Below are 57,671 nucleotides of genomic sequence, written 5' to 3'. Positions count from 1 at the left end.
ATATCTCTTTGGTTGACGCGTCGCGCGGCAGTGTGGACACCACCTTCTTCTGCTTCAGCCATTTGAGCGCATTCATGGAATCGCTGTACACCGTTTTGGTGCTGCCGATCTTCTTCAAATAAGCCAGCGCATGGACGATCGCCAGGAACTCGCCGAGATTGTTCGTCCCCTTCTGGATCGGTCCGCACGAGAACAGAATATCCCCGGTCTGCGTATCCACGCCTTTATATTCCACCGGTCCCGGGTTTCCCCGCGTTCCCACATCCACGGAGATGCTGTCATAATCAATCTCCCCCGGATCCTCGGCCGCGGAGGCGCTGCTGCGCTTAAAGCTCTTGCTCTTGGAGCCCGAGCTGCTTGATCCGCTTCCGGACTGCCCCCAGTAATTTTTATACCCTGCCGCATAGGCCTGTTCCGCTTCGCTTCGGGATTCGAACGCCTTGAATTTCGCACCTGTAAATTGGTTCACCTGCTGCTGGCATTCGCCCCAGCTTGTATAAATTCCGGGTACTTTGCCTACCCAGACTACGTAATATTTTTGCTTTGCCATCATAAACCTCCATCCTGGAACTAACCTCTCTAGCGTACTATATCACATCCTCCGAAACCAACAAAAAAAGCGCCATCGTCTCCGATCCGCTTTCGATGTTTGACCTTATTCAATTGTTCCTGTTTCGTCGGCTTCACTCTCACATGCTGTGACAGCGCGCCGTAATCCTCGTTGGTCTTTCTCATCGAGACGGCTGACCATATGCCGGCGCGTTCCGCTTTGCGGAGCGCTTTTTGCGTTTTGGTACGGGCCATGAGGCTCACACTCCTTCTATTATAGAACTCCCTATATTGTACGGCAAAATCGAAGGGAATGGAACCGGAGCCGCCGGGACTCCGCCCACCCTTTTGACGCCCGTTTATTTCCATCCCTCAAACGTGAGGATCTTATCCCGGTAATTGACGTCCACTCCCTCATGCGTCCGGTATTTCAGTGCATCCAGCTTCGCTTCGGCGTCGGTCTCCGTCTCATCGCTGCCGATCGTGACCTTATCCTGCTCTACGGCGGTGATGACCCAGGAACCCTCCGTTTTATCCAGGGAATACCTGCGGTTCATTTGAGTCAGCGTTTTTCCTTTCAGTTCCCTGGATTCCGATGCATATACAAACACCTCCCCACTTTGATCACTCTCATAAGGGTCCGAAATGCGAATCGAGGCCTTCTCTTCGTTCATTCCCAAAGATTTGACCAGCCCCCGCATATGCTCCTTATGCTTCTCATACTCTTCGGCGGACATCTCTATCATGTCGCTTGCACGATATTCCTTCTCGTTATATCCGAAAATAATCCGGTCGCTCATAGCCTGCATGTAAGACTCGCTGACTATCCCGCCCACCTCGGCCAAATACTCCGGATAATCCATTTGAAAATGCAGCAGCTTATATTCCGCCGTCTCCTGCTTCTCGACCTGGTTCACGATCTGCTCCCGTTCGTTCTCCGACAAGCCCGAGCCGCCGCAAGCGGACATTCCGACAACCGATAATACGATCAACCCTAATAATAGTAGCCTTTTCATGTTCCCGCCCATCCGTAAATCCTCTCCCTCCTGTAAACCTATGATATAATACGGAATCATTGGAGAATAGATCCAATTATGATAGGAGAGTGTACCGATGAAACTGGAGCGGCTCATATCCATGATTTACATGCTGCTGAACAATGAGATTCTGTCCGCGTCAGCCTTGGCAGAGAAATATAACGTGTCCCAGCGAACCATCTACCGCGACATCGATGCCATCTGCGCCGCCGGCATTCCGGTCGTATCCTATCAAGGGGTCAACGGCGGATACGGCATTATGGAGCAATACAAGATGGATAAAAGCCTGCTCGGTTCCTACGATGTCAGCGCCCTGATCACCATCCTGCACAGCATGTCTACGGTGTTCGAGGATGAACGGGCCCTGGATACGATTCAGCGCCTGCAGACCATTGACCGTTCCGCCAACTCCGCTTCGCAGGGATTGTCCATGGATATCGGGAGCTGGCGGTCGTACAACGAAATCCTTCGTCTTCTTCGCCGCGCCATTACGGACAAGCATGTGATCTCCTTTCAATACATAAGCGCCAAGAATGAACGCATTTATCGAAAAGTCGAGCCCCTGCGACTTATGTATAAATTCGGATCCTGGTACTTGTACGGCTTCTGCAGAACGAGGAACGATTACCGCGAATTCCGGATCTCGAGAATGTCGGAGCTGTCCCCCTCCGCCGAGCCCTTTATGCGCCAGCACTCCGAGGAGCATACGCACGGACCTCAGCTTCAAGAGCAACATCCATATGGGCGGAGCGAACGGTATAACTGGGCATCATCGCCCGATGCCGTAGAAGTCGTGCTGCACGTGTCCCCCGGGGCCCTGGCCAAAGCGATGGATCAATTCTATGACGTACAGCGGGAATTTCATGAAGACGGCTCGCTTCGTCTCACGTTCAAGGTCAATGATCCGGATTCCTGGTGGTTCTGGTCTACCCTGCTGAGCTTTGGCGAGGAGATCGAGATTGTGGAGCCGGCCGACTTAAGGATCCGCATGCAAGCCAAATTAGAAAAAATGCTGCAAGTGTACGGAAAAGTATGACAGTCCGCTGTCATACTTTTTTATTTACAATGTTCCCAAGAAGGAAATAACACGAAGCCAAAGGGGACGATCTTAATGAACTATCCTGTAAAAATGTATGAATACCATGTATGGGCCAACCAGGCCATATTCAACCGTCTGCTGGAACTTCCGGGCGAATTGTACAATCGGACCATCACGAGTATCTTTCCGACCGTATCGGAAGCGTTGATTCATATCTACACGGTGGATCTAGGCTGGATGAACATTTTGTCCGGGAAGGACATGAGCTCTGCATTGGCTGAGGCCTACCAGCTACGGGAAGAGCTTGAAGCGATTTCGCTGGAAGACCTGAACCTGCGGTTTATCGAATTGTCGGATCGATACGCTGCGTTTCTCCGCCAGCAGCCTGACCTGGAGCGGATGATCCGATTGGATAATCCTTATGCCGGCATCCGGGATACCCGCCTGTCCGAGATCATGCTGCATGTCGTGAACCACGGCACTTACCATCGTGGAAATATTGCCGCCATGCTGCGCCAGCTCGGAAGCTCCTCCGCGATGACCGATTACGCTTTTTTTTGGTACCAGAATGAACCGGAGCCCGTCTTCGCCTGATGGCGCTCAGAATAGCGGCGGAAGTCCAGGACCTCTGAAATTCCATGCCGGTCTCAGCCCGACAAAAACCAAAAAGCCTGCTTCAGGAACCCGGTTCCGAAGCAGGCTTTCTATCCTACATCCCGTTTGTACGCTTGTCACAATTTGCGACCTTCCGTCAATCGCACCCAGAAGCCGCCTTTGAAGCTTTTCGGTTCATGGGAGATAATGAACGCTTGCGGCGACATTTTGGAAAGTGACTCCATCAGCCGCCGCTCATTTTTCCGTTTCACGAGCACTTGAAGCACCAGCCGCTTGCCATCCTTGCCGTCCGCTTCCCAAGCGGTCACGCCGTATCCCTTCTCCCGCAGGTTCATGGCCAGGTTCGTCTCAACGGAATTGACGATCACCTGCACCACGATGTATCCGAGTGCCAGATACTCCTCAATTCGGCTGCCGGCATACACGCCCAGGCCAAAGCCCAGGCAGTAGGCCGCCATATTAAAGGGATTGTCCAGATTTTGCAGGACGAGATTGAGACCGAGCAAGTACACGAATACCTCCAGCATGGCCAGAAGGGAAGCTATCCCTCTCCTGCCTTTGATCATCAGAATCAGCCGCAATGAAAAAATCGAGACATAGACCACATTGATGCCGATGATGGAGCCGATCAGCGACAGCGAGATCATAGAGAATCACGGGTGGCGATATACTCCGGTCTTGGCTTCTGGCCCGAATACGGCTGCTTGACCTTGTTCTCCACGCTGTTATAGACCATGAATATATTGCTGCGCGGCATGGGTGTGATGTTGCTGTTCGAGCCGTGCATAATGTTGCAGTCAAAAATCACGATCGAACCCGCCTTGCCGACCGGCGTGTCGATCCCGCCCTCCTTCACCATCCGCGTCAGGCTGTCATGATCCGGAACGCCGTACTCCTGCTTGCGCAGGGAATCCTTGAAATGATCCTCCGGCGTTTGGCCGATGCAGGCCACGAATTCCTTATGCGATCCGGGCACCACCATAAGGGGACCGTTATAAGGATAGTTATCTTCCAGGGCAATGGAACAGCTTAGCGCTCTCATGCGCGGCATGCCGTCCTCGACATGCCACGTTTCGAAATCGGAGTGCCAATAGAACTCCTTGCCCGTAAAGCCCGGCTTGTAATTAATTCGGGATTGATGGATATACGTCTCGCTTCCCAAGAGATATTCCATGATCGCCAGGAGTCTAGGATGCTGGGACAGCTTCTTGAACACTTCGTGGCTCTCATGCACCGCGAATACCGACCGCACTTCGTCTCCTCCGGGCTCCCGGATCACCTCGTCCTTCTCGGAGTCCCGTGCCGTTATCTGCAGCCTGCGGGCCTCCTCCTGATATCGCGAAAGCTCCTCCCGATCAAAGAAGCCTTCCAGAAATAAATAACCGTTGCGCTCGTAGAAGTCGGATTGCTCCTGCGTTAGCGGCGCATCCGGCGTCCACTCCGAATGTACGACCGGATCCTGCCTTTTTAAGATCCGGGGCTCCGCATGCATTCTTGAAGGGTAAACGTCCATTTCTTTTTCCTGAAGGGCCGATGCATGATGTTTACTCATCGCATATCATCTCCTTAATCCGTAATGGGGGCAAGCAGCGGGTAGGTTCCTTCCTCATCGTGAACTTCCGCGCCGGTTAACGGCGGATTGAATACGCAGACCATCCGCATCTGCGAACGGGCTCTCAAATAATGCTTCTCGTGTCCGTCCAGCGCATACATCATGCCAGGGTTGATGGGATAGGTCTCGCCGCCGACAACCTCGATTTCTCCCTCCCCCTCGATGCAGTACACGGCCTCGACGTGGTTTTTGTACCAGATCAGCGTCTCCGTTCCGGCCTTGATCAGGGTGTCGTTAAGAGAGAAGCCCATGCCGTCTTTGGTCAGCAGAAGCCTTCTCGAATTCCATGTCGTTGTATCGATGTCGTCTTTCGTATCCACGATTTCTTCCAAATGTTTAACGATCATGACAACCTCTCCTCTGCAGCTAATTGTTTCATGCTGTTCTCAAAAATCCCCAGTCCCTCTGCCAGCGTGTTCATTTCAATGGTCAGCGGCGGCATCAGCTTGGCAACTTCGCTATGCGGTCCTGACGTTTCCATAATCAGTCCTTGCTCAAAGGCGATTTCGGATAGCCTTCCTGCGTGCTCCGGCTTATCAAAGGCTACCCCCTGGATCATGCCCCTGCCGCGGATTTCGCCCTTAAGCCGGGGATAATCCCTCATGACGTCTTCGAGCGATTGGCGAATCCGATGTTCGCGAATGCCGATATCGAGCTGAAAATCCTCCGTCTTCCAATAACTCAGCGCTTCGGCAGCGGCAACGAATCCGAGATTGTTGCCCCGGAAGGTGCCGTTATGCTCTCCCGGCTCCCAGATGTCGATCTCCGGCTTGATCAGCGTGATGGCCATCGGCAAGCCGAAGCCGCCGATCGATTTCGAGAGGCACACGATATCCGGCTCGATGCCCGCATCATCGAAGCTGAAGAACGAACCGGTTCTGCCGCAGCCCATCTGGATATCGTCGAGAATGAGCAGCATCCCCTTATCCTTGCAGATGCGCGCCAGCTTCTGCAGCCATTGGCGGCTGGCGGCGTTCAATCCGCCTTCCCCCTGAACCGCCTCGACGATGACCGCTGCCGGCAGCGGAATGCCGCTTCCCGGATCATCCAGAAGCTTCTCCATATATGCCATCGTATCCACGTCGCTGCCAAAGTAACCGTCATACGGCATAAATACCGAGTGGCTCAGATCCACGCCGGCTCCCTGGCGCTTGAAGGCATTGCCGGTCACCGCCAGCGATCCCAGCGACATGCCGTGAAAGGCATTCGTAAAGCACAGAACGGTGCTGCGCCCCGTCACTTTTCTGGCGATTTTGAGCGCGGCCTCCACGGCATTGGTGCCGGTCGGTCCGGGAAACATCACCTTGTGATCCCACCCGCGAGGCTTCAGGATAATCTCCTGAAAGCGGGTCAGAAACGTTTCCTTCGCTCCCGTAGCCATGTCTAGGCTGTGCGTAACGCCGTCCTGCAGGATGTAGTCGACCAGCTTTTCGCGAATCCTTTCATTGTTGTGCCCGTAATTCAAGGCGCCGGCGCCGGCAAAAAAATCAATGTATTCATTGCCCTGCGTATCCCACAGCTTGGCATTCCGGGCTTTGTCAAAGACCGTCTGAAAGCTCCGGCAATAACTTCTCACTTCCGATTCCAGCTTGTTAAACACGGTAAGCTTCGGTTTCTCCATGACTTGGTTGTCCATAGTTCCCTCCATTTGTTTAAATGTCATTGAAAAAGGGGCCAATCACGAATAACGGCTCATCTTCATGAGACGTCCCATCCGGAAACATCTCTGCTCCATAACCCACCGTTACGGTGCTCGGAATGGATTTCTCCTCGGCATAACCGAGAAACAGTCGGCGTGATGCCATATTGCTGGGCGATACCGTCGTTTCGATGAAACGGACGCCATGACAGGCCTTCTGGTTCATGAGGCCGGTAAGCATCGCCTTCGCGATCCCCTGCCTCCGGTGCGAGCTTGCAACCGCCACCTGCCATACAAAGAGCGTCTCCGGATTGCGCGGAGAACGAAAAGCGGAGATAAAACCGACGATGTCTCCTTCATGCTCCGCGATCATGCAGGTATCGTTGAAGTAATCCCCTAACAGCATGTAGCAATAAGGCGAGTTCAGATCAAGCGATCCGGTATCGCGTATGAGCTCCCATACCCGGGTGCCGTCCCGCGCCTCCGGTCTTCGGTAAACCACTTCGGTTCCGGTATCCACTGCCATCTACATAAACACCTCTTTCCAGCACTAATTTCCGTTCGAGCGGAACCGCTGCAGAAAGCTCTGCAGCCGCTCGCTCTTCGGATGATCGAATATTTCCTCGGGTGTTCCTTGCTCAACGATCCTGCCGTCGGCTCCGAAGATGACCCGATCCGCGATTTCCTTCGCAAAATCCATCTCGTGCGTAATCAGCATCATGGCCATTTCGCCTTCTTCGGCGATTTCCCGGATCACCTCCAGCACCTCGCCGACCAGCTCGGGATCCAGCGCCGAGGTTACTTCGTCAAACACCATCACCTTTGGCCGCATGACCAGCGCTCTGGCGATGGCGACGCGCTGCTTCTGGCCTCCCGACAAATTGGACGGGTGCATCTTCAGCTTATCGGACAAACCGACCTTGCCCAGCATCGAGACGGCCCGCTCCTCCGCTTCCTCCTTGGACAACCCCAGCACCTTGCGCGGGGCTTCCGTCACGTTGCGAAGCACATTCATGTGCGGGAACAGATTGAAGTGCTGGAAGACCATGCCGACGTTGCACCGCATCCGATGCAGATGCTTCTCGTTTGCCCGGACCAGCCTGCCCTTCTCCTCCATATGCCAGAGCAGCTCGCCATCGACCTCGATGGTCCCCTCGGTCGGCTCCTCCAGCGTCATCAGCATTCGGCCCATCGTCGTTTTGCCAGATCCGCTCGGTCCGATCACGGCCACCTTTTCTCCAGGCTGCATCTCCAAATCGATGCCCTTCAGCACCTGCAGGTCGCCATACGACTTGGTCACGCCCGCATATTTCACCATCGGCTGTGAGCCCGTAACGGGGCTTCTTTCCCGCTGCGGCTTCTTCGCCTCTTCGGCCTGCTCATCGATTACAACGGCATTCAATAGACTCCCTCCTTATTTTCCACGCTGCAAATTCAAACGCTTCTCCAGCCTTTGCACCAGCAAAGACGCAATATAACTGATGATCAGGAACAGAATCCCGACCAGCGTGTACGGTTCGAAAGCGCGAAATGATTGCGACACGATATTTTTGGCCGTCAGCATCATCTCGACCAGCGTAATGGCGCATAGAATCGGCGTTTCCTTAAACATGACAATCAAATAATTCCCCAGCACCGGGATGATCGGCGGCACCGCTTGCGGCAGTATAATGCTCCGCCAGGTCTGGGATTTCGTATAGTTCAGTGCGGTTGCGGCTTCCCACTGTCCTTTGGGCACCCCTTCAATGCCGGAACGGTACACCTCCGACAGATACGTGCTGTAATGCAGCCCCAGGCCGATGACCCCCGCATAGAAGGCCGGAATCGAAATGCCCGTCAGCAGCGGCAAGCTGTAATACAGGAAGAACACCTGTACCAGCAAGGGGGTATTGCGAATAAATTCTATGATTCCTTTGGTTATGAGCGACAAGGGCTTAAATTTGCTCCGCGCGGCAAAGGCAAGCAGCAGTCCGATAATCAATGCCACCACAAAAGCACAGAGCGTGACCCATACCGTCATTTTTAATGCACTCAGAAGCTGCGGCAGTATTTCAAACACATATTTCCAATCCCACATACGCTACAGCCTCCCCGCGGTCAGTTTGCGCTCGAGCAGTCGAACCGCCATCGAGACGATCGTGGCGATGACAAAATACATGAGGAGCAGCAGCACCAGAATCTCGGTCGTCCAGGAGATGTAATTGTTGCGGAGCACCATCGCCTGATACGTTAAATCCGCCATCGTGATGAAATAAACGAGCGAGGTGGATTTGATGAGTTCCACAAGCTGATTCCCGAACGGGGGAAGCATTCGCAGGGACGCTTGGGGCAGTATAACGTTCCACAGCCTCTGCCAAGGCCTCATATTAAGCGCCACGGCAGCTTCCCACTGTCCTTTCGGAACGGCCAGCACCGCACTGCGAACAATCTCGGAGCCGTATGCGCCGAAGTTAAGTCCGATCGCGAGAATCGCCGCCAGCATTTTCGGAAGCTCGATGCCGATGAACGGAAGGGCAAAATACAACCAGAAGAGCTGCACCAGCAAGGAGGTTCCCCGAAAAACTTCGACGTACACGGCCGTCACCGTGCGGACGATCCACAGCTTCGACAGCCGGCACAATCCGGCTGCAAAGGACATCACGATAGCCAGGATGGCTGAAAAGAACGCGACGATAATCGTGATCTCTGCTCCTTTGAGCAGCGTCGGAAGAAAATCGATCCAAGAATTCGGCATGCTATTCCCCGCAGAGCGCAGCGGCCGTCATCTCACCCGGGAGCTCTTCTTCCGTGAACCCGAACTCTTGCAAAATTTCCAGCAGCTCGCCCGACTCCTTCATCTTCTCAAGCTCTGCATTATAAGCCTCCTGGAACTCGGTATCCGCTTGGCGGAAAGCCGTAGCCCCATAACCGCGAACGCTTTCGCCATCGATGACTGGCTGCTCGAAATCAGCCACGCGTTCGATGCTGTCGTCGCTGGCTGAATCCAGCATCGCCTGCAGGGACGGCCCCGTCATGGTAATCGCCTGCACCCGATCGGCCTGGAGGGCGCTGATCGCCGAAGCCTGGTCAGGGACCTGTACGATCCGGTCCGAAGGAATGCCCGACTTCTCCATGTAGCCGATTTCGACCGCGCCGGTCATGACAGCCACCTTGGCCTGCTCATTCTTGGCAATGTCCTCATAGCTTCCGAGTTCCATCGGATTCCCTTGCTTTACCGCAAGGGCTTCCCCGATGCTGTACTCCGGATTCGCGAACAGGACGGCAGAGCAGCGGTCCGGATTAATGAACATGCCTGCCGTGATCAGATCAAACCGATCGGCCTGCAATCCGGCGACCAGCGAACCGAATTCCGTTAGCTCCCCTCTCATCTCCTTGATGCCAAGACGCTCCAGAATAACGCGGGCAATCTCAACCGCTTCACCCGTGAGCTCCCCATTGGCTTCTTTGTAGGCATACGGCTTCTCGTTCGCAAACCCTACGGTGATATATCCCTGCTCTATGGCTCGATCCAGCGTACTTCCTTTGTCGCCGCAAGCCGCGAGCAATACCACCATCATCACGGACAACACCAGCACAACCACTTTCTTCAAAACCTTCCACAACCTTTCGTAATAGCTTTTCACTTTCTTAAAAAACGGCATGACGAAATTATCCGTGTTAGCACATGTGTTAACTTGGATATATGGACATTCAGATACGCGTGCATGGGACGAGGCTTCAGGGAAGATGATTCATCGGCTTCCTTGCACGCTTTGACCCAATGCCGTCTGATAATCGATTCAATTCATTCCACATTTGCAGACGTTGCCCCTCCTCTGTAATTGAATGCAAAAAGACCACCAAACAGGGGATCTAGACATAGCTCCGCCAGCAGGGGGTCAAAAAATAGAGAAAAGGCCCCTATAGAGAATAAGGGCCTTTTGTATGAACATCCATTATGTATGCAAGACCCATCCACTGCTGACGAGGTTAGCTGACGGACTCGGGTAAGATGGTACCCTACACTCGTGAATTCCAAGTGACTCGCCCCTGGTGAAACTGGTTCCCCCGCTTTCCGGAATATGTATGCCGGAAACTAAGCGTGTGTTCATGATAAAGGGAAGCTCAGGAAAAGTCAAACCCCTTTAACCGCTTTTTCTGGAAATTCAGAAGTAAAAATACCGTTTTTGCAACGAGAATATCGAGCCTTTTGAACACCTTATTTAAGGCTGTCCATACACCGGATTGGTCATGGAATCCATGCTCCATTTTCCGCTATATAGCAGGCATTTGACGGGTCATGCGGAAATCGTTCATGACATATATGTTTTATGCCATGAATGAGCCCCGGATCAGGTAGTCTGCCCGTATGAAATACGGGACCGAAAAAAAATTTTGAAACACTCCATAAATAAGTTTGATAACAACGCCTGGAATGACTTGAAAAAAAGCCCCGATGCTTAGCATCAGGGCTTTTCTCGTCATACCGCGGTATAGCCGCCATCCACCAGCAGGCTCGTGCCCGTAATGAAGGAGGCATCTTCACTGGCGAGGAACAACACGGCTTTGGCCACTTCTTCCGGCTGTCCCAAACGGCCCATCGGATGAAGGCCGACCAAGTGCTGCGTGATCGCTTCCGTTCTTCCCTGGATCAGCGGCGTATCGATATATCCCGGACACACGGCATTGATTCGGATTCCTTTGGAGGCATAGTCTGCGCTGAGCGACTGGGTTAACAGCTTGACGCCCCCCTTAGCCGAAGCATAGGCGGTTACCCCTGCTTTTCCGACATGGCTATGGATCGAGCCGCAGTTTACGATCGCCCCTCCGGTTCCTTGGGACAGCATTTGCTGAATAACATACTTATCGCACAGGAAGACCCCTGTCAGATTAATATCAATCGTTCTCTGCCAGTTATCCATCGTTAACTGATCGGCAGGAGCATCATGGGCAATGCCTGCATTGGCGAACAATACATCGACACGACCAAAATGCTGCACCGTCTGATTCACCATATTCGCGACTTCCTGCTCTTGGGTTACATCCGTTTTGACGAACAGCGCTTCAAAGCCGGCTCCTCTCAATTCGTCGGAAACCGCTTGGCCCTGGTCGGAATAATCCGCGATAACGACCTTGGCTCCCTCTTTTGCAAAAAGTCTGACTGCCGCTTCGCCAATCCCGCTGGCGCCTCCCGTCACAATGACAACCTTGGAATCAAATTTCATGCGTTGATCACTCCTATGTTGTAAATTCATCAACCGGCTATCCATTCATGTAGAATGGGCAAATACCGACCATGATATTCCAATACCCCGTTTCCTAATGAATGACCAGCAACCTATCGAAGAAAAAGAATGTTCGCTAAAAATAGTCGCAAAGCAATAACCCTATTCAAGCTCAAGCCCTATCAGACCGGCCGCTCAATCGTAAACATCTCTCCCAGGGTCGAATAGATATTTCCTGCCATGCGGCTCACAGGTTTCAACTTGGATGCGTCAATCCGGCCATGCTCGTAGAGCTCCTCGGACACGTGAAATCGGACGACGCGGGCAATCAATAGATCAGCGGCAGGCAGCTGATCCGTACCATCCAACGTGACGACCTGCTCCAGCACGCATTCCATGCGAATCTTGGATTCCATAATGCCGGGAACCTTAACAACGTCACTAACGACCGAGGTTAAACGGGTTCGGTCAAGCTCACTTTCGTCCGGAGGCAGGTTCGCCGCCGTTTCGTTCACGGCTGCAACGGTATCTTCGTCCACGATGTGGATGACAAGCTCGCCGCTCTGCATGGCATTTCTCGCCGTATCCTTGGGTGCACCGTTCTTTCGCTGAACGGAAACCGACAGCAAAGGGGGATTGCTCGACACAATGGAAAAGTAACTGAACGGGGCCGCATTCAGCACGCCATCCGCCGATAATGTCGTAACGAAAGCGACCGGACGCGGAACGACGCTTCCGATCAGCAGCTTGTATGTGTCCCGTTCGCTTTGGGTATTCGGGTCAATGGATATCACTTGAGTTGCCCCTCTCCTGTATGTTTGACTTGTATAGGCTCCAGCCCCTGCTCGATTCGGGCACGCTCCGGTTCGAACCAGGCAGGAAGCTTTAATTGTTCCCCCAGCGAGTCCAGGTCTTCGTCCACCGTAAATCCGGGCGGATCGGTTGCGATCTCAAACAGGATCCCACCACGTTCCCTGAAATATAACGCTTTGAAATAGTTACGGTTCCTGATATCCGTTGGATGAAATCCCTGCTCCTTCACCCATTCATACCATTTACCGTGCTCCTCATCATCTTGAGCCCGCCATGCGATATGATGGGTCGTTCCGGCACCTCCGGCTCCGAGTGGAATATCCCGCATCGGCAGATCAATCACGTTGCCGAAGTGGCCCGCAGCTTGAAACCGGGCATAATTGACGTCCTCTCCCATGTAGGTCAGTCCCATGACGTTCTCCAGCGCCTTCTTCGTTTCCTCCCATTTGCTGCTGAACAGAACCGCGCCGCCGAATCCCTTAATGGCTGTATCCGGAGTGATATCGTCCACGGACCAGCCGTTATTCGGACCGCCTTCCCGCTCCACTAACTCTAGCGAAAGTCCGTCCCGATCGGAGAATTGAAGGTATTGTTCGTTAAACCGGAAAGCCTTCATGACAGGAACACCAAAGCTCCGCAGCCGCTGTTCCCAATAAGGCAGGGCCCCTTCAGGAACGGCAAAGGTCGTATATCCTGCCTGTCCTCCTCCACGCAGCCCTCTTCGCGAAGCGGAGGAAGGGAAGAAAGTGATGATCGTTCCGGGCTGTCCTCCTTCATCCCCGAAATACAGATGATATACCTCGGGCGCATCGTAATTCACGGTTTTCTTTACCATTCTGAGTCCTAGCACGCCTGTATAAAAATCAACGTTCTTCTGCGGATCCTGCGCATAAGCGGTAATATGATGAATGCCTGCCGTATGTAATGCCATATCCCATCTCTCCCTCATCGTTTCGTGTCGAAACCCTTTATTTCCGTTTATGATCCGTTTTGCATGATGGATGAGCCGTAAACCATAAATAATCTTTAAATATAATATCTTTAATTTAAGATTATATAATTTTCTTATCGTTGTCAAGCTCCTGTGCACCCCAAATATATAAAAAGCCGCCAAGAACGATTCCTCGCTCTTGGGCGGCTTTCATATGCGGCTAAAGGACGCCTTCCTATCCCGCGCTTAGGCTTTTTGCCATTTCTCCTTAAAGAATAGTTGATACACTCGAGTTACGATAATCTTAATGATCATATAGATCGGTACGATCAGCAGAATTCCGATAATCCCGCCAAGATCTTGTCCCACCAGCACCAGGATAATGATCGTAATGGGATGGATCGCCAGCTGTTTGCCGAAGATATACGGACCAATCAGGTTATCCTGAATCTGCTGGGCCGCCAGAATGACGACAAGGGACCAGATCGCCGTTCCCGGAGACTGAATAAAGCCGATGATCAAGATCGGGATCGCCGATAGAATGGCGCCGATAAACGGTATGAAATTCGCGATGACGGCCACGACCGTCAAAAGCAGCGCATAGGGCAGGCCAATAATCAGGAATCCGATATACATCAAAACCCCCAGCGCCAAATTGACGAGAACCCGGCCAACGATGAATCCTCTGAGTGCATTGTTGATTTCGTCCAGCACCGAGGCTCCCTCGTTCTTAAATCGGTCAGGCAAAAAGCTGACCACCATCTCCCCGAATTTCCCGCCTTCCTTCAGCATGTAGTACAAGAGAATCGGGAACGTAAACAATACGATGGCAAAATTCGACACGAACGAGAACAGATTCATAATGTAATTCGTCAGGAACGTGAAGCCTTGATTCAAATAATCGGTGAGCTGCGTAAGCGGGTTGGCGTTCTTCGGGAAAATATCCTGGAAAAAGCCGTTATTCTCCAATTCCTGAAGCTGCTCGCCAAGCTTGGCAAACAAGGCTGGAGCGTTCTGTACGAGAGCCACGATCTGATCGCGCAGCGATGGCCATACCCCCAGGATAAAGCCGGTAAGGATGCCCGCGAACACGACATACAGGAGCAGGATGGCCAGCGAGCGATTTAGCTTGCGTTTTTCGAGGAGATCAACCAGCGGTCTGAGCAGGTAATAGAAGAATCCCGACAGCATTAACGGCACGAGGATGATGGAGAAGAACGAAAGTACGGGTCTGAATATAAAATCCACCAGCGATCCCAAATAAATGATGGTCAGCACCAGGATCACGGCAAGACACAATTTGAAAAACTTGTTCATTTTCAGCAAAAAGCATGCCCCTTCTCCTATTTTTTCACCATCGTATCATGACAACGAGTATGGATTCAAATGGCTCCTTCTATATTCGTTGCGAGCGACCTTACCCTAGCCGCCAACGTTTTAGGACCTTTCGGTTTCACTCCATGCCGCCGATATATACTTCTTCTAACGCCTCACGTATAATATGAAGGATTGCTAGGGCAAGGCTATAGTGTAGGAGGATATCATAAACATGCATGTTACATCCATCATTCTCGGTCTGATCATCGTTCTGAATATCGTGTTCTCCATGTTCGTGGTTTTCAGGGAACGGCGGGATGCCGGCTCCACCTGGGCATGGCTGCTGGTGCTGTCCTTTATCCCGATTCTGGGCTTTGTGCTGTACTTGCTGTTCGCCCAGAATTTAAGAAGAATCCGTCTCTTTCATTGGGACGATCTGCAAAAAACCGGCATCGAAAAAGTATTGCTGTCCCAAATGGAAGGGATGAACAACGGCGAATACCCGTTCACCAATCAAGCGGCGGCGGACAACAGCGATTTGATCCATATGCATATCAATGAGAACCAGGCGATCCTTACGGACGACAACCATGTTGAAATTTTTACGGATGGACGCAGGAAGTTTGAACGGTTGTTTCAGGATATCGAGGAAGCCAAAGACTATATACATATTCAGTACTACATTATCCGCCGCGACGAGCTCGGCAAGAAGCTGATCTCCCTGTTGACCCAAAAAGCTAATGAAGGCGTGAAGGTCCGTGTTCTATACGATGAGCTGGGCTCGCGTCAACTAACCAAAGGCTTCTTCAAGGCATTCCGCGAAGCCGGCGGAGAAGCCGAGGCCTTCTTCCCGTCCAAGCTGCGCTTCATCAACCTGCGGCTGAATTACCGGAATCACCGAAAGCTGGCGATCATCGACGGCAATATCGGGTATGTCGGCGGTTTCAACGTCGGGGACGAGTACCTGGGCCTCAACTCCAGGTTCGGGTATTGGCGGGATACCCATCTGCGCATCCAAGGCGAGGCCGTTTATGCGATGCAGGTTCGCTTCATTCTGGACTGGAATCAGGCTTCGCATCATAACGATATCACTTACGAATCGAATCTGTTTCCCAAGATCAATTCGCCCGGCAATGTCGGGATTCAGATTGTCACCAGCGGTCCGGATTCCCGATATGAACACATCAAGAACGGTTATATCAAAATGATTTCATCCGCCAAGAAATCGATTCATATTCAGACGCCTTATTTTATCCCGGATGCCAGCCTCCTGGATGCACTGCGCATTGCGGCGCTTTCCGGCGTAGAGGTGCATCTGATGATTCCGGATAAACCGGATCATCCCTTCGTGTATTGGGCTACCTTATCTTATATCGGGGAAATGCTGGGTACCGGGGCTAATGTGTATCTCTACAATAATGGCTTTATTCATGCCAAGACGATCATCATCGATGAGAAGATTTCGTCCGTGGGCACGGCGAATATCGACGTTCGAAGCTTCAAGCTGAATTTCGAAGTGAACGCATTCCTGTACGATGAGCATATATCGAAACAGTTGACCCACATCTTCCACCAGGATCTGCGGGTATCCAGCCAGCTTACGATGAAGCAGTATCTGGAGCGTTCGCGGTGGATCAAGTTCAAGGAGTCCATCTCCCGCCTGCTGTCGCCTATTCTATAGGACAACCCCGAAATACTGCCGTATCATTTAGCAATCCAGAAGAAATGTGAGGGCCAGAGACCGTTTATACTAAAACCAAGGAAAACGAATCCATCATATTAAAACCTGGGAAGGATGTTGAACGTGGCTAAACTGACACCGTATATTTTCTCTGAGGATGCAAAAGCGCAGGCTGAGTTTTATACTCAAGCACTGGGAGGAGAAATCTTATCCGTGCAAACCCATGGCGAGGTTCCCGGAACCAAGGAAGAATTGAAGGACAAGGTCATGCATCTGAGTCTGGTAGCCGGAGGAATCCCGATCTTTATGTCGGACTCGATCTTCCAAACCCTGGAGCGTGGGAACGGGATTCATCTGAGCCTGTCGTTTGAGAGCGATGCCGAAGCCCATGAAGCTTTTGACCGCTTGGCCGAGGGCGGCAAGGTGATTGATGCGCTGAAGACTCAATTCTGGGGAGCGCTGTTCGGGGTGCTGGAAGACAAGTTCGGAGTGTTATGGCAGGTCACGACGGAAGTCCAAGCCAATTAATCTTAGAAAAGGCCCTTCAAGTTTGGCTTGAAGGGCCTTTTTTGCGTTCAGTCCTTATTCTCTAATCGATCGCTAACCTCGTATAGGCGCTGGGATAGTTCATCCCCTTCGGCATTGCCTAAAACATCTCCGTATCGACTACGCAGATTGTTCCAGCACTCGTGTATTACTTTCTCAAGAGCCTTTCCTTTATCGGTCGTATAGATCAGCGACATCCTTCCTTCCACCCGATTGTATACCAGTCCTTTAGCGGCCAGCTTCTCAATCAGTCGGGTTACGGTGGATGGCTGGAGGTGTAGAATTTCGCCTAATTCCTTCTGCGAGATCCCTTCCATCTCATATACAGCCATAAGCAGATATGCATACGTAGGCGACAATCCGCTTGCGGCAAACTCGTCTTCGGCCATCTTGGTCATGACCCGGCTAAGGCGATTGGCTGTGAAGTAAAGGCATTCTTTGATATACGTATTGAGCATAACGGTTACCTCTTTCGGGCTGAAGTTCATCATGTTGAAACGCCTCATATTGTTTGCACATACAAATATAGTGGATTTCCAAATAAAAGTAAAGCGGCAGTTTCCCCCGTCTCTTGGAGTCATCTGCCGCTTCATTCTATTAGAATATGTCGTTCAGGTTGCGATCCTGCTTAGGATAACGCTGCTTTATTCGACATGGCTCTGATCCATGTACATGACTTCCCATAGATGTCCGTCCGGATCCTGGAAGCTCCATCCGTACATAAACCCGTGATCCACCGGGTCGTTGGAAGGCGATCCCCCAGCAGCCAGCGCAGCGTTCACGATGTCATCCACCTGCTCCCGGCTTTCTGCGGACAGCGCCAGAATCACTTCCGTTGTGTTGGCCGCATTCGACAGATCTTTCTTGGTGAACGTCTTGAAATAATCCTCGGTGAGCAGCATGGCAAAGATGTTATCGCCTATGACCAGGCAGGCCGCATTCTTATCCGTAAACTGCTCATTAAACTCAAAACCGATTTTCGAGAAAAAGTCTTTCGTTTTCTCCAGATCCTTAACCGGAAGATTCACAAAAATATTATCGATTTTCAATGCCATCTACGATCACCTCATCCATTTGATAGATCCATCTTAGCATGGGCAGCGGCATGGCATTTCTTTTCGCTTGCTATGTTCAAGCCATTATTCGTCCAATTCCGTGAAAAACACATCCGTCAAAATGGCCTCCGCTCCCTTATACCGTCATATTAGTTCGATAACTCCGCTGCACGCAGTAATCTCATAACCGTTACGACCGTTTGAGCTTTGGTTACGTGAGATTGCGGATCCAGCTTGGTAGCAGACACCCCCAGCATTATCTTCCGTTCTACGACAATGGCGACGGAAGACTTCGCATAGGACGAAACCCTGGAGTGATCCTTGAATTTGTTTAACAGGCCTTGGTCAGCTTCATTCTTCTTACCGGCATACTCCAGCACATTGCTTAGAATAACCGCCAATTCCTCGCGCGTAATCAAGCTGTTGGGATCAAAGATATCGCCTGTGCGTCCCTTCACCAGTCCTGCAGCTTTGGCAGCCGCGATTTCTCTGGCATATCGGGATTTCGGATCCACATCCTTGAAGCTGGAATCCTTGTCGTCAGGCAATAGACCCAGCGCTTTCACCAGGATGGAGATGATCTCGGCACGGGTAATGTTTTTATTTGCACCGAACGAACCGTTATTTTCTCCGGATACGATCATTTTGGCGGCAGCTTGCGCCACGTCTTCCCGTGCCCATGAAGGAATCGCGTCACTAAATCGGATATCCTGCTGTACCAGCGCATAAACGCCGCTGCCGGTTTTCTTGATTTCAACGGTCACCGTGCCGTCCGTATTCACTTTAAACCATGTCGGAACGGATCGAAGCTCGTTTGTACCCGGTATATAGACCACTCCGGTCGCACGTTTTATATTTATCTTTTTCGCATCCAAGGTAACAAACTCGCTGACATGGGATTTCCCGAAGCGTGTCAGCTCGGTTGCCGTTTTATCCGCGTGTACTTGCTCAAGCTTGAACTGCAGCGGACTCGCCAGTGTTTCTTTCCCTTGAAGCAAGGCGGCCAGGCTTGCTGCGTCCTTATTGTCTGGAGCCACAATCGAGACTCTCACCGGCCCGGAAACCGAGATGAGCGAAGCCGGAATCCGGTATTCCGTACCGTTTAGGAAAACGGACAGACTGGCTTTGGCCCCTTTTTTCGCAATGGCCGCAATCACTTCTTGCGGAATTTCCAGCACCGCCTGCTTCGCGCCGGCACCCGCATGGAGCTGGAAGTTGGAGGATTCCGATTGGTTAATGCTGTTAACTGCCGCAGCCGCAGGCACGGTAACTAGAGCCTTATCTCCTTCAAGCACAACGTTTGCTTCGAGTTGATCCTTGCCTTTAGGCGGCTGTGGCGTCCATGGCGTTGTAGAACCGGATCCGCCGGAGCCTCCTCCGCCTTCAGAGCCACCGGAGCCGTTGCCCGAAGTCGTGATGCTCAGCTGATTTGAAGCGCTGGAGACGCGGTTGATCTCATCTCCCGTTCGATCCACGGCAAGCACATGGATCTTGTAATTCGTTAGGGGGCTGAGGCCCTTCACGGTATAACCGTTCGTTGCCACCGAGCCGGACAACGCATGATTCACGTACACTTCATATCCCGTTGCTCCCGTCACGGCATCCCATTTCAGCTGGATGGAGCCGGAATCGGCGCTTACCTTGGCCAGATTCCCTGGAGCCGGGAGTGCCGATGCATTGACTTTGCCGTTGATCGGCAGATCGTGAACGAGTTGGGTCGTCAGCGTCTTATTGCGGTCGCCGCTGATATCCCAGCTCATGACGCCTGCGATATCCAGCGATTTCACGATGGAAGCCGTATATTTCATGGTGTCCTTATCGTTGTATGTGATGAACACTTTATTTTGCTCATTGTACAGGTATGGAACTTTGGCGGATTCGTTCCAATATCTCTTATAACCGTTCTTGTCGATGTAGTTGTTCTCGAGATCGCTGAAATCGAAAACGCCCGCTTCCCATGTCTTTAATGCGGATCCGCCTTTGCAAGTCTGATATTGGCCGGTAGGCGGGCAATCATCCCAGCCTTTACCGTAATATGGCACCCCGGCGATCAGCTTATGCGTTGGCACCCCGCCGTTCAGATGGCCCAGCAAACCGCCGAGCACATGATTTCTCGGAGCGGAGGAGGCGGCTCTTGGATGCTTTTGGTCAAAGAACAGCGGTGCATTATGGTGACCCAGCGTCTCCCAGCTGCCGCTGTAATCGTAAGTCATGATATTGATGAAATCGAGATACGTCACGGAATTCGCAAGATCGGCATTTTTAACGAAATTATCGCCCTGCCCGGAAGCAATCGTCAGCAGATAGTACTTCCCGTCTTCTGATCCGGCAGCATCCAGCGCCTCGCGAACGGTCTTCATTAACAATGTGAAGTTTTCCGTATCCTCCGGTCCCCGGGAGTTGTCGTCTTCCCCGCCTTCAACAGGATACTCCCAATCGATATCCAAACCATCGAATTTGTATTCTCGGAGGAAATCCACCGCGGAATTCGCAAAGGCCCGGCGTGTTTCTTCGGTCTTGGCCATGTTGGAGAAATGATTGGACCAGGACCAGCCGCCAACCGATATCATAAGCTTCAAATGCGGATTAGCGGCTTTCACGGATTCGAAAGCTTGGAAATTTTCGAAATCCTTTTCGGGATCGCCAAGTATCATCTCGCCATCATACACGTATCGATTTTGCAGCGGAACCTTTGGGTCTTCACATGCTCTTACCGTGCTTCCGAACTTCTTCCAACACAAATCAGCAAACGCGTAATTGATATGCGTGATTTGAGAAACGTCAAGATCGGACGGATAGAAATTCCATTCGGCCGGTAGTGCTGACCAAGAGGTGTAGTAGGTAATATTATTATAATTGCTGCCTGGTACAACCGTAATCGCTTGACTGATCGGCGATGTCCATAAAGGGTTAACAGCGATGATCTGGAACGAATACGTCTTACCTTCCTGCAATCCGGCAGCCACAAACCGGTTCTCGCTGCTTGTCGCCACCTTATTTCCGTCCTGATAAATATGATAGCCCGTTGCTCCCGGAACCGGAGCCCATCCCAAGGAGACGGTAGACCTTGTAGCTGTAACAGCCTCCAGCCCCTGTGGTGCAGCGAGCTCTCCCCATTTTAAATGTACAGCGTTACTCTTCACCGAAGTTTCCGGGTTCTGTCCCTGCAATGCTTTTTGAGCAGTAACTTCAAAGATATAATCGCGATTGGCTGTTGGGTCCAGGGAGTACGTGACCGACGTCACCGTTTCCAAGGTATCGACTTTATTGCCGTCCACATACAGCTCGTATCCGGTAGCTTCTGAGCTTGCCCCCCAATTTAAGGTCACCGATTTCTCGGAAACGTCCGTTACTTTCAGGTAACTCGGAGGTGAAATCGGAGCTTGTTCATATACGGTTTGATCCGCGGTGGTCGTGAATTCAAGAATATTGCTCTTCATATCCTTTGAGGGCCTGTGGTCATACCAGGTAATATATATGCGGTAGGTTGTCTCGGGCTTAAGCCCTGTAACGGCATGCGTGGTTAAATTTCCCCACGTGATATAAGCATCCGTATCTGCATTCCAGACATCGATATCGTTCTTGTCTCCCTTGAGGAAATCCCATTCAAAGGTAGCCTGGTTATGCGTTACCTCCACTAATCGCAGATTCTGGGGAGCGGACGTTTTTGGAGGCTTAACCTCGCCATCCAGCGTAGTAAACTCGATTACATTACTCTTATGCCGTTGGTCCGGACCTTGAGACGGTCTCTCATACCATGTAATGTATAATTTATAGGTTGTGTTGGGTTTCAAATCATCCAGGGTCCGGCTTCCGCCGTTCCCCCATGTATACCATGCATCATCCACGGCGTTCCAGACATCAATATCAAACGTATGCTGCGGATTATTTTTGTCGTAATCCCATAGTATCGTTGCTTCGGTGGCCGTGATGGAGTCTTGCACAATTCGCAGATTCTGCGGTGCTAGCGGATCCTGGGAGCCATAGGTCGAGCCTGTTACCGTCACCGGATCGATGCCGGAGCTCGTTGCGGTAATTTCTGAAGGAGATGCGCCTTCTGCTGCAAAGGATGCAGGCGCATGAAGCAGTGGGGTAAACATGAGAATAAGGGCCAAAAAACACAGTACCCATTTCGGGCGTCTTTTCGTGATAAAGGGTATCACCGTTTTCACCTCTGTCGATTAAATTTCGATTGCAAATGATACAGCATTTCCATGAATGTCTGTTCCTCTTGGTGTCACCCGGGTGGTATCCTTGATGACTTGCCCAGCTTCGCATATCGCTCGAAATCCACTCGTTTTTGAAAGCGGTTACCAATCCAGATAAACTTAACTATGTAAGATTCATCCCCTCCCCCTTTTCGCTCCATACCTACACCACTTGCTTGCTGGATCGCTCTACTACGGCCCCCTTTCAATGAAATCCATGTTGTTCAATCCATATTCATATAGTTGTATCATGGAACCTGCGCCATCGATTGAGAAGGGATACATTTCCATATAGATGGGATAAATTCTTGTAATTTTATATTCTGTTAATAAATTCAATCCAAAAAAAAGAGCCCTCGAAAGGCTCTTCTTCTGTTTCCTATGTAACAGGTGACGGCCGATTCATCTAATTGAACTTAGATGCTCATGCTTTAATTTCCATACTCCGTCGGCATCTCGAACGAATACGTTCGTTGCTCTCCCGCTCCCGGTCGTGTATTCCCCCTGAAAATACCCCTCGTAGTGATAAGTATAAATGCAGACAGCCGAATGTACATCAGTCGCAATCCACACCACGTCCTCCGCCCGGTAGACCTCATCCCGGATGACGTCCCAAGCGTGCTCGAAATAGGCCCTGATTTCCTCCAGGCAACAGCAGCTCCGGTCCGAGAACCAATACACCGCTCCCTCATCGAGCAGCCGGGCTACCTGATCAAAATCATGCGTATTCGTCGCCGCTATGTAGGCCTCAAAGGCTTTTTGATATGACATTGTTTCGCACCTCCCTATCTTATATCCTACGTATTCTTCAGGATCCACGCCACGATTCTAGCAATCTTTATGGTATGATATGGAGGCAATTTTATTCACAAAAAATAACAGGTGAACGCCCATGATGAGCATCGCTCAATTCGCAGAACGCACCGGCATGGTCCCCAGTGCGCTTCGTTTCTATGAATCCAAGGGGATTCTGGTTCCGGCTGAACGGCTGGAGAACGGTTACCGGTATTATGGATTTCACCAAATTCACGAAGCCAAGCTTGTAAACAGCCTCCGTCAATCAGGCATCAGCCTTGGGGATATCCGGTGTTTCCTTGAAGCCGAGGAAAGTACGCGTTCCGAGCTGCTTGCGCGCTGGCGGCGGGAAGCTGAGGCACGTCTACTCTCGGTCCAAATTGCGAGTCAATATTTAAACGGGATGGAACCGGGTCGCGGCAGTCTGCATCTCATCAATTGGGAACAACCCCTAACCGTGATATGGCAGCCGTTTTTGGTAGACAAACCAGTAAACTCTTATTCGCGGGAAATGAAACAAGCGGCAGCCAGACTCCATGACCTCAACATTCGCACGCAAGGCTCCAGCTTGATCAAGGTGATGGACTCCCTCCCGCACGCGGTGCTAATTGAAGTCGGATATCAAATTTGTACGGAATCCTCTCGGAAGCCAACGCCTCCGAAGACACCCTCCGAAGCCTATTTGGAGTCCATCCCCCCTACCTTGTTCGTATCGGTGGACAGCTCATGGGAGGACACCTTCGCATGCATGCGAACGATCCGCTTCCTTCAGAAGTTCGGTTTCGAACCTGCGGGCAAGCGGCTGGAGCGGCATTATCCCGATTCTCCTATATTCGAAATCATGATTCCTGTCATGCAAACTCGCTTCTCTTGACCTTCAAGTTACTTGAAGGTTTATACTGGGATTGTTCCATTTTCCAAAACTTTCTTATAGGAGGATCAAGCGAATGGTTGGATTACGGCTGGATGATTTCGATGGAGGTTTTATCATTGCCCCATGGGATCGGTTCAAGGAACTCATCGAATGGTATAGCACGCATTTGGATCTGAAAGTGACATACGAAGAGGATTACCCGGTCGAAAAAATGGCCACCCTTACTTTCCCGGCACTGGGATGCATACATATCAAGTCGGTGGAGCATGACCACCCGCATTTTGCAGTCGATTGGGGACAAAACGGAAATGTTCGCTTCTGCTTCACCGCAACGAATCTTGAAGCTGCACACGCCTATTTTCGCGAACAGGATATTCAAGTGACCGATGTGACCCAAGGCCCCTTTGACCGTACCTTCGATTTCTTCGATCCGGCTGGCAACCGCTTAACGGCAATCGAACCGGAGCCAGGTACGGAGGCGTTGGTTGCTAAAGCACCGGACGCACGCTTTCCGTTCCAAGCGATCCCCCGCTTTGGCGTTGACCGGCTGGATGAAGCCATTGCGTGGTACGAGGCTAATCTGGGCGGCAGAGTCGAACGGGTCAGTGAGGATGGAACCTCCGCGACCGTAATTATCACCGCCGAGGGCGCACCGCTCTATCTGGAAACCGCTCGGACAGACCGAACCAAGGACGCACTTACTGTAGCTGCAAGGCCTTATTGGGTAATACGGAAGAAGGCGGACTTTTTTGAGACTCATAAACGTTTGCGGGAACAAGGATGGAAGGTTACCGATTTTGCCGGAAATCCGAAGTTTCTTGTCATGTTCCACACCTACGATCCATATGGCAACCAGATCAATGTATGGTGTTACGAAGACTGTTAGTTCATGATTGGACACATCCATGAGTGATTCCGCGTGTACATGAAAGGGCTGCAAGCATCCCCAAAGATGACGCAGCCCTTATCGTATCGTTCACATACTTTTACTTTAACACTTGGTTTGAAAATTCGCCTTTCCTTCCAAGACGGCATTCAAGAATGTCTTCGACTTTTTCAATCGCTTCTGGATCTCTTCAATTTCTTTGATTTTTTGTTCTACCATTTTCGTCTTTGCCTCGTATGACAAGTTAAGTTGTTGATTGACTAACAAACTTAATTCTTCTATAGAAAAATCTACCGATAAAAGTACCTTCACATCATCTAGAAACTCCACAATCTCTTCGGAATAAATTCGATAATTATTTGCATCTCGTTTAACAAATGTGTCCGGAATCAGGTTCTTACGTTCATAGAATCTCAACGTTGATATGGGCAGACCCGTTAAATTTGAAACCTCGTTTATTTTCATAATAGGACCTCTTTTATTTCTTGCTATAAACCTAGGTTCATAGTTCATAATACGAAATATGATAACGAACGACATCCACAATGTCAAAAAAATCGATGTTATCAAAAAGGAGAGGTTCTATGTTTAACCATATTCAAAACAACGATTTCGCCAATATCGTTATGGGCCGACGTTCTGTCCGCAATTATGATGAGAACTTTAAAATATCGAAAGAAGAGATGAGCGACATGATTTCGGAAGCCAGTTTGGCTCCATCCTCTGCAAATATGCAGCCTTGGCGTGTAATTGTGGTCGACACTCCGGAAGGAAAAGAAAAGCTAAGACCTCTTGTGAGGTTCAATACGTTACAGAATGATACTTCATCAGCCATGTTATTGATTTTTGGCGATACCCAAAGCTATTTATATGCTGAAGAAATTTACAATACAGCTGTGGAACAAGGAAAAATGCCGGCAGAAGTACGAGATCGTCAACTCGAAACCATTCTATCCCTGTTTCCGACTCTATCAAGAGAAATGAAAGTTGAAATTGCAAAAATCGATAGCAGCCTCTTTGCCATGCAGTTCATGTTAGTAGCTCGTGCGCATGGGTATGACACGAATCCAATGGCAGGCTTTGAAGCTGATCAGTTAGCAAAAGCATTCGATGTAGATGAAGAACGCTATGCTCCAGTCATGGTCATTTCATTAGGAAAAGCCAAAGAAGATGGGCATGAGTCCGTTCGATTAGAGCCTGACAAGATTACATTCTGGAGATAACCATGTTCCGTAGTCGATTCACCATTCTTTCTTCAAAATAACATCAGACTCAAACGCAAGTTTATGCAAACCGAAAAACTCAATCTTAAAGAAAAAGGCAGCCGATCATTGTGATCGGCTGCTTATGATGGTTGAACTAGCAGCCGAGGTAACATCGCCGGGTCCTCATTCGTAATATCCTTGCACAGCAGGCAGTTGCTTATACTCCTCCCGCTCCTCCACCATGTTGGCTGATCACATCCATAGCCTCATCTATGATCGGAACTGCCTGTACCTTCTCGAAACAACCTGACACGATCCATACCGCTAAAAGTGCTGCAGCAACCAGGCCTTTTCTCATCCTTCTATTCCCTCCTAATAGAAATGCGTCGGAGACGGCGTAACTATTAGACGGATGTTTATCCTATTTTTTTCCACCCGCTGCATGAACAAACAACAAGCGAGCCAATATTTCATGCCATGAATTATATTTTGTTTGTATACATGATTTTGCCCACATCGTGTCTAACGGTTTTATGACCTTGTTTAATTCCTTTCCCAATGGCTATAAGCATCACATCTTCATACCTGTCAGAAATCTGTAAGGCCGACTTTAATTGTTCGGAATCATACCCGGACATGGTAATCGTATGGAGACCCGCCTCGTTCGCCAGTAAGACTAACGACATAGACGCCAGGCTTGCGTCTCTTACTAATTCGAGCTTTAAATCTTCTTTGGATTTATTTAGATAATATTGAATAGCCGCGCTGGCTAAATAATCTCTTAATGATGCGTCAAAATAACCCTTTTGAAATCCTTCTTCATGGATATGTATAATATTCTCTTTTTCAAATGCTTGATAATCGCCCAATACAACGATTAGAGCCGACGCTTCTATTACCTGTTGCTGATGAAAGGCAATGGGGAGTAACACGTTTTTTAAATTCGGTTCGTCGATAACCAGGTACCGTGTGGCTTGAATATTGTTTCCGTTGGGCGATTTACTGGCTCCTTCAATCAAAGCCGCCAACGTTTCCGATTCCATTTTATAATGGGGGTCATAATGCCTGACAGAACGTCTTTGCTCTAATATCTCTCTCACACTCATTGTGCTCACTCCAAATGTTTTATTTGCTTCACATTCCGATTATAATGGACCGTACAGTGGCAGAAAATAACGCACAATAAAGTGGGTTAGCCACCTTTATGTGCCTATTCAGGAGGATTACATAATGAACAGCCTCAACACGGGAATCAATATTTTTATGAACACGGTAGGAGGAAAGTGGAAATGCTTAATTCTCTTCTTTCTGAGTCAAAAGCCAAGGAGAACTAAGGAGTTCTACCTGCTCATGCCGACCATTACGCAGAAAGTCTTAACCGAGCAATTAAAGCAGCTGGAAAAAGATGAGCTTGTCCGAAGAGAAGTATTTAAAGAAGTACCGCCTAAGGTAGAATACAGTTTAACTGAGCTGGGCCAATCCTTCGTGCCTGTACTACATACCATGTGTGAATGGGGCACCACCTATGCAACCGTACAAAACCTCGAAAGAGAAGAACAAATCTGTCGCCAGCATGAATAAGTGGTCGTGCATACATAGTGGCGCGAAAAAAAACGAGCAGACAATCATTCGTCTGCTCGTTCTATAATTCAAACCCCTTCATCCGTCTCATTCTCGGGAGTCTGCTCTTGCTCTTCCGAAAGCGCGCTTTCGTCGGACAGCTCATAGGAGACACCATCCACTACGACCTTCTCGACTAGGGATACGTCAAGCGCCTGATCCAGCTTCACGGTGACCTGACTCGTATCAGCCGGGTTTGCCTGAACGGTGCCAAGGTCATCCGAGGTCTCCACATCCTCACCTTCAACAGGATCAGACTTGTTTTCCCCTTCTGTTGTCCCGCTATTCGGATCCGCTTGGTTCCCGGATGAATCCGTCTCGGATCCTGACGGATCAGCAGCATCGGCTTCCCCTGTGGTTTCATCCGCGCACACCCGCGATAATTCAGGACCGGCCGCTTCAAGCAGCGTGCTTCCATCCTTGCCTATAATCTGTAGTTTGTCCACACTGAAATCCCGGCAAGCCGCCGGTTGTTTAAAATGGAAATTCAGCTCGGTGCTTCCCGCCTGCTCGCCTTCCTCCACCACCGTCGCCGTTAATAAAGGCTGCTCGTCTACGGTCTCGGAAGAAGCCGGCGGTACCGTAACCGGCGGCGTAACGGCCGGATTCGGATCGGCATCGCCGTCCGCGGGACCTTTGCCGTTTTGGATCATCATGAAGGCAGCGCCAGCAACAACGATTACCACAAGCAAGGAAGAAGTGATTTTTACGAACCGCGAATGCCGGCGAAACCATCGCACCAACGGCGAAGCCAACTCGGCCTTAACCTGCGCATACACCGGTTTGAGGATGGGTGCAGGCGAACTGAAATAAGTTTTTACGTAATCCTTATTTTTAAAGGCTTCGCGGTCGTGGATTTTGAAATAATCGATGATGGCGGCGGCATAAGCGGGAACAAGTCCGCGAGGTCTAACGAATACCGGCTGCTCGGCAGACCACTGAATATATTGGTATACCACGTCCGGGCTCTTGCCGTATCTGTGCAAGTAATCCAGCAAGCTCCGATAGTCTACCGCACTGGAATTGATATCCGTGCAGAAAGCCAAGGTTATGCTCTCGAAATTGGACGGTTCCACATGATGCTGCAGCCACTTCCGCATGATATGCTGGGTGCGCTCCCGTTCCTCTGCCGAGAGTTCCGCCAGCACTTCCGCTCTAACCTCTTCATGGCCGGACCACTGGTGAAGGGCCAGCATGACCGCGGCTTTGGACCGAATCCGGGAATCGAACCGCTCTACCCAGCCTTTGAACTCCTTCGGCATTTGCAGGAACCCGATATCCATCAGCTGCTTCTGGCTTAATTGCTCAGGCTCCAGCTCACGCAAGAGAAAGAGATTGGCTGCATAGATCATCCGGTCCGCAAAGGCACGTCCGCCTTGATAACGGCCGATTCCCTTTTGCGGATCGCGTTCCAGCGCATCCAATTGATCCAGTACGGCATTGACCGTTCTCACCGGATCCGAATCCTGCTGAAGCTTATCGATAAGCTGGGCTTCCGCAAGCCGGACATAATTCTCCTGCTCCAGCAGGAGAGGGTGATTCCGAACCCACAAGCCGATCAAATCCACGAGGTCTGCAGGCGTTGCCGCTTGCTTCATGCGCGTTTTCATGTAGGGATCGAACATCAGCGCCGGCAGCCCCGGACTGGTCAGCACCCTCGCATAAAAGGCTCGGCTTAAAGACGGGTTGCTCTCCAGCAGCTCGTAAATCGCCATGGTCGTATCCTGACGCTGCTTCGATAAGGCATTATTTAAGGAGCGGATAAAATATTCCACGATCCAATCGTTATACTGCCGGGGATTGATGCCATGATAATCCTTCAGGAATCCCGCGATCGCGGCATCCGGAACATGCCCGCCTTTGACGAGCTCGAACTCCTTGGCAAACAGGGCAAGAAACAGCTGATCCAGACGTTGCTTCGCATCCAGGGCGCCTGCCGGCTGCAGGTAGAGCAGTGAAGCACGCAGCACGGCATGCTTATGCTCATGGTACAGGCCTTCATGGCCTTCTTCGATCTGGAACAGCATGCATAAATCATCATAGCTGTCCAGCGAGATCTGATGTATCGGCTCCATGTCCGCAAGCATTAGCTCGGCGAAGGCAAAAAAACGTTCGGACCGATCCGGGTCCAGCAGCGTATCCCAAGCAAAATCAAGATAAGGCTGCTCGGACCATTTCAGATCGGCATTGATGACCCGGCCTGCTGCGAGCTCAAACAAATAATCCTTCTCGATGCTCCGGTCATTCAGGCGCAGGCTGCCCTTCTCCACGAACATGAGATGAAGCCCCTTCTTGCTCTGCGGCTCCTTGGCATAAGTTACGAATCCAAGCACCCGGCGCAGCGCATAGGGCAATCGGCCAAACAGCACAAAGAGCAGCTGCTCCGCCTTCGCGGACAACTGTTCCACCGGGACATCCAGAACGATGTATACCTTTTTCTTCCCGGCAGCCGCGGATATGCAGGCATAGATCAGCTGCTTGAATACTTTCTCGTTGATCCCGAGCTCCTCCAGCAAGGCCGGCGTCCTCTCGGACGAGACAGCGGCCCGGGAATCGGCCTGTACCGGAATCGCAGGAAGCTGCGGCAGATCGACGCCCTCTTCGATATCGTAATGATCGGCAAAAGCGGCCTGAAGCCATGTCCGGTAAGCGTTATGATCATCTCGATGGAATCCTTCCGGAACGACGTAATGATGCGTAAAAAAGGCGCTGCGCAGCCCCGTGAAATCCGCAGGCTGAAACACGCTTCGGCCCAGCACCGTTTCCCCTGATTCGGTATGGAACAGATGAAGGGCAGCCGGATAAGACGCAGCGTCCCGTTCACTGCGCGCCGTCAGCTCGGCAGGTGCTTCGTATTGGCAGAAGGGATGCAGCACCTTTTTAATAAAGGAAGCCTCCAATCCGGACGAACGGGCCACCGTGTCAAAACCTTCGGCCGAGCGGAATATGCCTCGCCGCTCACGGGTGTACATCTGCTGCTGTATGTTTCGGGTTGGGAATTCCGGCACTAGTCTTCCCTCCCCTGAATGTACTTCAGCTTGTACAGAAGCCAGATGAACGGTTCATCCACCCGAATCGGGCTGACCACGCTCTGCAGCTTCTGATCGACAGGGTTGCTGCCCAGTGCCGACACGGCAAAATAGGCGGTATTCGAAAAGTACACATCCATCGTCCCTTTGAACGGACGGTCGACCTTTTCGATAAAACGGCGGATTTCGCCGTCAATATTTTCAAACTCGGTCAAATTCAAAAACTTGCGGTGCACCACATTGTTAAAAATATTGCTGTTCAGCTTCACATATTCGCCATCCTCATCCTTAAGCGCGTGAAGCATGTCGCTCTTGGTCAAGACGACGGCGGTTGGAATATCCGTCTTGCCTTTGTCCTCATACGCGATGAAATCGCCGAACATGGTCAGCACGACATCCCGCGGCTCATCATACTGGGATACCCACTCCCCGGGCTGATCGCCGAATTTCAAACGGATTTTTTCACGAATGGAGCGGATTTGGAGCGGATCCACCATAAACAGAATGCCCGCGGAATTCTTGATATGCTGTCCGTGCAGCCCCAAATAATCCTCATCCACCATGCCCTCGCCAGCCACGTCAAAAAATACGAGCGTTAAAGGCGGCTTCGACTCATCCTTGAACACGAATTGGAAAATAAAAGGCTCCTGCATTTTCTCCTTCTGCGTAGACGCCAGCAAATCCCCGCGTTCAAACAACGGCTCCTCATAGCCGGTGCGGAACTTGCGGCTGATCTCGGCATTCAGCGGCATGCAGGCCGCATCGAAATGATCTGCCGTCGTATGCTGAAGCGTATGAATCAGCGAAGTCATATAAACCGATTTGCCCACTTGCGAAGCACCGATAATCGAGATAATGTTGCTTGGCACCTTCCCGGCGGTAACCGGCAGCTCATTGTGGCATTTCGGGCACAGCCGTCTGCGCGTGACGATGCCGTAACGGTCATTCAATCCAACCAGGACGTGCTCCGAATAAATGTGCTGCTCCTCCGGGATGTCGCTCGGACGGATGATCGCTTCGATATCATACACCGAATCCAGCCCGAAGCGTTCACGGTACCGATTCAGCTCCTCATCTTCCCCAAGCGCATAATCCTCGTCATCCTCGCGGTCGTGGGCAGCCCGGAAGACAACCTCCTTCGGAGCAAACTTACTGAAACAGTAAGGGCAGACAATATCATAGAACAGTGGCCTTGGCTCCGGCTCCGGTTTTTTCTTGAATATATCAAAAATGCCCATCTTTCGTACCTCCCTCTGAACCCTATGAAATACACACGGACGCGCTTATCGTGGTTAACCGTGTGTTCATCGGTCTCTATCTATCTGTGCACCAGCTCATATCGTTGTCCGTATTTCTTGCCGTCCGTAAAAAACAGGCGAACGTAATCGTTCTTGCCCACCTCGATCGCAGGCAGTTCGTTGCGTCCGGCAGCAAAATCCGTCACGAACGGGTACAAGATGCCGTCTTCCTTGTTGACCGGATAAGCGCCCTGCTTCTTCACGTAACATAAAGCTTCCTTCGGTACCGGCACCTCTGCCGTCACCTGGATTTCGATCGTCTTATAGGGCTGCAGCCAGCGGCTTTTTTCGCGAATGGAGTAGACCAGTTTCGCTTTGCCGGTACTGAACCGAATGCGGTTCGATTCATCCTCCTGCCTGATTAACGCCATCTCTCCGTCTTCGGAAGACAAGGCGTAGACCGTGTACGTGATCTGACCGATCCCGTCCAGCCGGTCGCGGTACCCGTTGTTCGCCTTATACTCGTCACGGGTGTATAAACGCATCCCGCCTGGCTGCGAATCGCCTGCAGGCTGGCCGAATCCGTCGTCCATCGCACGGTGGATGTATACCGCTTGAAGACCCGGCGGCCAGCTCCAGCGGAGCGTGCAGTAACCATCGTCTAGTTGATAGCTTAATCCCCGAATGACCCATTCTCCGGGCTCCGCATGTTTAAACCGCATCTCGAACGCCCCCTGCTTTAAAATCCTCGGCTTGTTGAATCATTCGGCCGCTGCCCTCTTCCCGTTCGGCCCGGCCGCTGCACGTTGCGGATGATCTTGCTGCTCTCCTTAACCGGAATCACCAGCGTGAACAAAGCGATGATCCCCGCGAGCAAAAGGCAGGCAATCAGACGAACGGAGGCATCCCCGATTTCCTCGCCGGAGAGGCCGTATTCCAGAACCACGCCTGCCAGTACGCCCGATACCGCGCCGCCGATGCTGAAGCTCAGCGCAAGATGGCGATTGTCAAACACCGTGCCGAGGGCCAGGCCCATGGCAGCGCCGATGAGCAGCATCGCAGCGATTCTTCCGATCTGATGATACACGCTGTCTTCCATAGCGCCCGTACGTTTCGTCAACAGCGAACGGTCTCCAACGTCGTCATAGATTTTCTGGAAAACGAAAGACAAATCCTCCGCATGCTGAACGTCGTAATATTGTCCGCCCGTTTCCGCCGCAATCGTCTGAAGCAGCTGTGCACCGTCCGGGTTGACAAGGCTGAGGCCAATCGTATTTACCGCGATTTGCTGCTGTTTGTACTCCGCAAGCACACGATCATGGTCGGTTTCGCTAAATCCGTCCGACAGCAGGATGACCATGGCGCTTCGGCCGGCATCCCGGCTTTCCTGAATATGCGACATGGTATCCTCCAGCGCAAGACTGATGTCCGTACCGCCATCGTTCGTTGCCAAACCGTCGATTTCCGCAATGATCTCATCCTTGGTTTCTTGGTTCTTCACGCGCGTGAACGGCTGCAGTAACGTTGTTGCATGATCAAACACCATCACGGATACGCGGTTATCCCGATCCATGCGGTTGATCAGATTTTTGGCTGCCGTGTACCGGTCCTGATTCGGGTCCGTCTCATTCATGCTGCCCGAATTGTCAATGACCAGCACGATATCCTTCACGGGCTTGGCGCTGCCCGGGTTCAACTGGTACGCCCATTCAAACAGCATGCCAAGGAGGAACAGGGCCACCAACGTGGATGGAATCAGCAGCTTCCATGATGTGCCCGTGTACCGCTGTCTCCATGAGCTTCCGCTCAAACGGGGGGAGATCAGTTCTGCGATTAAACAGGCCAAGCCGATGCATAAGGCCAGAATCCCGAAATAAATCCCCGTAACCACGATGACAGGAAGCCCTGTCCCCCACTGGCGAAGCAAAAACTCCCCAATGGCAAATCCGAGTCCCCCACCGACCAGGCTAAGCAGCAGCAGGAGAGGGTTTAATTTTCGTTGCACAATACACGCCTACTCTCTGTATCAGAATCGAAGAACGCTAACGCAGCTCGGGAAGCTGCGCCGGTTCCATGCCATGAAATTCATAACCATTTGCCGTGTAGGTCTCGTAGTAGGTTCTGCCATTCCGGTAATACATCAGATCCTCCAGATGGAAACCTCCCATCAGGTTCAGCTTCTCGACCCCGCTGGAGCGCTTCTCGTGCACGATGCCCAGCTTGTACACCCGTAAAGCTTCATCGGCATGGATCGCATAGCGGACGAATTCGCTGTCGGCATCGCCGAAGAAATATTTTTCCTCATACCGATGCTCCTGCGTATAATCAAGCAGCCTGACCAGCGTAACGGAGTTCTCCTCCAGCATCCGGTATAACACCTTAAACAGGTCTTCCTTGGCCAGCACCTGCTTGTTATGGTAGTCGATGGTGACGTTCGCCCTCCGCAGCAGTTCTTCCTCGAAGGTCTGCACGAACGGCTCTGCCGTCAATAGATCCCTCAGACAGACCCGGATCATGTTCGACAGGATCGGTTCGATCCCTTCATGCGTAACGATGGAAAGATTGCCGACATACCGTTCCTCGAAGAATACGCCTTCGCCGCGCTTGCTCTCCAGCTCCAGCATCAGCTCCTCCGTCACGAGGCCGTAATACTCCATCAGGTTCTGGCCGATATAATCGTCTGCGGCACGGATGCTGGAACGGGCCGCCTCCAGCAGCTCCGCCTCCAGCTGATCCAGCATGCCTGCCTGCTGTTTGTACTGACGGTGAATACGTTCAAGCTCCGTCTCATACAGCCTGTAGAGCTCAAGCTCCGTTTCCAGCTGCAGCAGCTCATATTTGCGCCGATAGACCTCGCCCACGAAATATCGAATGAAATGGCGCACATTCTGTTTATCCCGAAAAGGAAGCTTCTTAAACGGCTGGCTTTCGACGCTTTCCTCATAATAGCGGTTTAGTCCGTCCTGCTCGGTCTTAAGCAAGCTGCCGAGATCCCGGATCCGGGATCGAACCGCTTCAAGCACAATGCCCGCTCCGGCCTTATCGCTCGTCCACGCTGCAATTTGATAACAACCGATTTGCGGGTGAGTCGCCAAAGAGCGGCGCAGCGCATCATGCAGTTCTTCTGCGGTGCTCATATCGCTCAGTCTCTTTCGGGCCGCCAGCTCGTAATTGTCGCGAAAAAACTGCCGGCAGCCATCTCCGAAGAGCGCCTCTTCCGCCTCGCGAATATTCATTCGCTTCAGCCCGGCATAACTGACGGGATGCGACATCATGCCTTTCAGTCCGTCCAGATGCTCGGTGGCCGGCAGCATCCGGTCCGCTCTTGCCGTTACGGCCTCCGAGTCGAGACCGAAATAGGCCAGGCATTCATGAACCTCCGGCTCCGGCCTGTTCTTCATGCGAAACAGCAGTCCGCGGCACAGATGGTAAAGGACCGTTAGCGCAATCGGCTCATTGGGCCTCTTCACCCGGGCAAAGCCGGCGGAGACAAAGCCTTGGCGGCCGGATTCGGTCATGATATTGCTTTTGAATGACGTATTGTTGTAAATGCCTCGGATCCCGTCATAGGTCTCATCCTTCTGCTTCCGGTTCTTGAGCAGGCCCAGGTGGCAGATGATATCGTAGATATCCTGCATGCCGGCGTAACCCGAGATGCCGCGTTCATTCTTGTCGGACAGCACATAGACGAGATCAAACAATGGGGATGCCGGGTGGACGACCGGAATCGTCAGCCCGTCCTCCGTTACCTGCAGCGGCGCGGAGAAGCTGTATTCCCTGCTCTGCATTAGCTCCAGTTCTCGCAGAAACGCAACGCCTACGGAGCTCGCATAACCGTAGGATTCAATCTGCTCCCTTTCATTAATGAGCGCATACAAATCCATTTGCACCGACTTGAACGACTGCTGGAATATGGATTCGGCCAGCAATGAAATTTCCGGGATAAATACATTAAACGGGTCATCGACCCGTGTAATGACAGACAGATGAACCCGGTCAAACGAAGCATAGCTGCGTCCAAAGTCTGAAATATGGTGGCTTAACTTCCGAATCGCTTGATTCAACCCGGACAGATAATGCGGGTTCTGATAGAAGCTCCGGTACAGCTCCTTCCGCATCGATTTGGAAGCGGCGTCTGACACCGGCATCTGGAGGTGGTACCTGTGAAGCCGACCGGAGAGTCCGGGGCCTTGGGGCCCTCGTCCTTCGCTCCGGTCCGTGCCTACATGAAAATAAACGACGCTGGCGCTGTTATCCCATTTTCGGTCCTGAATTTCCATGATCGGTTCGATGGCGGACGCTGTCTTGTCGCCAATGAACAAGTATACCTCCGGGTAGTGGATGCTGCTCTGATCATCCTCCATCAAGGTAAGCTGCTCTTCCGACTTGGCATAGCCGGCAGCATACTGGCGAAGAATCTCCCTCATCGTCTATTTCAACCTTCTTCGGATGTCATTTAATTTCGAAGATACCTGTCTGTAGAACTGGTACCGCTCTTCGCCGTCCGCAAGCTCCACCTTCTCGTATTCCAGCCGGTCGCGCGTTTCCAGGAACCGTTCGGCCAATTCTTCCAGCTTCGTGAGCAGCGGCGTAATATCCTCGGAAGCGGTCAGCTCCTGATCGCGGCGGGAGGATTTGCGAAGCAGCGTGCTGCGGCTTTTCTCATCAAGCTGACGGAAGTGCTTGTAGACTTCATACTCCACGTCGTTCACGCTTTTCAGCAGGTTGGCAAACGGCTCCCAGGAATCTTCCTCCGGATCGCGATCATAAACGAAGAGCGCACCCTTCTTGGTGATCGTCCCGGTGTACAACGCCTCGATGAATTGATCAAGCCATTTCTCTTCATTCTGATTGTCGCTGATCAAGAGCTCGAATTCCGTGATTTTGGCCGCGATGGCAGCATATTTCTTCAGCTCTTCCCGGACGATGCGGATCATTTCCGGAGAACGGATCAAATTCTCCTTGGCCATTTCCTCGTTGATGCTGTTGAAAATATCCTTGGAGCCTACCCGCTCCAGCCCCTCGTTCATCAATCGCTTCAGCTCGGTCCAGGCCCGCTTGACCTCGCCAAGGTTAGGCTTGGGACTATCAAGCTGCAGATCATAAGCGCGAAGCAGCTCATTCAGGTCAAACGGCTTCGTAAACACGACCGCATAACGGCTGCTCGTATTCTGGTCAACGTCCTTCTGGATGACGACCCTATACTCAAGCGCTTGGCTGAATTCGGACCGAACCCGGGCATTGTACTCCTGAACCCGCGGGTTGACGTAGGTATCCCCCCAGGATTTTTCGGGAATCGGCGACGGCAGGTACGTCCAATTGTTGCGATCCGTCTGCACCAAGTGGCGTCCAACGCCTTCCTTGTCCATGATCGTGCGTTCGTAGCTTTCCTCATAAACCTTCAGCGGCGTGTAGACGAACAGCGGCACGCCGTTCTTCGTATTCAGCCAGAAGATCCGGTTCTTCACTTCGCTTTCCTTCACGGTGAAATGGGATTTCCCGACCGAATTGTTCTGATAATTGCGAATCCCCTTCAGAATGCTCGGTGCCTGTACCGGCACGGACACGAAGCCCCAGGAAGGGAAGTACAGATTGCCTGCGCTGTTGCTCAGATGGAAGACCGGCACGGCTTCGTCATCCAGCTTGCTGGCGATACTGCGCTCGACGAATTTTTCGATGGAATCCTCCTGACCGAATTTCATGACCAGGAAATCCTCCATCGAGCGGGTGATCAGATCGCCGAATTTATCGGTAAGAAACTCCGAAATGGAACGGACGACATCGATCTCCTGCTCCCGGGTCCAACGATTGGCATGACTCAGCAGCTCCTGGGCGAAATCGCGGATGAGATCGTCCACATCCTTCTGATCCATGATTTTGTTGATGACGTCGGAAATGTCGGGCACGCTGACCAGGTTCCAGTAATACGTCTTGTTCCCTTTATGATCCTGCTGTTCTTCCCCGTTCACGAGAATGTCGCCGTTCTTGGCGAAAATCGAATTCAGCGCATTCAGAATCTCCGTGTATACGCTATAAATCCGGTTATTCTCCTGGTTCAGCAGATCGTATAAATCCTCGTAAAATTCAATCATCTGCTCGGTGCGTTCCACATCGGCTTCCAGCCAATATTCGTTGATTTTGGCTTCGATATAAATGTTTTTCTTCTTGTCCTTCGAGACAAAAGCGCTCTTTGCATCGCCCAGACGATCGATCGCCTGTTCTCTGGCCGACTCGATGTCCCGCGGTATGCGGGTCAGATTCTCCCGCAGCGCTTCGATGTAGGACAGCAGCATCTTCAGCAGGCTAAAGCCCTTCTCCGTATAGATCAACCGCGATACGTAAAACGGTCCTTGCTGCGGATGCAGGAACATCCGGCGGATTTGATCGCTGAACTGAGCCACGATCTCGCCCGGCAGCTGCTTCTTCGCTTTGATGTATTCCTCGCGGGCTCTAGCCAGAAAATTCTGTTCCAGCTCCGTGTCCATATTAATGACCTGGTTTTTCACCACGTTCGCGTAGCTGAGCCGCTCGCTGTTCTGGTATCCGGGCAGCGGCTCCGGTACGCGGGATTCGAAGTTCTTGGTCATCGAGTCCAGGTCGATGCCCAGCTTGCTCGCAAATTTCTCGACGTCCTCCTGGCTCGGCGCTTTCTCGAACATGGTTTGCATTTTGCCGAAGACGCGGTATGCCAGATACGTCGTCATCTCTTCGATCGGCAGCACGGCCGAAGATGCGCCGATGATGTTGTAGTCGTAATTGGCAGGATACGCCTTGTTCATCTGCGCAATATTGGTGCGGATGTTGCTGATATAGTCATGGATCGCAAATTCTTCGCCGGACTGTTTTTCCTCGCTGGCCATGAAGTTCGTGATGTTCTCCGCGGTAACGTTCATGCAGTAATCGTAGGCATTCTCCAGCAGCTTGCCTTCCGTATTCGTAGCGGATATCAGATGACATAGATTAAATGGAGGCAGCGGAGAGTTCACGTTCAGAATGTTGCCGTACTGCTGCTTGAACCGTTCGCCTCTGGCATCCACGTTCATCCAGTAGTCCAGCTCTTTGAGCGCGGCATAACCGTTCTTCTTGATGTACTCGCGCGTATGCTCGCTCAAGCTTTTGTTCGCCAGATTGATATCCGGCGTAAACAGATAGCCGAGCGTGTTCACGCGGTCGATGCCGGCAGAGCCGTGATCGCGTTCGATAATGCCGCGGACGATATAGGCGATGTCCAAGAAGCAGCCGCTGCCCGTACCGCCGGAGAGCCCCGTCAGCAGGAAGACCATCAGCTTTTTGTTCGTGCCGACCGACAGCGTTTTGATCTTCTTGTCGATCGCCTGCACCACTTGGGTAATCTTCGTGAACAGGAGCAAGCGGCCCGCCTGGCGTACGCCTGCGGCCCCGTTCATGCCGTCGGTAATGCTCAGCTCGGGCGACAGCCAATCCGTAATGTAAGGCTCCAGGATGCTGCGGTTCTGGAGAAGGCCTCCGATCTCGGCATTGGAGAGAAGCACGAATTCATTGATCGGATCCAGTCCGATCCCCTTGTAGCGCTTATTCTTATCCTGTTCGTTGGTCTCAAAAGCCAGAAACTCCACGTTATCCGGCTTGTCCATTCTTTTCTTGGACAACGGATCCTCCGGCAGCTTGAAACGGCGGTTAATCTGATATTTCAAGCGCAGCAGCGCATCGATCCCCGTCCCTCCAAGTCCGATGATGAGGATCGGATTGTCGATAGTATCCACCCGTATTTTCTCGCTGACAATGCCGCCTCCGAGTGAAACGTCAAGCTGCTGTATATGTTCTCTAACTACCGGTTTCATAACTTCCCCTCCTGATAGGTCTTGGCATTAAAAGGTTTGTTCAAAAAGTCCGCTTTCGATAAATCGACCTTTTTGAACTCGCACTTTAAGCCAAATATTCGAATAATATCGTTTTGTCCGCCTGCTGAAGGGAAACTCTCAGCCGGTCTCCGTTCTTCAGCTCCGTCCCGTTCGTTGCATCCAGAGCCCGTCCGGACTTCTCGATGACGGCTGAAGAAAGGTTCTTAAGTATGAGGCGGTCGTTCTTGCCCGGCATGAACAGGATTTTCTCCGTTTCCTTGAGCTCCGGAGCAAGCTGCAGAAGCTGATGCAGATTGAACTTCCCTTTGAAGGAAGTCAGCTTCTTGTATTGCGGGGACGTCTTCTCCCCGGTATTCTCATCCCTGATCTCAATCACGATTTGGCCGACAAAGCCCCTGTTCGCTTTCTTTATCGCGCCGAGAATGAAATAAGCTGCCGCTCCAACAATGAGCAGCGCCGCGATGCCAATGATTACGGGCCATAATGGAAAAGGTTTCGCATCCTCGCCCGCGGTCATCTCCTTCCCGCCATTGCCGGAGCCGGAGGCTGCCGCTTTCGCGCTAATCTTCACAGGCGGGCTTTCACGGTAGAAGCTCTGCTCCTCCGCACGCACCCTCAGCTCGTAGTCATGCTTCTGCGGAATCTTGTAATCCCCTACAAAGCTGCCTTCTTTGTTCTCTAGTATGACTTCCGACTCGTCCCCGGTGTCCAGGTCCTTGATCAACAGCTTGGCCGTCATATTGCCGTACTGTTCTTGGTCCTGCAGCTTCTGTCCATTGCTGACGAGGTACGCGTTAATGTCAATCGTATCCCCTGCCTTTACCTTGGAAGACGGCGGAGGATCCATAGCCAGCTCCAGATCGTAGTTGAACACGAGGTTGATTTCGATTTTGTCCTTCGATACGCCCTTCACCTGCAGCTTCCAGTCGCCTTGCTGCGGCTTCAGCAGCTTGAGCAGCGAATAGGAATTGGACGTGGAGCGCAGCACACTAGCCGATGGAATGCTTTGCTCGGCACCGGCGGGATCTACCAGTTTCACGTCCACTGGGCTAGAGGACATAATGGAAATATTTGCTTCCAACACGTTGGCATTCGGCACGCGGACCGTAACCTCCTGATAGCTTCCGTTGCCGGTAATCGACTGTACCGGAACGATCTTGAGCTGCTGGTGGCTGGCAAAAATCTCGCTTAATATTTGCGGAAGGTCATCCGCCGAACTGGTCGTAAAGGATTTGCCCCCCGTTTGGTTGGCCAGTTCAGCCAGCGTTTCTTTGTTCAGCTTCCCGTCGGCATTGAGTCCGATCGTATAAATCGGAATACCGCTTCCCTTGGCCTCCTTGACGGCTTGGTTCAACTGCTCTGACGCTTCCTTGCTCGTCCTGCCCGTATTCGGATCCAAATCATTGTTACCGTCGGCCAAAACAACGATCATCGGCGCATGAGCCGGGTCCATCCCCTGCTTCAGCACCTTCACGGCTTCATCGAGACCGACGGACATATCGGTGTACGGTCCGCGATCCAGCTGATCGATAAATTCCTTCAGCGCGGTTTTGTCCGCCTCCGACTGAATTTCAAGCAAGGCTTTCTCCCGCTGAATCCGGTCGGTATAGGAAACGATGCCGACCTTGTCGCCGGTTGTCGCCAGCATGTCGATGAACATCTTCATCGCTTCGCCGCTAATCCGCTCCGGATCGCTATTTTTCATCGAATTGCTGGCGTCCATCACCAGTACGGCATCGATGTTGGAGCCTTGGGAGGCAGCCGCTGCCTTAGGCAAGGCTCCTCCGCTCCAGGTCATGATCAGCAGCACCGCTGCCATCAGAGAGAGCAGCCATTTATTTTTACGTTGCATAGATTTACTCCTTCATCCATTTAGTCGAGCATCGGCGGATGTCTCGGTTCGTTCGTCAGAGACTAGTCTAACTGTAGGCAAAAAGTCTTAAAATTACATGAAAGGAAGCTTAAAATAATAATCGAAAATATCCATATTCCTACTGTGTTTATATAGAAAACACCACGCCAGTCACTAAAATATCCCAGCACTATGTCCATATGATATAATTATACCTGCCAAAGTTCAACATCATCAGTCGCGCCACCCGGACTTAGGACACAAGGCTCACCCTCTATTTTTGAACCAATTTCGATACCGAAAGGAACCGACATATGATTACATACGGATGTCTCGGGATTTTGTTTCTTTTTGTCATCATCAAGATCACGGCTTATTCCAAGCGTAAGAAGAACGCCCCGACGCCGGAGCAGCTGCAACAGACTCTGCTTGAAGCGGCCAACTCCAAGAGGGAACAGCATGGATAAGAAAAAGCCGGTGCAACTTCGCCCCTATGCTAAAACGAGATATGTCTACCAAAAGTTAAGGATTTGCAAACATTGCCACAATTTCACGATTCTTTGGGAGGACAGCTGCGCTTACTGCAAACGCCAGTCCCTGGTCCCCGTTATGGAATTTGCAGGGAGCATGGCCAAACGTTCCATGCAGAGCGACCGTCTTCTTTTCTACATTATAGGACTCTCTGCCGTGCTTCTCGGTAAGACCTTCTTGCAGATCGCGATCGCCTTTGCCTGCATGCTGATCCTGCTTGTATGTTTATGGCTGATCCAGCGGCGAATGCTGCATACCGAGACCCTGCACGCTCTGGACAAGCTTATAAGAAGTCATCGAGAACAGATTCTGGATGGCCTCGATCTGAACAAAGCGACGGCCTCCGCCGCCATCAAGGAAGATGCTCAGCTGGGCTTTGAGATCGTCAGGGAAATTGCTTCCTTGGTTCGGAGTGACCGGATCCGCCTGCAGCAGATCGTCCTTCTGCAAAGCTTCAGCCTCCGGAAGGATATGGATCTTGAACTCGAGCCCCTGCTTCTGGACGAGTTTGATCCGGACCTGGCCGCCTATATCGGGGAAATCGCCAAAATTAAACGCGAGCTGATCAACAGCAAAGCCATTCGGTACCTGCTCGATCATGAAGCTGACATTTTACGGATGGAGCATGGCAGGCAGATTATGATCGACGCTGCCGGAGCAGCGGTACGGAAGAAAAAATATATCGATACGTTTCCTGATTTCATTAGCCGCTATGCGGATGGATTGCCAAGGTACCGCTTCCTCCGCTTGTATCAGATCGTGCGCCGCAATCCCGGCTTGTCGTGGAACGGCCTTCGGGATCGGGTATCGGCGATTTATAATGAACATTACCGCTCGGACCCTGATTTTCAAAAATGGGATTAGAGGGGCTATACCGTTATGACGATGAAAAACACGCTAACCCTGCGAAATTTGTATCTTTTTTTATGTATCGTCCTTCTGCTGCTGATCGGGTATAAGGGAATTCACATCTATCAAAAAATCGAGGCGATGGCGCAAGCCGAGTCGTTGTATGCCCAGGAAAGGCTCGTTCAGGCAGAAGAGTGGTATCAGAAGGCCCGGAATAACCGTTCCCTTCTATATAAAGAAGATCTGCTTGCTTCAAGGCTGCAAGAGCTTGGGCCCATTACGTCCATGAAGGAAAGTCTTTCCTCACTTGATCACCGATTGAGCCAGGTCGGGGAAGCCGGAGATTTCTCCGGCTTCATGAACGTATATGCCGAATTGCTTGAGGCGGAGAAGAAGTTCTCGGAACAACAGGGATCCCACGCCTCGTATTACGACGAAATTGCGTCGTTCTATGGCATACCCGATGATGTGAAACGGACATTCCTGCAATTCATCGATTTGTTTACGCGCAGGGCCGACGAACTGCTTGAAAAGCAGCAGTACGAGGATAACAGCTTTAAATGGAATCTGCTTCGCATTCCGGATTCCTTCTACGGCAGCGAGAAACAGAAGGATGAGAAGCTGCTCCGCCTGTTCCAGCGGTACGACGAGATGGTTTTGACCCGCCTGGCAGGGGCCGGGCAGTATGCCGACCTGTTGAATTGGTCGCAATCCATGGGTTCCGAGTATGCCAGCCGGTCGATATCGGCTGCATGGTTGAATCGAAAGGCAGATGAACTTGTGTATGCCATGCTGCAAAGGGATGTGCAGCGGGAACAACCGGCCGTTTTTGCAGCTCACGCCTCAGGCTACAGAAAGTACCTTGAACGGAACGAGCGGAAGAACGCGGAGATCATGGCGTATATTCAGAATGAGATCAACCGCTGGGTCGCAGCGGCCGATAGGATGGTACAAAGCCAGAACTACGAGGAAGCAATCGCACTCTATGCGGCCTTGTCGGGGTACCAGGATATGAGCCGTAAACGGCAAGCTGCCGAATTGGCCTGGACGATCCACGATCCGATTCGTTTGTTCCACATGGCCGGTCTGAAAGGCAGCTTCAGCTACGTCAGCGGAGGCGGCAATCGTTTCGGAGGATTGGCATATGCCATAGGGGTCGACGAGGGGAACATCATCTACTTAGCGGTCTTGAATGCCGATGGATCGGTGCAATTATTCCAAAACCACGATTACCCGTCCGATGTCGCGATCCATGAGGTTTCAGTCGAGGAATCGCTTAGCAGCGAGAAGAAGCCGGTCATCCTTGTGGAGGGCTCTGCGGGGACTGACTTGGTATTCTATTCAGCCTACGAAACCAGAGATTCTAATCTGACGCCGCTGTTCCAATTTACGGCCGAAGGCTACCAGGTGCTGCCGGACAAATCTTTGCTGGTCACGAATCTGGAAGGAGTCAGTCCGGACGAGATCGCCATTTTTGAGCGTCAAGGAGACCAATACGGATTCACTGGGTATCAGGTTCAATATACCGACATCGATATCGCTAATATCGAGGGTTATCCGAATGAGAAAGTACGCTTCTCTGTCCATATCCCGCAAGGCGGCTATGGCGAAGTCATTGCCGAACGTAATGGATACTATATCGTCTTAAGGGGAGACTTGGATTTCCCTGCGGGGAGCCCGACGCTAATCGGAACGTTCAATGGTGAGTATCAGCAGCTGGAGATCCCGGTAAGCAGTCAACCACCTGCGTCTCCGGACCCTGCCGAGCCGGAGACCGGACAAGTTGACGGAGATCGTCTGGATGAAACTGAGAATCCAAGCGATCCCGTCACTTCCGAGGAGATCAATCCGGATGATGTTCAACAAGACCATAGCGAAAGCAGTGAAAGCGCCGCATCCGGTCAGATCACGAAGGTGCCTGTCATTCATGTGGAATCGATCGAGTAAGTTATTGAATCTTTAATCACTTTAATATCTTGAATCCTTCTGAACATGACAAAAGGCTTCGCCCCTAATCACCAGGGGCGAAGCCTTTTCATTAATAAATTCAAGCGAGATGAATCCTAAATTTCATTAACAGAACAACTAGAGCAGATCTTAATTGCCCGCTCCTGCCTTACTCCACCGTCACGCTCTTCGCCAGGTTGCGCGGCTTATCCACGTCGTTGCCACGGGCAAGCGATGTGTAGTAGGCAAGCAACTGCAGCGGTACGACAGACAAGGCTGCCGTCAAGATCGGCAAGGTCTTCGGAATGGCGAAGGCTTGATCCACGGATTTCAGCAGGCCGGCCACATGCTCTTCATGCGTAATGGCCATCACTTCCGCGCCGCGGGCCTTCACTTCCTTGATATTACTCACCGTTTTTTCAAGTACGGTTTCTTGGGTTGCCAAGGCAATGACCGGAATTCCCTCTTCAATCAGGGCAAGCGTACCGTGCTTCAGTTCGCCGGCAGCATAAGCCTCGGAGTGAATGTAAGAGATCTCCTTCAGCTTGAGGGAGCCTTCCTGAGCTACGGCGTAGTCTTGGCCGCGGCCGATGAAGAACAGGTTCTCATGCTCAGCAATCTGCTCGGCATATCCCTTGATCGATTCCGCGTTGGTCAGCATGGACTCTACCTGTTCAGGCAGTGCTTCCATTGCTGCAATCACTTCAGCAACGGCGTCTTCTGTCATCGTACCGCGCACTTGAGCCAGGTACAGACCAAACAGATAGAACGCAATCAACTGCGAGGTGTAAGCCTTCGTGGAGGCTACGGCAATCTCCGGACCAGCCAGGGTGCCAAGCACATCGTTGGCTTCTCGGGCAATCGAGCTGCCCACAACGTTCGTGATGGCCAGAACATGAGCGCCATGGCTTTGCGCTTCACGAAGCGCAGCCAAGGTATCTGCCGTCTCGCCGGATTGGCTCACTACGATGACAAGGGTCTCCGGCGTGACGATCGGCGAGCGGTAACGGTACTCGGACGCCACGTCATTTTCGACCGGAATGCGCACCATCTCTTCGATCACGCTGCGTCCCACCAGCCCGGCATGGTAAGCCGTACCGCAGGCGACGATCTGAACATTGCGAATGTTCTTGATCTGTTCCTGTGTCAGCTTCAGCTCAGGCAGAACGACTTTACGTCCGCTCTCATCCACACGGCCCAGCATCGTATCCCGGTATGCTTTTGGCTGCTCGTGGATCTCCTTCAGCATGAAGTGATCGAATCCGCCTTTTTCCGCTGTAACGGCATCCCAGTCGACACGAATCATTTCCCGAGAAATAAAGTTCCCCTCAATGGTCATTAATTCGACAGCATCTGCCGTCAGCAGGGCCATCTCTCCATCGTTGAGAATATAAACGTTACGCGTATATTTCAAAATAGCCGGAATATCAGAACCGATGAAGTTCTCCCCTTCGCCAAGACCGATAATAAGCGGGCTTGCTTGACGCACAGCCACCAATCGATCCGGCTCATACTCGGTCAATACGCCAAGGGCAAATGCGCCTCTCATGTAAGAGATCGCCTTCTGCACAGCCTTAACGATATCTCCGTCATATTCTCGCGCAATGAGATGGGAAATAACTTCCGTATCGGTCTCCGAAGCAAACTGGTGTCCTTGGCTGATCAGCTCTTCCTTCAGCTCCAGATAGTTCTCAACGATTCCGTTATGAACAACGGAAAACTTCTGGCTTTCGTCCGTATGCGGATGCGAATTCACGTCCGATGGACGGCCATGGGTTGCCCAGCGGGTATGACCGATACCTGCGGTCCCTACCAGTGGTGCAGACTCCAGTCGCTCCTCCAGATTGGCAAGACGTCCTTGTGCCTTCGCAACGCGCAGGCCTTCATTCGTAAAGACGGCAATCCCTGCTGAATCGTATCCACGATACTCAAGCTTTCTCAATCCCTCGATCAACACCGCTTGCGTTTTCTGATTTCCAATATATCCGACAATACCACACATATTATGATTCCTCCGTTCGATTTCCCAATAATAGTTAGGCGGAAATAGAACACGGCAGCATCTGTGCGGCATCAGGAAAGAAGAATGATCTATTCAATTATCAACGTTCAAGAAACTCAGCAATTCGTTAGGCTGTTTAGTTGAACAGACATGAATGCACTCTTCTTCCACCGCGCTGTCGCATTCTAGATCGCACATTCATGTTTTGTATATAAGTGATGAATAAGCATCTGCGAATACGTTGTAAGAACGGTCGCCCATCCCTTTTCCGTTATCCGCTTACGGTTGATGCATAACCGAGAGGTCCCCGCCGAATAATCCGAACACCTCTACCTCGTCAACTTGCGTTCTGCCGTTTGGTTATCCTTAGCATGGCTGTAACCAATCCCCGCGCAGGTACAAGCTCTGGCGCTTATGAAGCTTGAAGTAACCTCACGATCCTCGCTTTCTATTCTTGAATGACATCCTTTATTATATTCATGCCCTATCGCTTTGGCAACTCGGCTGGTTCCTGACAATGCCAAGCCCTACCTTGGATTAACCCCATGAATGACACCGAATGGCCTATTTTCGCAAGCGATGCCGAACAAGCACCTCTTTGCAGGCAGGACAGGGGGTGTTGCGCTTTCATTCGACCGGCATTCTGGAAAACGGCGGGCCAGTGAACCGAAACTTCATAGTTCACTGGCCCTGACAGAAATTAGTCTGCTTTCCTTGAAAAATACACCCTTAGTCTTACGCCAATTCCCGCTTCACCACGTCTGCAATCTGTGTTACATAACGGTCAAGCTCATCTTTGTCCGGGCCTTCGGCCATGACGCGAATGAGGGATTCCGTTCCCGATGGGCGCACCAGGACACGACCGTTATCACCCAGAATGCCTTCAACCTCAGCAATCGCAGACTCGATAACGGTATTGCCTTGGTACTTGCTCTTATCGCCAACGCGGACATTAACGAGTACTTGCGGATACTTGCGCATGCTGCTCTTCAGCTCATGCAGCGGCTTGCCGGAGGCTACCAGCGTATCCACCAATTGAATCCCGGTCAGAATGCCGTCTCCTGTGGTGTTGTGGTCCAGGAAAATGACATGTCCCGATTGCTCGCCGCCCAGGTTGTATCCGCCGCGGCGCATTTCTTCCATGACGTAGCGGTCGCCGACTGCCGTTTTTGCCGTCTTCAGCTTCAGGCTGTCGCATGCTTTATAGAAACCGATGTTGCTCATCACGGTCGAAACGATCGTACCTTCCTTCAGCTTGCCGGCACGGTTCATGGCATCCCCGCAAATGCACAGGATGAAATCGCCGTCCACTTCCTCGCCTTTAGCATCGATGGCAATCAGGCGATCCGCATCTCCGTCAAAGGCCAGTCCGAGGTCAGCGCCATGCTGGAGTACGGCCTCGACGAGTTTCTCCGGGTGGGTCGATCCGCAGTGATCATTGATATTCAGGCCATTCGGCTCAGCGCCGATGGTGATCACATCCGCACCCAATTCACGGAACAGCTTCGGAGCGAGCTCATACGCAGCCCCGTTTGCACAGTCCAGCACGATTTTCAGGCCGTCGAACCGGTTGCTGATCGTCGTTTTCAAATATTCCAGGTATTTATACTTAGATTCGTTATCTACCAGCAATTCACCTAAATCAGCCCCGATCGGTCGCGGCAGATTGTCGGTTTCCGCATCCATCAGCTCTTCAATCTTGAGCTCGGTTTCATCGGACAGCTTGAAACCGTCGCCACCGAAGAACTTGATGCCGTTATCCTGCACCGGGTTATGCGAAGCTGAGATCATAACGCCCGCATCAGCCTTCAAAAGTCTTGTAATATAAGCCACCGCCGGCGTACTTACGACGCCAAGGCGAATGACGTGTGCGCCAATGGACAGCAGGCCTGCAACCAGGGCCGACTCCAGCATAGCGCCGGATACCCGGGTATCCATCCCGATGATAACGGTTGGCTTCTCTTTATCGCCCGTAAGCACATAGCCGCCGCAGCGGCCGATGCTGTAAGCCATTTCCGCCGTTAATTCTTGATTCGCAACCCCTCTTACTCCATCTGTACCAAAATATTTCCCCATGTTTTATATACTCCTTTATCTACTCTTCGATATTATCCATCATTCGATGTTTCTGTACCCGTCGTTCCATCGCTTGATCCGTCTCCCGGCGGATGTGATGGGTTTTCTCCTGACCCGGAGTTATCCGTGCCCTCATTCGCGGGAGGCGTCTCCGGATCCTCCCCTTGATCATTGCCCGTCCCTGTTCCAGTTCCGGTGCCCGTTCCCGTCCCCGGTACATCAGGCTTGTCTTTGTCGGTTCCCTCGTTGTTCGAAGTACCCGGGTTCGTTGTCACGGGTTTCGAATTATCCTTGAGCTCTATCTTTATCACAGGGCGATCCTGATCCGTGCGGTTGATGAAATTAGGCAGCGTAATCTGCAGCGGAATTTCATGGACGCCGGCTTTCAAGCCGGTCGCGTTCGCTTCAGCTCCAATATCCGTCGGCTCCAGACTATTAAGCAAGTCAGGCGCACCGGTGAGCGTCAACGAGATCGTCTTCGTCTTTGGATCCGTAATGACGGCATCCAGGCCGGAGGCGACACCTTTTAACGTGATCGGAATGCCGGTAATCTCCCGTTCTCCATGCGATACAGCCGTAACTTCAACCGTTACAGAGCTCGGCTCGATTTTCTCAAAACCTTCAGGCGGCGTCAAGTCGGCCGTAAGCACTGTTGTTCCCGAATTTCTAACTTCTCCCAGATTGATGGCGGCTTCGATATAGGTCTCAGCTCCTGCCAGTACCTCTTTGCTGCCGAACAGCTTCACTTCTTTGACCTTCTGTTCTACCTTGGATAAGACAAACCCTTCCGGCAGCCTTCCGGTATATTGAAGCTCCAGCGGCAGGGTGACAAATGCAGGCTCAATCGGTACTTCAGCCGCTACCGTAGCAGGCTCAATGACCGCATCCTCCATTTCGGCGCCTTCTTTATCATATGCTGTTAGCTTGACTCGTTTCTCCGTAATCTTCTCTTTGGCTCCATCAAGCTCCACGTTACCTTTGACCTGCCCTAAATTTGCCATCGACGATTCCGGCAGGGTAACCGTGACTTGCCTTGGGTCAATCAGCACGGGCGTTCCGGCCCGGTAATCTTTAGCAGGCTCGCCCTTCGTGCCAATACTTACCGTCACGGATTTCGACACTCTCGGCTCTACGGTCACCGTAACAACGGATGGTTCCATCGATACCATCTCCACGCCGCTTGGGATGGAGTAGGTCAGGGGAAGTGTGTGCGTTCCCGGTTCTTTGACGTTGCTCAGATCGAGCTTTACTTTATATTCGTCGGTCAAAAGCGAAATATTGGATTTCTTCCCCCGCACCTCGAGATTCACGCGATCTTGATCAATGCCGGTTAGCACATATTCGCCGTCATCAAATCCATAGGTTTGAATCTTAACGCCTTCAATGATCTTGGTATCATAAAAGGTCGTGGGCGGTGCGGGCGTGCCGCTGTCCATATGAACCATTGCCCATAACAGAATGCTGACAGCGAGTGCAATGAGTTTGCTTGCCGTGTTGTTCTTGATCCATTTATCCATTGCTGCCGTCCCCCTTCCGTTTCCAGAAGAACGTGCGTTTCTCCTTGATGGACGCGGCAGGTCTGAGCTCCTCATACAATTTCGATATCAGAGACTCTTCCTTAATATCCCGAACCACTTGTCCATTTAAGGCCAGCGATACTTGCCCAGTCTCCTCGGATACGACAACCGAAATCGCATCCCCCACTTCACTGATTCCGATAGCGGCACGGTGCCGCGTCCCCAGTTCCTTACTGATGAAAGGATTCTCCGATAGCGGTAAATAACAGCCAGCGGCCGCGATTTGGCCGTTCTGAATAATGACGGCTCCGTCATGGAGAGGCGTATTCGGTATAAAAATGTTGATGAACAATTCCGAGCTGATCACCGATCCCATCGGAATTCCCGATTCTACGTATTCATTCAGGCCTGTCGTCCGCTCAAACACGATCAGCGCCCCGATTTTGCGCCGCGACAAATAATTAACCGCCTTAATGGTTTCGCTGATTAACTTATTCGTTTCCTCGTCAATATCCGCGGTCCGCCCGAAGAGCTTGCCTCGGCCGAGCTGCTCCAGACCGCGTCTGAGCTCAGGCTGGAAGATAATAAAGATCGCCAGCACCCCAAAGGTAAAGATCTGGTTCATCAGCCACTTGAGCGTATACAGATCAAACCAGGTGCTCAGCGCCCAGATGACCACCAGCACCAAAATTCCTTTGAGCAGCTGGACCGCCCGCGTGCCGCGGACGAGCAGAATCATCTGGTATATTATATAAGTAACGATAAGGATATCGATGATATCTTTAATGGATTCACCCCAGGTCATATCTGTGAAATACTCCACCATACAGCAACCCCCGTCATTTCCTTTAAGTGCGGGCCCAAAAAATCCGGTTCCTTCGAAGATGAACGCCCTGGTTTGAAACCGAGCCTGCTTTCCATCATCCTTCTAATCACGCGGAGATTCTTGAACATCCTCTTTAATAACGCATGAGACTATATATGTAGTATGTACTCTACACTCTCTAGGTTATAACGTTAATCTTTCCGATGCAAGCGGACTCCCTCCGCTTTCCATGCAAATCCGCATAAAATCAACAAAAGAAGCGCCGTCTTTTCACTGAAAAGAGGCGCCTTTGCTTCGTAATTGCGGTTTTCACCTAGCGGTAAGCGGCATCTGTAAACAGAGTGGAGATCTTATACCATATCCAATCCATGGCTCTATCTATATCCTTCACTTGACCCGCTATATGCGCGGTGGAAGCCTGAAATAATTCTCCGTCGATAACGGTCACATTGCCATTAACCTGACCGTAAACCTTAGTCTTTCCGTTCTCGACCGTAATATCTCCCGTGATGATCTGATCCGGTGGAATAATGACCGTATCCCCTTCAATCACCAGCTTTTCGAATTCATCGCTCTTTACAACCAGCTGAGTGTCCTGACTCCAGAAACTGATTGTGCTAAAGAGCATGACGACCAAAAACAAAGCTGCAGCCGTGAGCGCAGGATGATTCTTAACCCATTTGACCCAAGCTTTTTGTTTCTTGGGCTGCGGCAGCATGCCCATTATACGTTCCGTTAAATCATCGGATGGCTTGGTCGCATGATGAGTTAAGGAAAAAAGAAGCATATCGGTATGCTCCAGCTTCTCGAAGTAATTCCGACAGTCAGCACAATCCAGCAAATGCTTCTGCAATTCTAGCTGCTGCGGGTCGGACAAGTCATTATCCAGATAATCATGCATCAAAGAGACGGCTAATTTGCAATCCATTTGTGAGCCAATCCTTTCATTCAATCTCTTTGCTGGGTCTATCCCCCTAGGGGCATAAGACTTGCTTATTGTTCATACGTGCCGGAATCGGGGATGTTTCAACTTTTTTAAAAGAAAATCAGAAAAAATTACGGGCACTGACTCTCTGATTTCCGCAAGAAAAAAAGCGCCCTTAAACGCGGTCTCTCTTCCTCAAAGAACGGCGATAGGCGTTTTCTCCTCACAATTTGTACTCTAATTTTTTCCGCAAAAATTCGCGTCCACGATGTACACGCGTTTTGATCGTTGTTACAGGCAGGTCCAAAATCTCGCTGATCTCTTGCAGGGATAAATCCTGGATGTACCTTAAAATCATAATGGTCTTGTACTTAGCAGGAAGTCCGTCAATGGCCTGATGGATAATGCGCTGCGTTTCCGATAGCAGCATCTCGCTCTCCGGCGTACGGTTATCGCTTGGGATCAGGGAGTAGCCGTCCATCCCTTCGCTTTCGTTCAGGTCGGCGTCCAACGAGAAAGAAGGCTTGCGCTTGCGCAGCCGATCAATGCTAAGATTCGTGCCAATTCGGTATATCCAAGTTGAGAACTTCTGGTTCTCGTCATATCGGTCAAGGTTCTTGTAAACACGCAAAAAAGTCTCTTGTACGACATCCTCGGCCTCATGGCGGTTGCTCAGCATCCGGTAAGCCAAATGAAAAATCTTGTCTTTATAAAGCTCTACGATTTCGGCAAATGCCCTTTGGTCCCCTTTTCGGGCCAGCTTTGCCAGTCTTACATCCAAATTGTCCACCATAATTCCCCCAGAATGGTCTGATGGGTAACGTCTAAAAACGCATCATTCAAATCGTAATTCAACTGTTTCTAAAAATCAACAATAATTCAAAAAGAATCCCATTCGTGTATCAAAGACAATTCACCTGCAACCGATACATTAATCATTAGGACGCAAGCTGCGCATAGATGAAAAAAACGAGGTCCCTCTAGGGAACCTCGCCTTATACTATCCCTTTCAAACAGCTTTAGCTTCTGCAGGGATCAGCCTGTATTGCGAAGCCCGGCGGCAATGCCGTTGATGGTCAGCAGTACTTCCCGAAGCAGATCCGGATCATCCTGCTCCTGCTCCCTTAGTTCACGCAGCTCGTTAAGCAGTTGAACCTGCAGATAGCTGAGCGGATCCACGTAAGGGTTGCGAAGTCTTATCGATTCCTGCAGAACCGGCTGGTTATCCAGAATATCCTGTTGTCCTGTAATCTTGAGAACCAGCTCTTTCGTCAATTTGAATTCTTCCTGAATCAGACCGAAGATGCGCTCGCGTGCTTGATCATCCTTCGTCATCAAGGAATACTCCTTGGCGATGATCAGATCTGCCTTGGCAAGTGCCATCTGAAGGGTATCGATCAGGGACGTAAAGAACGGATAGCTCGTGTACATCTGTTGAAGCACCTTCATGTTCTCTTCCTTGCCTTGGTAGAAGCTCTGTAAGCCCGTACCAGCCGCGTACCATGCCGGAAGCAGGTAACGGCTCTGCGTCCATGCAAACACCCAAGGAATGGCTCTCAGGTCCTCGAAACGGTCGCTGTTCTTGCGCTTGGAAGGCCGGGAACCAATATTCAGCTCGCCCACCTCAGGAAGCGGCGTGGATTCCTTGAAGAAAGTAAGGAAATCCGGATCGCGGAATATCAGATCCTGATATTTTTTCTGAGAAACGGCCGAAATGCTGGAGGAAATCACTTCCCACTCTTTTTCGGTCGATTCTTTTTCAGGATAACGGGCATTCAGGGAAGCCGTAATTAATGCTGAGGTCGCCTGATCCAAGCTACGGTAGGCAATGCCCTTCAAGGAGTAACGGGACGAAATAACCTCGCCCTGCTCCGTAATTTTGATGCCGCCTGCAATGGTCGATGCCGGCTGAGCCAAAATGCTGCGGTTCAGAGGCATACCGCCGCGTCCGAGCGATCCGCCGCGTCCATGGAAGTATTTTACCTTGATGCCGAATTCATTGGCTACGGCCGTAATCTCTTTGAGTGCTACCTGGAGCTCCCAGTTCGCCGTAATGGCTCCGCCGTCCTTGTTGCTGTCAGAGTAGCCCAGCATGATCTCCTGCAGTTCGTTCATGGCGCTCACCGCTTCACGGTAGATCGGCAGGCTAAAGAGCTTGCGCATGATATCCGGGGCGGCATGAAGATCGTCAATCGTCTCGAATAATGGCGCAGCCTGCAGCGTAGCGATTACGGAACCGTCGTTATCCTTCCGGAACAGCCCGACTTCTTTGGCAAATACCATCACTTCCAGAATGTCGCTTGCGCCCTCGGCCATACTGATCAAATAACTGGAGATGCATTTCACGCCGAATTCCTGCTGCGCACGGAAAACGGTACGGTATACTTCGAGGCATTCCTCGGTGCTGTCGCTATACTCCTGATAAGGCGTAGTCAACGGACGCGGATCGTTAAGCAAGTTATTGAGCAGTTCGATCTTCTCGTCTTCGCTCAATTGGGCGTAGTCCTGCGTCACGTTCATTTTCCGCAGAATTTCGGCCATGGCATTCTCATGCTCTTGGCTATGCTGTCTGATATCCAGCGTTGCGGTATGGAAACCAAACAACTCCGCCTGGCGAATCAGCTTTTGAATATAGGTGTCTGCAACATAGTCAGCAAAATGGAAACGCAGGCTTCGATCAATGATTTTCAAATCCTCGATGAATTCCTCAGGGGTCTGATAACGCTCGCCGCCCGTCATGTTCTCATCCAGAATGTGACTCATTTTAGCCAGCATATATACCAGTTTTACACGATAAGGCTCTTTCTCATTGTGCCAAATTTCCATCTTCTTCAGTGTTACATGCTCGCGGTCTTTTTCAATGGATTGAAGCAATTCATCCGAAACGTTAACGATTGACGAGCTGAAGCTCAGGTATTTCATGAATTCACGCAAAATCCGTTGGTATTCACGAATCGCCAGCTTCCGCTGCATTTCAAGCGTTCTCCACGTTACGTCCGCTGTCACTGAAGGATTTCCGTCCCGATCGCCACCGATCCACGAACCGAAACGCAAATAGGTTGGAACGTGCCAATGGTGACCCGGATAATATTTAGTTAGGCAGCGCTCCAGTTCTTGATAAACCTCTGGCAGAATGTGAAACAGGGTTTCGTGAAAATAATACATACCGTTTCTGACTTCATCCAGAACAGTAGGTTTACGGTCACGAAGCTCATCGGTTTGCCATAGCGTAATCACTTCATTCAGTAGTTTCTCCCGAAGCTGCTCCCGTTCGCGGAATGTCAGTGTCGGATTGTCCAGCTGCATCACATCGTCCGCTATCCGTTTATGGATATCCAGAATAGCCCGACGCATCGCTTCTGTTGGATGAGCGGTCATCACCAGCTCAAGGGATAGACTTTCGAGAATTTCTTGAACTTCTTCAAACGTAATATTGCGCTCTTTCAAATCCTGGACTGCACTTTCGATGGAACCTGGTTGAACACTTTCCCCGGCGGAACGCTCGTAATCGCGTTTACGCCGTATGCGATGATTCTGTTCGGCGATGTTAACCAATTGAAAGTAAATGGCAAACGCGCGAATCACCTGATGGCGAATGTCGGGTTCCAGCGTGCTGATGATCCTTTTGAAATCTGCAAACAATTCTGGCAAGAATACGGATCGCAACGATTTACTCGTTTCGCGAATTTTCTCAACTATATCTAAAAGCTCATTGCCTCCTTGATGGACAAGAACTTCTCCAAGAATATTGCCAAGGAACCGTACATCTCGCCGCAGCAGATTGTTGGAATTGCTTTTTGCGGTTACTGTAAGTTCAGTCATGCTACTCCTCCCATCTCAACCCGTTTCAGCAGTTTATCTATAGGACGTAACGCCTTCCTAACATCATACAATAAAAGCGAATGAAAATCTGCATTTTTCAGGCGAAAAAATTAGCCAAATCGACAAAACTCATGGTCATGTTATACCCATAGCCCACGGACATTAGTCCTATAAACCGTTGATACGACAGCATTCTTTATTGCATTAACACTTCGCAGGATAGTCGTATGAATATGTAAAAAAAACATCACACACGGTGATGTCCTGCTTATGTATGGAGCGGGTGATGGGAATCGAACCCACGCTACCAGCTTGGAAGGCTGGAGTTCTACCATTGAACTACACCCGCATATCAACCCACAAAAGTGACGTTATGCTTCAAAGCATATTCCGGTTACTTTTGCCGGGTCTCAATTGTTAAGCAAATCGGGATGACACGATTTGAACATGCGACCCCCTGGTCCCAAACCAGGTGCTCTACCAAGCTGAGCTACATCCCGATATTAATTTTTTTTGAAAAATGGCACGCCCTGAGAGATTCGAACTCCCGACCTTTTGATTCGTAGTCAAACGCTCTATCCAGCTGAGCTAAGGGCGCAAATGGAGCGGACGACGGGAATCGAACCCGCGACCCTCGCCTTGGCAAGGCGATGCTCTACCGCTGAGCCACGTCCGCATTAATGGTGCGCGTGGAGGGACTTGAACCCCCACGTCAAAGACGCTAGATCCTAAGTCTAGTGCGTCTGCCAATTCCGCCACACGCGCACAAGATGAAACAATGGTGAGCCATGAAGGACTCGAACCTTCGACACCCTGATTAAAAGTCAGGTGCTCTACCAACTGAGCTAATGGCTCGCATTTCAGGCCACCGAAAATACTCGGAATCACCTTCAAAGCGTAACTTTACTATTTGGAGTAAAGTGGCTGGGGATATAGGATTCGAACCTATGCATGACGGAGTCAAAGTCCGTTGCCTTACCGCTTGGCTAATCCCCAAAATCGTTGAGTTACTTCTATCTTGCCGATTCTCGTTAGAATCATGCATGAAATGGTGGAGGCTGAGGGGATCGAACCCCCGACCCTCTGCTTGTAAGGCAGATGCTCTCCCAGCTGAGCTAAGCCTCCGTATATAAAGGAAATAAATAGTGGTGACCCGTAGGGGATACTCTCACTTCGTTCGAGACTGCGAAGTCTATGCTTACGAAGTCATCCTCCGACGAACCGACGGGATTCTCATCCCCTTGATGCAATAAAATAGTGGTGACCCGTAGGGGATTCGAACCCCTGTTACCTCCGTGAAAGGGAGGTGTCTTAACCCCTTGACCAACGGGCCATATTTTCATGATGCATGTCCAAACCAAAAACGAATCTGGAGCTTCCAACCGGGATCGAACCGGTGACCTCATCCTTACCATGGATGCACTCTACCTACTGAGCTATGGAAGCAAGTGGCTCCCCGAACAGGACTCGAACCTGTGACAACTCGATTAACAGTCGAGTGCTCTACCAACTGAGCTATCAGGGAATATGTACCGCTTGGCGACGTCCTACTCTCCCGGGACCCTTCGGTCCAAGTACCATCGGCGCTGG

48 protein-coding genes, 11 tRNA genes, 1 rRNA gene and 1 riboswitch (2 of these 61 running past the window's edge) are annotated in these 57,671 nt (G+C 51.2%); of the genes, 11 read left to right on the top strand and 49 right to left on the bottom strand.

All coding sequences use genetic code 11. The annotated features are described in order from the left end of the window. The 3 genes from rnhA to JNUCC32_RS28610 all read right to left on the bottom strand — a co-directional run. Positions 1–550, bottom strand: the 5' portion of a protein-coding gene (gene rnhA / locus JNUCC32_RS28620) for a ribonuclease H (RefSeq protein ID WP_096776881.1). The gene continues 116 nt to the left of window position 1, outside the view; the window shows 550 of its 666 coding nt (coding positions 1–550); its start codon is at positions 548–550; the stop codon falls past the left edge of the window. 29 nt (positions 551–579) lie between these two features. Then, a complete protein-coding gene (locus tag JNUCC32_RS28615) occupies positions 580–804 on the bottom strand; it encodes a hypothetical protein (RefSeq protein WP_036663762.1) in 225 nt (74 codons plus the stop codon). 104 nt (positions 805–908) lie between these two features. Continuing rightward, a complete protein-coding gene (locus tag JNUCC32_RS28610) occupies positions 909–1,565 on the bottom strand; it encodes a hypothetical protein (RefSeq protein WP_228468842.1) in 657 nt (218 codons plus the stop codon). Positions 1,566–1,662: 97 nt separating this feature from the next. Between JNUCC32_RS28610 and JNUCC32_RS28605 the strand changes: the two genes are divergently transcribed. Further along, the gene (locus tag JNUCC32_RS28605) at positions 1,663–2,622 is read left to right on the top strand and encodes a helix-turn-helix transcriptional regulator (protein WP_192570508.1); all 960 of its coding nucleotides are present in this window, start codon (positions 1,663–1,665) and stop codon (positions 2,620–2,622) included. A gap of 75 nt (positions 2,623–2,697) precedes the next feature. Beyond that, positions 2,698–3,219, top strand: a complete 522-nt coding sequence (locus JNUCC32_RS28600) for a DinB family protein (RefSeq protein ID WP_036663754.1) — start codon at positions 2,698–2,700, stop codon at positions 3,217–3,219. Between the two features lie 137 nt (positions 3,220–3,356). On the opposite strand, the gene JNUCC32_RS28595 is transcribed toward JNUCC32_RS28600, so the two are convergent. The 13 genes from JNUCC32_RS28595 to JNUCC32_RS28535 form a co-directional block, all read right to left on the bottom strand. After that, positions 3,357–3,887, bottom strand: a complete 531-nt coding sequence (locus JNUCC32_RS28595) for a DUF2179 domain-containing protein (RefSeq protein WP_015737571.1) — start codon at positions 3,885–3,887, stop codon at positions 3,357–3,359. After that, on the bottom strand, positions 3,884–4,792 hold the full coding sequence (thpD, locus tag JNUCC32_RS28590; protein ID WP_192570507.1) for an ectoine hydroxylase: 909 nt from the start codon (positions 4,790–4,792) through the stop codon (positions 3,884–3,886). The genes JNUCC32_RS28595 and thpD overlap by 4 nt, the downstream gene beginning before the upstream one ends. Before the next feature lie 14 nt (positions 4,793–4,806). Beyond that, positions 4,807–5,199: an ectoine synthase gene (locus JNUCC32_RS28585; RefSeq protein WP_096776876.1), complete on the bottom strand. Its 393-nt coding sequence runs from the start codon at positions 5,197–5,199 to the stop codon at positions 4,807–4,809. After that, positions 5,196–6,488, bottom strand: coding sequence for a diaminobutyrate--2-oxoglutarate transaminase (ectB, locus tag JNUCC32_RS28580; RefSeq protein ID WP_096776875.1), 1,293 nt, complete (start codon positions 6,486–6,488; stop codon positions 5,196–5,198). The genes JNUCC32_RS28585 and ectB overlap by 4 nt, the downstream gene beginning before the upstream one ends. Positions 6,489–6,504: 16 nt before the next feature. Then, positions 6,505–7,017, bottom strand: coding sequence for a diaminobutyrate acetyltransferase (gene ectA / locus JNUCC32_RS28575; RefSeq protein WP_192570506.1), 513 nt, complete (start codon positions 7,015–7,017; stop codon positions 6,505–6,507). 24 nt (positions 7,018–7,041) lie between these two features. Beyond that, positions 7,042–7,893, bottom strand: a complete 852-nt coding sequence (ehuA, locus tag JNUCC32_RS28570; RefSeq protein ID WP_323373477.1) for an ectoine/hydroxyectoine ABC transporter ATP-binding protein EhuA — start codon at positions 7,891–7,893, stop codon at positions 7,042–7,044. A gap of 12 nt (positions 7,894–7,905) precedes the next feature. Continuing rightward, positions 7,906–8,568, bottom strand: coding sequence for an ectoine/hydroxyectoine ABC transporter permease subunit EhuD (gene ehuD, locus JNUCC32_RS28565; protein ID WP_009589563.1), 663 nt, complete (start codon positions 8,566–8,568; stop codon positions 7,906–7,908). 3 nt (positions 8,569–8,571) lie between these two features. Further along, positions 8,572–9,225, bottom strand: coding sequence for an ectoine/hydroxyectoine ABC transporter permease subunit EhuC (gene ehuC / locus JNUCC32_RS28560; RefSeq protein WP_192570505.1), 654 nt, complete (start codon positions 9,223–9,225; stop codon positions 8,572–8,574). Position 9,226: 1 nt separating this feature from the next. After that, the gene (ehuB, locus tag JNUCC32_RS28555) at positions 9,227–10,081 is read right to left on the bottom strand and encodes an ectoine/hydroxyectoine ABC transporter substrate-binding protein EhuB (RefSeq protein WP_430623450.1); all 855 of its coding nucleotides are present in this window, start codon (positions 10,079–10,081) and stop codon (positions 9,227–9,229) included. Positions 10,082–10,436: 355 nt separating this feature from the next. Then, a riboswitch (cyclic di-AMP (ydaO/yuaA leader) is annotated at positions 10,437–10,583 on the bottom strand. Between the two features lie 368 nt (positions 10,584–10,951). Continuing rightward, entirely contained in the window at positions 10,952–11,695 is a 744-nt protein-coding gene (locus tag JNUCC32_RS28550; RefSeq protein WP_192570503.1) for an SDR family NAD(P)-dependent oxidoreductase, read from the bottom strand. A 182-nt stretch (positions 11,696–11,877) separates the two neighbouring features. Then, entirely contained in the window at positions 11,878–12,489 is a 612-nt protein-coding gene (locus JNUCC32_RS28545; RefSeq protein WP_192570502.1) for a flavin reductase family protein, read from the bottom strand. Further along, positions 12,486–13,439 (bottom strand): ring-cleaving dioxygenase, encoded by a 954-nt coding sequence (locus tag JNUCC32_RS28540; RefSeq protein ID WP_192570501.1) that lies wholly within the window; start codon positions 13,437–13,439, stop codon positions 12,486–12,488. The genes JNUCC32_RS28545 and JNUCC32_RS28540 overlap by 4 nt, the downstream gene beginning before the upstream one ends. 246 nt (positions 13,440–13,685) lie before the next feature. Further along, positions 13,686–14,765: an AI-2E family transporter gene (locus tag JNUCC32_RS28535; RefSeq protein ID WP_192570500.1), complete on the bottom strand. Its 1,080-nt coding sequence runs from the start codon at positions 14,763–14,765 to the stop codon at positions 13,686–13,688. Between the two features lie 223 nt (positions 14,766–14,988). On the opposite strand from JNUCC32_RS28535, the gene cls reads away from it, so the two are divergent. Together cls and JNUCC32_RS28525 are read left to right on the top strand one after the other, a co-directional pair. After that, positions 14,989–16,437 carry a cardiolipin synthase gene (gene cls, locus JNUCC32_RS28530; RefSeq protein WP_015737583.1) on the top strand — a complete coding sequence of 483 codons (1,449 nt, stop codon included), beginning with the start codon at positions 14,989–14,991 and terminating at the stop codon, positions 16,435–16,437. 123 nt (positions 16,438–16,560) lie between these two features. Next, positions 16,561–16,965 carry a VOC family protein gene (locus JNUCC32_RS28525; RefSeq protein WP_015737584.1) on the top strand — a complete coding sequence of 135 codons (405 nt, stop codon included), beginning with the start codon at positions 16,561–16,563 and terminating at the stop codon, positions 16,963–16,965. Between the two features lie 47 nt (positions 16,966–17,012). Here the strand turns inward: JNUCC32_RS28525 and JNUCC32_RS28520 are convergent, their stop codons facing one another. The 4 genes from JNUCC32_RS28520 to JNUCC32_RS28505 all read right to left on the bottom strand — a co-directional run bounded on the left by JNUCC32_RS28520 (position 17,013) and on the right by JNUCC32_RS28505 (position 23,017). Then, positions 17,013–17,441: a MarR family winged helix-turn-helix transcriptional regulator gene (locus JNUCC32_RS28520; protein WP_192572747.1), complete on the bottom strand. Its 429-nt coding sequence runs from the start codon at positions 17,439–17,441 to the stop codon at positions 17,013–17,015. Between the two features lie 186 nt (positions 17,442–17,627). Next, complete coding sequence (locus JNUCC32_RS28515; RefSeq protein WP_015737586.1) at positions 17,628–18,038, bottom strand: VOC family protein; 411 nt, start codon at positions 18,036–18,038, stop codon at positions 17,628–17,630. A 149-nt stretch (positions 18,039–18,187) separates the two neighbouring features. Next, positions 18,188–22,201, bottom strand: coding sequence for a glycosyl hydrolase family 18 protein (locus JNUCC32_RS28510; RefSeq protein ID WP_192570499.1), 4,014 nt, complete (start codon positions 22,199–22,201; stop codon positions 18,188–18,190). 447 nt (positions 22,202–22,648) lie between these two features. Next, the gene (locus JNUCC32_RS28505) at positions 22,649–23,017 is read right to left on the bottom strand and encodes a YybH family protein (RefSeq protein WP_192570498.1); all 369 of its coding nucleotides are present in this window, start codon (positions 23,015–23,017) and stop codon (positions 22,649–22,651) included. A gap of 121 nt (positions 23,018–23,138) precedes the next feature. Here JNUCC32_RS28505 and JNUCC32_RS28500 point away from each other — a divergent pair, with 121 nt between their 5' ends. Together JNUCC32_RS28500 and JNUCC32_RS28495 are read left to right on the top strand one after the other, a co-directional pair. Beyond that, on the top strand, positions 23,139–23,915 hold the full coding sequence (locus JNUCC32_RS28500) for a helix-turn-helix domain-containing protein (RefSeq protein WP_096776865.1): 777 nt from the start codon (positions 23,139–23,141) through the stop codon (positions 23,913–23,915). Positions 23,916–23,988: 73 nt separating this feature from the next. After that, a complete protein-coding gene (locus tag JNUCC32_RS28495; RefSeq protein ID WP_192570497.1) occupies positions 23,989–24,801 on the top strand; it encodes a VOC family protein in 813 nt (270 codons plus the stop codon). Between the two features lie 105 nt (positions 24,802–24,906). On the opposite strand, the gene JNUCC32_RS28490 is transcribed toward JNUCC32_RS28495, so the two are convergent. Further along, positions 24,907–25,266, bottom strand: a complete 360-nt coding sequence (locus JNUCC32_RS28490) for a MerR family transcriptional regulator (protein WP_192570496.1) — start codon at positions 25,264–25,266, stop codon at positions 24,907–24,909. 119 nt (positions 25,267–25,385) lie between these two features. Between JNUCC32_RS28490 and JNUCC32_RS28485 the strand changes: the two genes are divergently transcribed. After that, a complete protein-coding gene (locus tag JNUCC32_RS28485) occupies positions 25,386–26,024 on the top strand; it encodes a nitroreductase family protein (protein WP_119846277.1) in 639 nt (212 codons plus the stop codon). 199 nt (positions 26,025–26,223) lie between these two features. Here JNUCC32_RS28485 and JNUCC32_RS28480 read toward each other — a convergent pair whose 3' ends face one another. Next, positions 26,224–26,364 (bottom strand): hypothetical protein, encoded by a 141-nt coding sequence (locus JNUCC32_RS28480; protein ID WP_192570495.1) that lies wholly within the window; start codon positions 26,362–26,364, stop codon positions 26,224–26,226. Positions 26,365–26,488: 124 nt separating this feature from the next. Then, positions 26,489–27,112 carry a nitroreductase family protein gene (locus JNUCC32_RS28475; RefSeq protein ID WP_096776862.1) on the bottom strand — a complete coding sequence of 208 codons (624 nt, stop codon included), beginning with the start codon at positions 27,110–27,112 and terminating at the stop codon, positions 26,489–26,491. A gap of 124 nt (positions 27,113–27,236) precedes the next feature. Here JNUCC32_RS28475 and JNUCC32_RS28470 point away from each other — a divergent pair, with 124 nt between their 5' ends. Then, positions 27,237–27,587, top strand: coding sequence for a winged helix-turn-helix transcriptional regulator (locus JNUCC32_RS28470; protein ID WP_192570494.1), 351 nt, complete (start codon positions 27,237–27,239; stop codon positions 27,585–27,587). Positions 27,588–27,655: 68 nt separating this feature from the next. Here JNUCC32_RS28470 and JNUCC32_RS28465 read toward each other — a convergent pair whose 3' ends face one another. The 7 genes from JNUCC32_RS28465 to JNUCC32_RS28435 all read right to left on the bottom strand — a co-directional run bounded on the left by JNUCC32_RS28465 (position 27,656) and on the right by JNUCC32_RS28435 (position 41,586). After that, complete coding sequence (locus JNUCC32_RS28465) at positions 27,656–30,634, bottom strand: GAP1-N2 domain-containing protein (RefSeq protein ID WP_192570493.1); 2,979 nt, start codon at positions 30,632–30,634, stop codon at positions 27,656–27,658. Continuing rightward, positions 30,634–31,893 (bottom strand): hypothetical protein, encoded by a 1,260-nt coding sequence (locus JNUCC32_RS28460; protein ID WP_009589557.1) that lies wholly within the window; start codon positions 31,891–31,893, stop codon positions 30,634–30,636. The genes JNUCC32_RS28465 and JNUCC32_RS28460 overlap by 1 nt, the downstream gene beginning before the upstream one ends. An 80-nt stretch (positions 31,894–31,973) precedes the next feature. Beyond that, on the bottom strand, positions 31,974–32,615 hold the full coding sequence (locus JNUCC32_RS28455; protein ID WP_192570492.1) for a beta-mannanase: 642 nt from the start codon (positions 32,613–32,615) through the stop codon (positions 31,974–31,976). Between the two features lie 17 nt (positions 32,616–32,632). Continuing rightward, a complete protein-coding gene (locus JNUCC32_RS28450; protein WP_192570491.1) occupies positions 32,633–33,898 on the bottom strand; it encodes a vWA domain-containing protein in 1,266 nt (421 codons plus the stop codon). Positions 33,899–33,935: 37 nt separating this feature from the next. Next, positions 33,936–36,320: a transcription initiation factor TFIID gene (locus tag JNUCC32_RS28445; RefSeq protein ID WP_192570490.1), complete on the bottom strand. Its 2,385-nt coding sequence runs from the start codon at positions 36,318–36,320 to the stop codon at positions 33,936–33,938. Between the two features lie 3 nt (positions 36,321–36,323). After that, positions 36,324–39,713 carry a tubulin-like doman-containing protein gene (locus tag JNUCC32_RS28440; protein ID WP_192570489.1) on the bottom strand — a complete coding sequence of 1,130 codons (3,390 nt, stop codon included), beginning with the start codon at positions 39,711–39,713 and terminating at the stop codon, positions 36,324–36,326. A gap of 85 nt (positions 39,714–39,798) precedes the next feature. Then, the gene (locus JNUCC32_RS28435; protein ID WP_192570488.1) at positions 39,799–41,586 is read right to left on the bottom strand and encodes a vWA domain-containing protein; all 1,788 of its coding nucleotides are present in this window, start codon (positions 41,584–41,586) and stop codon (positions 39,799–39,801) included. A 314-nt stretch (positions 41,587–41,900) separates the two neighbouring features. Here JNUCC32_RS28435 and JNUCC32_RS28430 point away from each other — a divergent pair, with 314 nt between their 5' ends. Genes JNUCC32_RS28430 through JNUCC32_RS28420 form a run of 3 tightly spaced genes read left to right on the top strand, consistent with a single transcriptional unit; the run spans position 41,901 to position 44,913 of the window. Continuing rightward, positions 41,901–42,053 carry a hypothetical protein gene (locus JNUCC32_RS28430; protein ID WP_009589533.1) on the top strand — a complete coding sequence of 51 codons (153 nt, stop codon included), beginning with the start codon at positions 41,901–41,903 and terminating at the stop codon, positions 42,051–42,053. Continuing rightward, on the top strand, positions 42,046–42,981 hold the full coding sequence (locus JNUCC32_RS28425) for a hypothetical protein (protein ID WP_192570487.1): 936 nt from the start codon (positions 42,046–42,048) through the stop codon (positions 42,979–42,981). Before JNUCC32_RS28430 ends, JNUCC32_RS28425 begins: the two co-directional genes overlap by 8 nt. 15 nt (positions 42,982–42,996) lie before the next feature. Beyond that, entirely contained in the window at positions 42,997–44,913 is a 1,917-nt protein-coding gene (locus tag JNUCC32_RS28420; protein WP_192570486.1) for a hypothetical protein, read from the top strand. Between the two features lie 169 nt (positions 44,914–45,082). On the opposite strand, the gene glmS is transcribed toward JNUCC32_RS28420, so the two are convergent. The 19 genes from glmS to rrf form a co-directional block, all read right to left on the bottom strand. Next, positions 45,083–46,915 (bottom strand): glutamine--fructose-6-phosphate transaminase (isomerizing), encoded by a 1,833-nt coding sequence (gene glmS, locus JNUCC32_RS28415; RefSeq protein ID WP_192570485.1) that lies wholly within the window; start codon positions 46,913–46,915, stop codon positions 45,083–45,085. A 735-nt stretch (positions 46,916–47,650) separates the two neighbouring features. After that, on the bottom strand, positions 47,651–48,991 hold the full coding sequence (gene glmM / locus JNUCC32_RS28410) for a phosphoglucosamine mutase (RefSeq protein ID WP_015737606.1): 1,341 nt from the start codon (positions 48,989–48,991) through the stop codon (positions 47,651–47,653). A gap of 32 nt (positions 48,992–49,023) precedes the next feature. Further along, a complete protein-coding gene (locus JNUCC32_RS28405; protein ID WP_096776853.1) occupies positions 49,024–50,508 on the bottom strand; it encodes a CdaR family protein in 1,485 nt (494 codons plus the stop codon). After that, positions 50,501–51,334: a diadenylate cyclase CdaA gene (gene cdaA, locus JNUCC32_RS28400; protein WP_015737608.1), complete on the bottom strand. Its 834-nt coding sequence runs from the start codon at positions 51,332–51,334 to the stop codon at positions 50,501–50,503. Before cdaA ends, JNUCC32_RS28405 begins: the two co-directional genes overlap by 8 nt. A gap of 313 nt (positions 51,335–51,647) precedes the next feature. After that, positions 51,648–52,262, bottom strand: coding sequence for a zf-HC2 domain-containing protein (locus JNUCC32_RS28395; protein ID WP_009589556.1), 615 nt, complete (start codon positions 52,260–52,262; stop codon positions 51,648–51,650). A 220-nt stretch (positions 52,263–52,482) separates the two neighbouring features. After that, entirely contained in the window at positions 52,483–53,052 is a 570-nt protein-coding gene (sigW, locus tag JNUCC32_RS28390; RefSeq protein ID WP_009589526.1) for an RNA polymerase sigma factor SigW, read from the bottom strand. 242 nt (positions 53,053–53,294) lie between these two features. Next, on the bottom strand, positions 53,295–56,081 hold the full coding sequence (gene ppc, locus JNUCC32_RS28385; RefSeq protein WP_015737611.1) for a phosphoenolpyruvate carboxylase: 2,787 nt from the start codon (positions 56,079–56,081) through the stop codon (positions 53,295–53,297). Positions 56,082–56,356: 275 nt separating this feature from the next. Continuing rightward, a tRNA-Gly gene (locus JNUCC32_RS28380) sits at positions 56,357–56,430 on the bottom strand. Between the two features lie 77 nt (positions 56,431–56,507). Further along, a tRNA-Pro gene (locus JNUCC32_RS28375) sits at positions 56,508–56,581 on the bottom strand. A gap of 21 nt (positions 56,582–56,602) precedes the next feature. Further along, a tRNA-Arg gene (locus JNUCC32_RS28370) sits at positions 56,603–56,679 on the bottom strand. 3 nt (positions 56,680–56,682) lie between these two features. Beyond that, positions 56,683–56,757: transfer RNA gene (locus JNUCC32_RS28365), tRNA-Gly, on the bottom strand. Between the two features lie 5 nt (positions 56,758–56,762). Then, positions 56,763–56,846, bottom strand: a tRNA-Leu gene (locus tag JNUCC32_RS28360). A 14-nt stretch (positions 56,847–56,860) separates the two neighbouring features. After that, positions 56,861–56,936: transfer RNA gene (locus JNUCC32_RS28355), tRNA-Lys, on the bottom strand. Between the two features lie 66 nt (positions 56,937–57,002). Beyond that, positions 57,003–57,077: transfer RNA gene (locus JNUCC32_RS28350), tRNA-Gln, on the bottom strand. A gap of 53 nt (positions 57,078–57,130) precedes the next feature. Further along, positions 57,131–57,206 (bottom strand) — tRNA-Val (locus JNUCC32_RS28345). 133 nt (positions 57,207–57,339) lie between these two features. After that, positions 57,340–57,414, bottom strand: a tRNA-Glu gene (locus tag JNUCC32_RS28340). 37 nt (positions 57,415–57,451) lie between these two features. Next, positions 57,452–57,527, bottom strand: a tRNA-Thr gene (locus tag JNUCC32_RS28335). 3 nt (positions 57,528–57,530) lie between these two features. After that, a tRNA-Asn gene (locus JNUCC32_RS28330) sits at positions 57,531–57,606 on the bottom strand. A gap of 9 nt (positions 57,607–57,615) precedes the next feature. Then, positions 57,616–57,671: ribosomal RNA gene (gene rrf, locus JNUCC32_RS28325) — 5S ribosomal RNA — on the bottom strand (it continues 61 nt past the right edge of the window).

The organism is Paenibacillus sp. JNUCC32 (assembly GCF_014863545.1).
GTDB lineage: Bacteria > Bacillota > Bacilli > Paenibacillales > Paenibacillaceae > Paenibacillus_AQ > Paenibacillus_AQ lautus_A.
The sequence above is the reverse complement of the archived record's forward strand: the minus strand, read 5'-3'. Positions and strand labels throughout refer to the sequence as shown.

What these genes read in the sequence shown, in the direction of transcription:
- JNUCC32_RS28430 (WP_009589533.1), top strand. Translation starts at nt 41,901, where the DNA reads ATGATTACATACGGATGTCTCGGGATTTTGTTTCTTTTTGTCATCATC.
- cls (WP_015737583.1), top strand. Translation starts at nt 14,989, where the DNA reads ATGCATGTTACATCCATCATTCTCGGTCTGATCATCGTTCTGAATATC.
- ehuD (WP_009589563.1), bottom strand. Translation starts at nt 8,568, where the DNA reads ATGTGGGATTGGAAATATGTGTTTGAAATACTGCCGCAGCTTCTGAGT.
- JNUCC32_RS28595 (WP_015737571.1), bottom strand. Translation starts at nt 3,887, where the DNA reads ATGATCTCGCTGTCGCTGATCGGCTCCATCATCGGCATCAATGTGGTC.
- JNUCC32_RS28515 (WP_015737586.1), bottom strand. Translation starts at nt 18,038, where the DNA reads ATGGCATTGAAAATCGATAATATTTTTGTGAATCTTCCGGTTAAGGAT.
- JNUCC32_RS28550 (WP_192570503.1), bottom strand. Translation starts at nt 11,695, where the DNA reads ATGAAATTTGATTCCAAGGTTGTCATTGTGACGGGAGGCGCCAGCGGG.
- ehuC (WP_192570505.1), bottom strand. Translation starts at nt 9,225, where the DNA reads ATGCCGAATTCTTGGATCGATTTTCTTCCGACGCTGCTCAAAGGAGCA.
- JNUCC32_RS28540 (WP_192570501.1), bottom strand. Translation starts at nt 13,439, where the DNA reads ATGGCATTACATACGGCAGGCATTCATCATATTACCGCTTATGCGCAG.
- JNUCC32_RS28610 (WP_228468842.1), bottom strand. Translation starts at nt 1,565, where the DNA reads ATGAAAAGGCTACTATTATTAGGGTTGATCGTATTATCGGTTGTCGGA.
- JNUCC32_RS28490 (WP_192570496.1), bottom strand. Translation starts at nt 25,266, where the DNA reads ATGAAAATAAACGAGGTTTCAAATTTAACGGGTCTGCCCATATCAACG.
- JNUCC32_RS28475 (WP_096776862.1), bottom strand. Translation starts at nt 27,112, where the DNA reads ATGAGTGTGAGAGAGATATTAGAGCAAAGACGTTCTGTCAGGCATTAT.
- JNUCC32_RS28520 (WP_192572747.1), bottom strand. Translation starts at nt 17,441, where the DNA reads ATGCTCAATACGTATATCAAAGAATGCCTTTACTTCACAGCCAATCGC.
- glmM (WP_015737606.1), bottom strand. Translation starts at nt 48,991, where the DNA reads ATGGGGAAATATTTTGGTACAGATGGAGTAAGAGGGGTTGCGAATCAA.
- JNUCC32_RS28420 (WP_192570486.1), top strand. Translation starts at nt 42,997, where the DNA reads ATGACGATGAAAAACACGCTAACCCTGCGAAATTTGTATCTTTTTTTA.
- JNUCC32_RS28405 (WP_096776853.1), bottom strand. Translation starts at nt 50,508, where the DNA reads ATGGATAAATGGATCAAGAACAACACGGCAAGCAAACTCATTGCACTC.
- JNUCC32_RS28585 (WP_096776876.1), bottom strand. Translation starts at nt 5,199, where the DNA reads ATGATCGTTAAACATTTGGAAGAAATCGTGGATACGAAAGACGACATC.
- JNUCC32_RS28395 (WP_009589556.1), bottom strand. Translation starts at nt 52,262, where the DNA reads ATGGATTGCAAATTAGCCGTCTCTTTGATGCATGATTATCTGGATAAT.
- JNUCC32_RS28485 (WP_119846277.1), top strand. Translation starts at nt 25,386, where the DNA reads ATGTTTAACCATATTCAAAACAACGATTTCGCCAATATCGTTATGGGC.
- JNUCC32_RS28480 (WP_192570495.1), bottom strand. Translation starts at nt 26,364, where the DNA reads ATGAGAAAAGGCCTGGTTGCTGCAGCACTTTTAGCGGTATGGATCGTG.
- JNUCC32_RS28460 (WP_009589557.1), bottom strand. Translation starts at nt 31,893, where the DNA reads ATGGGCATTTTTGATATATTCAAGAAAAAACCGGAGCCGGAGCCAAGG.
- glmS (WP_192570485.1), bottom strand. Translation starts at nt 46,915, where the DNA reads ATGTGTGGTATTGTCGGATATATTGGAAATCAGAAAACGCAAGCGGTG.
- JNUCC32_RS28500 (WP_096776865.1), top strand. Translation starts at nt 23,139, where the DNA reads ATGATGAGCATCGCTCAATTCGCAGAACGCACCGGCATGGTCCCCAGT.
- JNUCC32_RS28440 (WP_192570489.1), bottom strand. Translation starts at nt 39,713, where the DNA reads ATGAAACCGGTAGTTAGAGAACATATACAGCAGCTTGACGTTTCACTC.
- ectA (WP_192570506.1), bottom strand. Translation starts at nt 7,017, where the DNA reads ATGGCAGTGGATACCGGAACCGAAGTGGTTTACCGAAGACCGGAGGCG.
- JNUCC32_RS28455 (WP_192570492.1), bottom strand. Translation starts at nt 32,615, where the DNA reads ATGCGGTTTAAACATGCGGAGCCCGGAGAATGGGTCATTCGGGGATTA.
- ppc (WP_015737611.1), bottom strand. Translation starts at nt 56,081, where the DNA reads ATGACTGAACTTACAGTAACCGCAAAAAGCAATTCCAACAATCTGCTG.
- JNUCC32_RS28445 (WP_192570490.1), bottom strand. Translation starts at nt 36,320, where the DNA reads ATGAGGGAGATTCTTCGCCAGTATGCTGCCGGCTATGCCAAGTCGGAA.
- JNUCC32_RS28470 (WP_192570494.1), top strand. Translation starts at nt 27,237, where the DNA reads ATGAACAGCCTCAACACGGGAATCAATATTTTTATGAACACGGTAGGA.
- cdaA (WP_015737608.1), bottom strand. Translation starts at nt 51,334, where the DNA reads ATGGTGGAGTATTTCACAGATATGACCTGGGGTGAATCCATTAAAGAT.
- JNUCC32_RS28435 (WP_192570488.1), bottom strand. Translation starts at nt 41,586, where the DNA reads ATGCAACGTAAAAATAAATGGCTGCTCTCTCTGATGGCAGCGGTGCTG.
- JNUCC32_RS28495 (WP_192570497.1), top strand. Translation starts at nt 23,989, where the DNA reads ATGGTTGGATTACGGCTGGATGATTTCGATGGAGGTTTTATCATTGCC.
- JNUCC32_RS28425 (WP_192570487.1), top strand. Translation starts at nt 42,046, where the DNA reads ATGGATAAGAAAAAGCCGGTGCAACTTCGCCCCTATGCTAAAACGAGA.
- ectB (WP_096776875.1), bottom strand. Translation starts at nt 6,488, where the DNA reads ATGGACAACCAAGTCATGGAGAAACCGAAGCTTACCGTGTTTAACAAG.
- thpD (WP_192570507.1), bottom strand. Translation starts at nt 4,792, where the DNA reads ATGAGTAAACATCATGCATCGGCCCTTCAGGAAAAAGAAATGGACGTT.
- JNUCC32_RS28605 (WP_192570508.1), top strand. Translation starts at nt 1,663, where the DNA reads ATGAAACTGGAGCGGCTCATATCCATGATTTACATGCTGCTGAACAAT.
- JNUCC32_RS28505 (WP_192570498.1), bottom strand. Translation starts at nt 23,017, where the DNA reads ATGTCATATCAAAAAGCCTTTGAGGCCTACATAGCGGCGACGAATACG.
- JNUCC32_RS28615 (WP_036663762.1), bottom strand. Translation starts at nt 804, where the DNA reads ATGGCCCGTACCAAAACGCAAAAAGCGCTCCGCAAAGCGGAACGCGCC.
- sigW (WP_009589526.1), bottom strand. Translation starts at nt 53,052, where the DNA reads ATGGTGGACAATTTGGATGTAAGACTGGCAAAGCTGGCCCGAAAAGGG.
- JNUCC32_RS28600 (WP_036663754.1), top strand. Translation starts at nt 2,698, where the DNA reads ATGAACTATCCTGTAAAAATGTATGAATACCATGTATGGGCCAACCAG.